General features: G+C 68.1%; 53 protein-coding genes and 4 pseudogenes (1 of these 57 only partly in view). 34 read left to right on the top strand and 23 right to left on the bottom strand.

Going from position 1 to position 56730, the window contains the following annotated elements; genetic code table 11:
• The 3 genes from CXY81_RS17225 to CXY81_RS06275 form a co-directional block, all read left to right on the top strand.
• Positions 1–65 carry the 3' portion of a hypothetical protein gene (locus tag CXY81_RS17225; protein ID WP_255408683.1) on the top strand. The gene continues 58 nt to the left of window position 1, outside the view, so the window shows 65 of its 123 coding nt (coding positions 59–123); its start codon lies beyond the left edge, outside the window; it ends in the stop codon at positions 63–65.
• 52 nt (positions 66–117) lie between these two features.
• On the top strand, positions 118–666 hold the full coding sequence (gene pyrE / locus CXY81_RS06280) for an orotate phosphoribosyltransferase (RefSeq protein WP_104194338.1): 549 nt from the start codon (positions 118–120) through the stop codon (positions 664–666).
• Between the two features lie 392 nt (positions 667–1058).
• Positions 1059–2861: a hypothetical protein gene (locus CXY81_RS06275; RefSeq protein ID WP_146067633.1), complete on the top strand. Its 1803-nt coding sequence runs from the start codon at positions 1059–1061 to the stop codon at positions 2859–2861.
• A 383-nt stretch (positions 2862–3244) separates the two neighbouring features.
• Here CXY81_RS06275 and CXY81_RS06270 read toward each other — a convergent pair whose 3' ends face one another.
• From CXY81_RS06270 to CXY81_RS06255, 4 genes are all read right to left on the bottom strand, one after another.
• Positions 3245–4045, bottom strand: a complete 801-nt coding sequence (locus tag CXY81_RS06270) for an HAD-IIA family hydrolase (RefSeq protein ID WP_104170661.1) — start codon at positions 4043–4045, stop codon at positions 3245–3247.
• Between the two features lie 53 nt (positions 4046–4098).
• The gene (locus CXY81_RS06265; RefSeq protein WP_104194347.1) at positions 4099–4743 is read right to left on the bottom strand and encodes a metal-dependent transcriptional regulator; all 645 of its coding nucleotides are present in this window, start codon (positions 4741–4743) and stop codon (positions 4099–4101) included.
• Positions 4743–5999, bottom strand: coding sequence for an Nramp family divalent metal transporter (locus CXY81_RS06260; RefSeq protein WP_104194336.1), 1257 nt, complete (start codon positions 5997–5999; stop codon positions 4743–4745). The genes CXY81_RS06265 and CXY81_RS06260 overlap by 1 nt, the downstream gene beginning before the upstream one ends.
• A gap of 393 nt (positions 6000–6392) precedes the next feature.
• Positions 6393–7085, bottom strand: coding sequence for a DedA family protein (locus tag CXY81_RS06255; RefSeq protein ID WP_104170659.1), 693 nt, complete (start codon positions 7083–7085; stop codon positions 6393–6395).
• Positions 7086–7200: 115 nt separating this feature from the next.
• Between CXY81_RS06255 and CXY81_RS06250 the strand changes: the two genes are divergently transcribed.
• From CXY81_RS06250 to CXY81_RS06185, 14 genes and pseudogenes are all read left to right on the top strand, one after another.
• Entirely contained in the window at positions 7201–7830 is a 630-nt protein-coding gene (locus tag CXY81_RS06250; RefSeq protein WP_104100100.1) for an RNA methyltransferase, read from the top strand.
• A gap of 120 nt (positions 7831–7950) precedes the next feature.
• A complete protein-coding gene (locus tag CXY81_RS17220) occupies positions 7951–8709 on the top strand; it encodes a DUF222 domain-containing protein (RefSeq protein ID WP_158252016.1) in 759 nt (252 codons plus the stop codon).
• A complete protein-coding gene (locus CXY81_RS17215; RefSeq protein ID WP_104194334.1) occupies positions 8706–9254 on the top strand; it encodes an HNH endonuclease signature motif containing protein in 549 nt (182 codons plus the stop codon). The genes CXY81_RS17220 and CXY81_RS17215 overlap by 4 nt, the downstream gene beginning before the upstream one ends.
• Before the next feature lie 84 nt (positions 9255–9338).
• A complete protein-coding gene (locus CXY81_RS06235) occupies positions 9339–9707 on the top strand; it encodes a DUF4440 domain-containing protein (protein ID WP_104099425.1) in 369 nt (122 codons plus the stop codon).
• A gap of 110 nt (positions 9708–9817) precedes the next feature.
• Positions 9818–11053 carry a hypothetical protein gene (locus CXY81_RS06230; protein ID WP_104169550.1) on the top strand — a complete coding sequence of 412 codons (1236 nt, stop codon included), beginning with the start codon at positions 9818–9820 and terminating at the stop codon, positions 11051–11053.
• 142 nt (positions 11054–11195) lie between these two features.
• Positions 11196–11906, top strand: coding sequence for an ATP-binding cassette domain-containing protein (locus tag CXY81_RS06225; RefSeq protein ID WP_134542656.1), 711 nt, complete (start codon positions 11196–11198; stop codon positions 11904–11906).
• The gene (locus CXY81_RS06220) at positions 11907–13997 is read left to right on the top strand and encodes a YhgE/Pip family protein (protein WP_104194331.1); all 2091 of its coding nucleotides are present in this window, start codon (positions 11907–11909) and stop codon (positions 13995–13997) included.
• A 61-nt stretch (positions 13998–14058) separates the two neighbouring features.
• Complete coding sequence (locus tag CXY81_RS06215) at positions 14059–14652, top strand: TetR/AcrR family transcriptional regulator (protein ID WP_104099429.1); 594 nt, start codon at positions 14059–14061, stop codon at positions 14650–14652.
• Between the two features lie 8 nt (positions 14653–14660).
• Entirely contained in the window at positions 14661–15155 is a 495-nt protein-coding gene (locus tag CXY81_RS16900) for a DUF3151 domain-containing protein (protein ID WP_369828345.1), read from the top strand.
• Positions 15156–16442: an adenylosuccinate synthase gene (locus CXY81_RS06205; protein ID WP_104194329.1), complete on the top strand. Its 1287-nt coding sequence runs from the start codon at positions 15156–15158 to the stop codon at positions 16440–16442.
• A gap of 241 nt (positions 16443–16683) precedes the next feature.
• The gene (locus CXY81_RS06200) at positions 16684–17343 is read left to right on the top strand and encodes a GNAT family N-acetyltransferase (RefSeq protein ID WP_233194019.1); all 660 of its coding nucleotides are present in this window, start codon (positions 16684–16686) and stop codon (positions 17341–17343) included.
• A 199-nt stretch (positions 17344–17542) separates the two neighbouring features.
• Entirely contained in the window at positions 17543–18535 is a 993-nt protein-coding gene (locus tag CXY81_RS06195; protein ID WP_104194346.1) for a DMT family transporter, read from the top strand.
• 211 nt (positions 18536–18746) lie between these two features.
• A pseudogene (locus CXY81_RS06190) lies at positions 18747–19073 on the top strand (chorismate mutase); the annotation flags it as partial.
• 101 nt (positions 19074–19174) lie between these two features.
• Positions 19175–20128, top strand: a complete 954-nt coding sequence (locus CXY81_RS06185; RefSeq protein WP_104194327.1) for an SDR family NAD(P)-dependent oxidoreductase — start codon at positions 19175–19177, stop codon at positions 20126–20128.
• A gap of 115 nt (positions 20129–20243) precedes the next feature.
• Here CXY81_RS06185 and CXY81_RS06180 read toward each other — a convergent pair whose 3' ends face one another.
• The 3 genes from CXY81_RS06180 to CXY81_RS06170 form a co-directional block, all read right to left on the bottom strand.
• On the bottom strand, positions 20244–21197 hold the full coding sequence (locus tag CXY81_RS06180; RefSeq protein WP_104194326.1) for a hypothetical protein: 954 nt from the start codon (positions 21195–21197) through the stop codon (positions 20244–20246).
• Between the two features lie 185 nt (positions 21198–21382).
• Positions 21383–23692 carry a phosphoribosylformylglycinamidine synthase subunit PurL gene (gene purL, locus CXY81_RS06175; protein WP_104169558.1) on the bottom strand — a complete coding sequence of 770 codons (2310 nt, stop codon included), beginning with the start codon at positions 23690–23692 and terminating at the stop codon, positions 21383–21385.
• Positions 23693–23808: 116 nt separating this feature from the next.
• Positions 23809–24270: a DUF3817 domain-containing protein gene (locus CXY81_RS06170; RefSeq protein ID WP_104194325.1), complete on the bottom strand. Its 462-nt coding sequence runs from the start codon at positions 24268–24270 to the stop codon at positions 23809–23811.
• A gap of 153 nt (positions 24271–24423) precedes the next feature.
• Between CXY81_RS06170 and mgrA the strand changes: the two genes are divergently transcribed.
• The 5 genes and pseudogenes from mgrA (at position 24424) to CXY81_RS06145 (ending at position 28405) form a co-directional block, all read left to right on the top strand.
• Positions 24424–25449, top strand: coding sequence for an L-glyceraldehyde 3-phosphate reductase (gene mgrA, locus CXY81_RS06165; RefSeq protein WP_104169560.1), 1026 nt, complete (start codon positions 24424–24426; stop codon positions 25447–25449).
• 147 nt (positions 25450–25596) lie between these two features.
• Positions 25597–26115, top strand: coding sequence for a hypothetical protein (locus tag CXY81_RS06160; protein ID WP_233194022.1), 519 nt, complete (start codon positions 25597–25599; stop codon positions 26113–26115).
• A 121-nt stretch (positions 26116–26236) separates the two neighbouring features.
• Positions 26237–26503, top strand: a pseudogene (locus CXY81_RS06155) (IS1380 family transposase); the annotation flags it as partial.
• 356 nt (positions 26504–26859) lie between these two features.
• Positions 26860–27192 carry a helix-turn-helix domain-containing protein gene (locus CXY81_RS06150; RefSeq protein ID WP_104194324.1) on the top strand — a complete coding sequence of 111 codons (333 nt, stop codon included), beginning with the start codon at positions 26860–26862 and terminating at the stop codon, positions 27190–27192.
• Positions 27185–28405 (top strand): type II toxin-antitoxin system HipA family toxin, encoded by a 1221-nt coding sequence (locus tag CXY81_RS06145; protein WP_104194323.1) that lies wholly within the window; start codon positions 27185–27187, stop codon positions 28403–28405. Before CXY81_RS06150 ends, CXY81_RS06145 begins: the two co-directional genes overlap by 8 nt.
• A gap of 633 nt (positions 28406–29038) precedes the next feature.
• Here the strand turns inward: CXY81_RS06145 and CXY81_RS06140 are convergent.
• From CXY81_RS06140 to CXY81_RS06130, 3 genes and pseudogenes are all read right to left on the bottom strand, one after another.
• Complete coding sequence (locus CXY81_RS06140; protein ID WP_158252014.1) at positions 29039–29326, bottom strand: WS/DGAT domain-containing protein; 288 nt, start codon at positions 29324–29326, stop codon at positions 29039–29041.
• Between the two features lie 274 nt (positions 29327–29600).
• Positions 29601–30359 (bottom strand): annotated as a pseudogene (locus tag CXY81_RS17440) (wax ester/triacylglycerol synthase domain-containing protein); the annotation flags it as partial.
• 290 nt (positions 30360–30649) lie between these two features.
• Positions 30650–31516 carry a DUF6544 family protein gene (locus CXY81_RS06130; RefSeq protein WP_369828344.1) on the bottom strand — a complete coding sequence of 289 codons (867 nt, stop codon included), beginning with the start codon at positions 31514–31516 and terminating at the stop codon, positions 30650–30652.
• Between CXY81_RS06130 and CXY81_RS06125 the strand changes: the two are divergent.
• A pseudogene (locus CXY81_RS06125) lies at positions 31451–31612 on the top strand (IS4 family transposase); the annotation flags it as partial. The gene CXY81_RS06130 and the pseudogene CXY81_RS06125 sit on opposite strands and share 66 nt — an antisense overlap.
• A gap of 252 nt (positions 31613–31864) precedes the next feature.
• On the opposite strand, the gene CXY81_RS06115 reads toward CXY81_RS06125, so the two are convergent.
• A complete protein-coding gene (locus CXY81_RS06115) occupies positions 31865–32416 on the bottom strand; it encodes a cob(I)yrinic acid a,c-diamide adenosyltransferase (RefSeq protein ID WP_104194319.1) in 552 nt (183 codons plus the stop codon).
• Between the two features lie 460 nt (positions 32417–32876).
• Here CXY81_RS06115 and CXY81_RS06110 point away from each other — a divergent pair, with 460 nt between their 5' ends.
• Positions 32877–35684, top strand: a complete 2808-nt coding sequence (locus CXY81_RS06110) for a vitamin B12-dependent ribonucleotide reductase (RefSeq protein WP_255408682.1) — start codon at positions 32877–32879, stop codon at positions 35682–35684.
• A gap of 229 nt (positions 35685–35913) precedes the next feature.
• Here CXY81_RS06110 and CXY81_RS06105 read toward each other — a convergent pair whose 3' ends face one another.
• Positions 35914–36564, bottom strand: coding sequence for a TetR/AcrR family transcriptional regulator (locus CXY81_RS06105; protein ID WP_104194317.1), 651 nt, complete (start codon positions 36562–36564; stop codon positions 35914–35916).
• Between the two features lie 138 nt (positions 36565–36702).
• Here CXY81_RS06105 and pdhA point away from each other — a divergent pair, with 138 nt between their 5' ends.
• The 3 genes from pdhA to CXY81_RS06090 are packed head-to-tail and all read left to right on the top strand — an operon-like array spanning position 36703 to position 40147.
• Complete coding sequence (gene pdhA, locus CXY81_RS06100; RefSeq protein WP_104169571.1) at positions 36703–37833, top strand: pyruvate dehydrogenase (acetyl-transferring) E1 component subunit alpha; 1131 nt, start codon at positions 36703–36705, stop codon at positions 37831–37833.
• Entirely contained in the window at positions 37830–38846 is a 1017-nt protein-coding gene (locus tag CXY81_RS06095) for an alpha-ketoacid dehydrogenase subunit beta (RefSeq protein WP_104099447.1), read from the top strand. Before pdhA ends, CXY81_RS06095 begins: the two co-directional genes overlap by 4 nt.
• Positions 38843–40147 carry a dihydrolipoamide acetyltransferase family protein gene (locus tag CXY81_RS06090; RefSeq protein ID WP_199182983.1) on the top strand — a complete coding sequence of 435 codons (1305 nt, stop codon included), beginning with the start codon at positions 38843–38845 and terminating at the stop codon, positions 40145–40147. Before CXY81_RS06095 ends, CXY81_RS06090 begins: the two co-directional genes overlap by 4 nt.
• A 54-nt stretch (positions 40148–40201) precedes the next feature.
• Here CXY81_RS06090 and CXY81_RS06085 read toward each other — a convergent pair whose 3' ends face one another.
• From CXY81_RS06085 to kynA, 7 genes are all read right to left on the bottom strand, one after another.
• Positions 40202–40534: a cupin domain-containing protein gene (locus CXY81_RS06085; RefSeq protein ID WP_104194316.1), complete on the bottom strand. Its 333-nt coding sequence runs from the start codon at positions 40532–40534 to the stop codon at positions 40202–40204.
• A 10-nt stretch (positions 40535–40544) separates the two neighbouring features.
• Positions 40545–41648 (bottom strand): tellurite resistance/C4-dicarboxylate transporter family protein, encoded by a 1104-nt coding sequence (locus CXY81_RS06080; protein WP_104194315.1) that lies wholly within the window; start codon positions 41646–41648, stop codon positions 40545–40547.
• Positions 41649–41707: 59 nt separating this feature from the next.
• Entirely contained in the window at positions 41708–42406 is a 699-nt protein-coding gene (gene purQ, locus CXY81_RS06075; protein WP_104169573.1) for a phosphoribosylformylglycinamidine synthase subunit PurQ, read from the bottom strand.
• Complete coding sequence (purS, locus tag CXY81_RS06070) at positions 42406–42675, bottom strand: phosphoribosylformylglycinamidine synthase subunit PurS (protein WP_104099452.1); 270 nt, start codon at positions 42673–42675, stop codon at positions 42406–42408. The genes purQ and purS overlap by 1 nt, the downstream gene beginning before the upstream one ends.
• A 39-nt stretch (positions 42676–42714) precedes the next feature.
• Positions 42715–44127 (bottom strand): aminotransferase class V-fold PLP-dependent enzyme, encoded by a 1413-nt coding sequence (locus CXY81_RS06065; RefSeq protein WP_104194314.1) that lies wholly within the window; start codon positions 44125–44127, stop codon positions 42715–42717.
• Between the two features lie 173 nt (positions 44128–44300).
• A complete protein-coding gene (locus tag CXY81_RS06060; protein WP_146067632.1) occupies positions 44301–45332 on the bottom strand; it encodes an amidohydrolase in 1032 nt (343 codons plus the stop codon).
• A 79-nt stretch (positions 45333–45411) separates the two neighbouring features.
• The gene (kynA, locus tag CXY81_RS06055; RefSeq protein WP_104194312.1) at positions 45412–46266 is read right to left on the bottom strand and encodes a tryptophan 2,3-dioxygenase; all 855 of its coding nucleotides are present in this window, start codon (positions 46264–46266) and stop codon (positions 45412–45414) included.
• 136 nt (positions 46267–46402) lie between these two features.
• Here kynA and CXY81_RS06050 point away from each other — a divergent pair, with 136 nt between their 5' ends.
• Positions 46403–47137, top strand: a complete 735-nt coding sequence (locus CXY81_RS06050; RefSeq protein ID WP_158252013.1) for a TetR/AcrR family transcriptional regulator — start codon at positions 46403–46405, stop codon at positions 47135–47137.
• Between the two features lie 83 nt (positions 47138–47220).
• On the opposite strand, the gene CXY81_RS06045 is transcribed toward CXY81_RS06050, so the two are convergent.
• The 4 genes from CXY81_RS06045 to purD all read right to left on the bottom strand — a co-directional run bounded on the left by CXY81_RS06045 (position 47221) and on the right by purD (position 51425).
• The gene (locus CXY81_RS06045; RefSeq protein WP_104169581.1) at positions 47221–48048 is read right to left on the bottom strand and encodes a VOC family protein; all 828 of its coding nucleotides are present in this window, start codon (positions 48046–48048) and stop codon (positions 47221–47223) included.
• A 298-nt stretch (positions 48049–48346) separates the two neighbouring features.
• On the bottom strand, positions 48347–48730 hold the full coding sequence (locus CXY81_RS06040; protein ID WP_104169578.1) for a VOC family protein: 384 nt from the start codon (positions 48728–48730) through the stop codon (positions 48347–48349).
• Between the two features lie 167 nt (positions 48731–48897).
• On the bottom strand, positions 48898–49818 hold the full coding sequence (locus tag CXY81_RS06035; protein WP_104194344.1) for a phosphoribosylaminoimidazolesuccinocarboxamide synthase: 921 nt from the start codon (positions 49816–49818) through the stop codon (positions 48898–48900).
• A 329-nt stretch (positions 49819–50147) separates the two neighbouring features.
• Entirely contained in the window at positions 50148–51425 is a 1278-nt protein-coding gene (gene purD, locus CXY81_RS06030; RefSeq protein WP_104194311.1) for a phosphoribosylamine--glycine ligase, read from the bottom strand.
• A 199-nt stretch (positions 51426–51624) separates the two neighbouring features.
• Between purD and CXY81_RS06025 the strand changes: the two genes are divergently transcribed.
• From CXY81_RS06025 to purM, 6 genes are all read left to right on the top strand, one after another.
• Positions 51625–51984 carry a sterol carrier family protein gene (locus tag CXY81_RS06025; RefSeq protein ID WP_104099459.1) on the top strand — a complete coding sequence of 120 codons (360 nt, stop codon included), beginning with the start codon at positions 51625–51627 and terminating at the stop codon, positions 51982–51984.
• Positions 51985–52103: 119 nt separating this feature from the next.
• Positions 52104–52736 carry an NAD(P)-dependent oxidoreductase gene (locus tag CXY81_RS06020; protein ID WP_104194310.1) on the top strand — a complete coding sequence of 211 codons (633 nt, stop codon included), beginning with the start codon at positions 52104–52106 and terminating at the stop codon, positions 52734–52736.
• Positions 52733–53185 (top strand): MarR family winged helix-turn-helix transcriptional regulator, encoded by a 453-nt coding sequence (locus CXY81_RS06015; RefSeq protein WP_104194309.1) that lies wholly within the window; start codon positions 52733–52735, stop codon positions 53183–53185. The genes CXY81_RS06020 and CXY81_RS06015 overlap by 4 nt, the downstream gene beginning before the upstream one ends.
• A 269-nt stretch (positions 53186–53454) precedes the next feature.
• Positions 53455–53853 carry a hypothetical protein gene (locus CXY81_RS16600; protein WP_199182980.1) on the top strand — a complete coding sequence of 133 codons (399 nt, stop codon included), beginning with the start codon at positions 53455–53457 and terminating at the stop codon, positions 53851–53853.
• Positions 53854–53969: 116 nt separating this feature from the next.
• On the top strand, positions 53970–55577 hold the full coding sequence (gene purF, locus CXY81_RS06005; RefSeq protein ID WP_104194308.1) for an amidophosphoribosyltransferase: 1608 nt from the start codon (positions 53970–53972) through the stop codon (positions 55575–55577).
• Positions 55574–56677: a phosphoribosylformylglycinamidine cyclo-ligase gene (gene purM, locus CXY81_RS06000; protein WP_104194307.1), complete on the top strand. Its 1104-nt coding sequence runs from the start codon at positions 55574–55576 to the stop codon at positions 56675–56677. Before purF ends, purM begins: the two co-directional genes overlap by 4 nt.
• The last annotated feature ends 53 nt before the right edge of the window (positions 56678–56730 follow it).

Below are 56730 nucleotides of genomic sequence, written 5' to 3'. Positions count from 1 at the left end.
TCTTCGACGTGCACAAGGACGGATTCCGCCGCGTTCCCGAGCGCAAGCTCGTTCGCATCTTCTAGAGCAACGCCTGCTTCAGGTTCACCGACCGGCCGATGGCCTAAACTTGGTCCTGTGACGGACACACGCCAGCAGCTCATCGCCCACATCTCGGCCGAGGCCGTTTTCCACGGGGATTTCACCCTGACCAGCGGCAAGAAGGCGACGTATTACGTCGACCTGCGCAAGGTCAGCCTAGACCACCGCGTCGCCCCACTGATCGGCCAGGTCATGCTCGACCTGATCGCGCACATTCCGGATGTCACCGCGGTCGGCGGCATGACCATGGGCGCCGACCCGGTGGCAGCGGCCATCCTGCACCAGGGCGTGGCACGCGGAGCCGCGTACGACGCCTTCGTTGTGCGCAAGGAGCCCAAGGACCACGGCCGGGGCAAGCAGGTCGAAGGACCTGATCTCGCCGGCAAGCGCGTCGTCGTGCTCGAAGACACGTCCACCACGGGCGGTTCGCCCCTGGCGGCGATCGACGCGCTCCTCAAGGTCGGTGCGATCATCGCCGGCGTCGCCGTCGTGGTCGACCGAAACACCGGCGCGCGCGAAGTGGTCGAAGCCGCGGGCTACCCCTATTACGCCGCGATCGGTCTTGAGGACCTGGGGCTGAACTAGTGCCCACAGACGAGGTGCCCGGCGAGGACGGAATGAAGTGGCTGGCATCTCAGCTCGGTGACGGCGCGCGCCCGGCCCTGCCGGACGAATATTCGCCCCGCCAGTCGCCGCGGTGGCCGAGAACCTCCCGCATTGTTCCACCGGCACCCGCCGAGCCGACGACCCATACCGGCGTCTTCCTTTGGGGGCTCAAGCCGACCTCCCAGCCTGACCCTCGGCTCGCCAAAGGTGCCGCGGCTCGGGCCGCCGCTGCTGCGGCTGGCGCTGCTGGTCCCGCTCCGGCGCCTCCTGCCGCTCCTGTGCCTTCGCCGGGAGCGACGCCATCGGCTGGAGCGACGCCATCGGCTGGAGCGACGCCTTCGGCTGCGGGGCCAGCGAATGTGACAGGATCCGTGCCGATCACGACCGCGGCCCTGTTCGTCCTGACGCCCGCAAACCCGGCGCGTGCTGTTTCTGCAGTCGGTGCCGCTGCTTCCGGGGCTGCTTCGTCTGCTGAGTCGGCTGCCGTCGCGGCGGCTACGGCGGCTACGGCGGCTGCGGCCGCGTTTTCCGAGCTCCAGCCGGCCGCGTTCGCGCCCTCGGCCGCTGTCAGGTCGGCGGCTTCGTCCGCCGCGCTCACGGATGACTCGGCTTCGGAACTGACGTCGGCCGAAACAGGCTCGGTCTCATCTTCGGGGCCCGCCCCGTGGGCGCCCGACGCGTTGGCACCGGCACCTCTGGCACCCGTCGAGGCTCCCGCGCCCCGGCCGATGCCCGGCGGGAACGGGCTGGACGAGTCTGACCGGAGCGGCAGCATCCGTTCGGAGAAAGCCGATCTCGCACCGGCGCCGTGGTGGACCACCTTCACGCAGTCGCCGCTCGAGCTGACCGCCGAGGAGGTTGCGGCCGCCGATCTGCTGGCCGGGCGCACGCCGCCTGCTCCCGACCCCGAGCCGGTCGCGCTGCCGGCTCCGGTCTCCGCCCGCGGCCGTCTGCGCGCACGACTGGCCGCGTCACTGTCGGCTCCGGCCCCTCTCGCGGGCCAGGGCCGCGACGCCGCCGGGATCGCTGGAGCCGAGGCCCGAGTTGCGGCGGGAGCCGCGGCCGTTGTTGCCGCCTCAGGTGCCCCGTTAGCCGCGGCAGCCATCCCGGCGCCGGAGGCAGCCGTCCCCGAACCGGATGCCCGTGCAGGCACACGGCTGGCCGAGACGGCGGCGCAGGCCTCGGCCGCGGCCCGCGCCGCGCCCACCGCCGCCCCGACTCCACCTTCACTGGCCGCAACGCCGGCCCACCTGTCCGCCGCGCCCGCGTCCGCGTCCGCCGCCCCCGCGTCCGCCGTCACTGCTTCCCCCGAACCTGCACCAGCCGGGGCTGGGGCCGGTACCCACGCCGGTGCGAGTGCTGCTGCTGACACCACTCCGCGGCCCGCGTCGGGCACGACCAGTATGTTCGGTGCGGTATCCCCGCGCCCCGCGTCGGGTCCAAACTCCTCGTCGGGCGTGGACACTCCGGTCGCAGCGAACGGCCGGCGTTCCGCAGTGGACGCGGCGCCGTCCGATGCCGGTGCCGGTGCCGATGCCGCGCGGCCGGCCTCCGCCGGTCGCCCGCCCGGAGGCAGCCGCCCCGGCAGGCCCCGGCTTCTGATCTGGAGCGTCGGCGGCCTGGTGGTCGTGCTCGCGCTGGCGGCACTGTTCTTCCTCGGGCAGAGCCTGGTCGGCGGCGACGCTGCCCCCGTTGCGGTGGCCACGTCCAGCGCTACACCTGCCCCGAGCGCCACCCCGAGTGTGGCGCCGTCGGCGCCGCCCGAGGCCACCGGCCCCCAGACGGTCGGCGTGCACCAGTGGGACACCCTGTTCGGCGGCGAATGCCTGCAGCCGTACGTGACACCCTGGGAAGAGGAGTTCACGGTCGCCGACTGTGCCACCCCGCATGCGGCTCAGCTCGTGTACCGCGGAGTGTTCGCCGGGGATGCCGCCACAGCCTTCCCTGGCGAGGCCGAGCTGGCCGGGCAGATCAACCTGCTCTGCAGCGCGACCGGCGTCATCGACCTGGCCGCGGCCTCGGCCTACGGCGACGTGCAGGTGCAGGGTAGTTACCCGATCACCGAGGAACAGTGGTCCGATGGCGGCCGCTCCTACTACTGCTTCGTGAGCCGGGCCTCCGGCGAGCCGATGAACGCGAGCATCGCGGGCCCCGGACCGGTACCCGCCGCATAAGCGTTCCGGAGCATCCGTCATCGACGTCTGCCCCCTGGCTGTCCGGCTGCCTTGCCGCCTGGCTGTCTGGCTGTCTTGTAGCGCAGCGGAACCCCAGCCGTGCAACCGGGATCCGCCGTCGCCCCCCATGCCCGATGTTCGAACGAATTCGACGGAGATTTTGCCGAAAATGGTCAGTTCTGGGTCGGAAACGGGGTTGTAACGCAAAATCTCCGTCGAATTCGTCAGGGCCTGGCGGGAGGGGGAACGGGAGCGGGAGCGGGAGGGGGAGCAGGGGGAGCGGCGGAAGGGGGGAGGAGTGGGAGCAGGAGCGGCGGGCGCGGCTGTAGGGGTGCTGGAGCGACTGATGCGGCAGAGCGCGGCTGCGACGAGAGCGGCGGAACCTAGATCGCGTCGGACTCCACGGGCTCCTTGGAGACCAGCTCGTGCACGCCGGAGAGGATCTCGTCCGGGCGGAACGGGTAGCGGTGCACCTCAGCGTCGTCACTGATGCCGGTCATCACGAGAATGGTGTGCAGCCCGGCCTCGATCCCGGCGATGATGTCGGTGTCCATCCGATCACCGATCATGGCCGTGTTCTCCGAGTGCGCGCCGATCTTGTTCATCGCCGAGCGGAACATCATCGGGTTCGGCTTGCCCACCACATAGGGCTCCATGCCGGTGGCCTTGGTGATCAGGGCCGAGATCGCACCCGTGGCGGGCAGGGGGCCGTCCGCACTGGGGCCGGTCGCATCCGGGTTCGTCGAAATGAAGCGGGCACCGTTCAAGAGCAGACGGATGGCCTTGGTGATGGCCTCGAACGAGTAGTTGCGGGTTTCGCCGACCACCACGTAGTCCGGGTTCGTCTCGGTCATGATGAAACCCGCCTCGTGCAGGGCGGTCGTGAGCCCGACCTCGCCGATCACGAAGGCGGTGCCGCCGGGCGCCTGGGATCGGAGGAAGTCGGCCGTCGCCAGCGCGGAGGTCCAGATGCGGTCTTCGGGCACGTTCAGGCCCGAGGCGCGCAGGCGGGCACTGAGGTCCCGGGGGGTGAAGATCGAGTTGTTCGTGAGCACCAGGAACGGCGTGCCGGCGTCGCTCCACTGCTGCAGCAGCTGCGCCGCGCCCGGCAACGGGCTGTTTTCATGCACGAGCACGCCGTCCATATCGGTGAGCCAGCATTCGATGTCTTCGCGGCGTGTCATTGGGTGCTCCCTTGGTTCGGGAATAAGCCTAGCGGCGCGAGGTTTCCGGACGGTTACGAGGTGAGCCAGATCGATCGGGCCGCCGCAGACGACAGCCGACGGATGCCGCCGCCCGGCAGCCGCACCACGCCGGGTTCGAGAACGGTGAGCCGGGTTCCCGGGCCGACCCGGTGCACGGCAAGGTCGCGCAGGATGTCCGGGTCGCGGTCGCTGATGCGCACGACCTCCCCGACGTGTCCGGGTGCGGCCTCAGCCAGCAGGATGGCGTCCGGCCGGGTCAGGCTGCCGTCTTCGGCCGGGATCGGGTCCCCGTGCGGGTCGGCCGACGGATGCCCGAGCCGATCGTCGATCGCCGCCAGCAGCCGGTCCGAGATCGAGTGCTCGAGCACCTCCGCCTCGTCGTGCACCTCGTGCCAGTCGTAGCCCATCTCCCGCACGAGCCAGGTCTCGATCAACCGGTGCCGGCGCACCACCGCGGTCGCCCGCAGGAAACCGGTCCGGCTCAGGGTGATCGGCCCGTAGGGAACGTGCTCGATCAGGCCGCCGACGGCGAGCTTCTTCACCATCTCGGTGACCGACGACGGCGCCACCCCCAGCCGCGCGGCCAGCACCGAAGACGTGATCGGGTTCGGCTGCCATTCGGTGTGCGCGTAGATGGTCTTGAGGTAGTCCTCGGCCGCGTGTGTGGGGTGTTTCATCACGCCCCTGTGAACACGAGCACGAGCAGCACCACGTTCAGGGCCACCAGGAGCAGGGCGCAGACGGCGCCGGCGACCGTCGTGTACCAGCGGTTAACATGCTCGCCGAGCACCCCGCGCTGCATGGTGAGCCAGACCAGGGGGATCAGCGCGAACGGGATGCCGAACGACAGGACGACCTGGCTGAGCACCAGGGCCTCGGTCGGGTCGAAACCCACGCTTAGGATCAGCAGCGCGGGAATGAGGGTGACCACGCGACGCGCCAGCAGCGGCACGCGCACGTGCAACAGGCCGTGCATGATCTCCGCTCCCGCGTACGCTCCGACCGAGGTGGACGCCAGCCCGGAGGCGAGCAGCCCGACCGCGAACACCGTCGCGATCACGGGCCCGAGGGTTGCCTCGAGGGCGGCGTGGGCGCCCTCGAGCGTGTCGGTCCCGGCGACGCCCTGCAGAGCGGATGCCGCGAGCAGCAGGATCGACAGGTTCACCGTGCCGGCGATGGCCATCGCGATGGTGACGTCCCATTTGGTGGCCCAGAGCAGGCGTCGCGTTGCTGCGCCGTCCGCCACGACGGGGAATCGGTCCCGGGTGAGCGCGGAGTGGGCGTAGATGGCGTGCGGCATGATCGTCGCGCCGAGGATGGACGCGGCCAGGAGCACCGAATTCGCGCCCTCGAACCGCGGCACGAGGCCGGCGACGACGCTGCCGGCATCCGGCGGAGCGAAGAACACCCCGGCCGCGAAGCCCACGGTGATGATGAGCAGCAGCGCCACGATGACGCGTTCGAAGGTGCGCGGGCCGCGCCGGGTCTGCACCGTGAGCACGATCATCGAGATGACCCCGGTGATCACGCCGCCGGCGAGCAGGGGGAGGCCGAAGAGCAGGTTCAGGGCGACCGCGCCGCCGATGATCTCGGCCAGGTCGGTGGCCATGGCCACCAGTTCCGCCTGCACCCAGTAGAGGCGGCGGGTGAGCGGGCGCCGAATACGTACCCCGAGAATTTCCGGCAGGCTCGTGCCGGTTACGATGCCGAGCTTGGCCGAGAGGTACTGGATCAGCCAGGCCATCACGTTGCCGGCCACGACCACCCAGACCAGCAGGTAGCCGTAGCGAGCACCAGCCGTCATATTGCTGGCGACGTTGCCGGGGTCGAGGTAGGCCACGCCCGCGACGAGGGCAGGGCCGAGCAACCAGAGCAGGTGAGAGGATGCCACGGTGGCGATCTCAGGGACCGGTCCCCTCGCATCCGTGCGCATGTTGTTTTTAGCCACACCGATAGGATAGGGCAGATTTAGGTACACCGAAAGATCAGTGCCTGTGTGGGCGGCCCGGCACACCAACGTTTCGGCGCGGTCGTACGTTTTAGTAGCTAAGCAGAGGGAGGAAACGGGTTCACGGTCGGTGGGGCCGAGGCCTACGTGCGGCGGGCCATCTTCAGCGGCTACCTCGACGAGGGCCGGAAACGCACCCCTGTGGAGCCGGATCGCCCACCGGGCCGCGCTGTCCGCAGCGCTCGCCGGGGGAGTACCAGATCTCGGCGGCGATCGACCTGTTCACGGATGCCGGCGCCAGCCTGGTCACCGGCCCGCCGGCCGGTCTGACGCTGCGCTGACCCTGTGCCGAGACGCGGCCGCCTCTGAACCGGGCGGTTACTCCTCGCGCAGGTCCTCGGGAATCGTGGCGACGGGGACCGGGGCCTTGCCGCGGGTGCGCTTCTTCTCGCGGCCGGCCTTGTAGAGCTCGGACAGGATCGGCACGCCCGAGAGCAGCACGATGCCGATGATGAAGAATTCGGAGTACGTCGCCACGAACTCGATCTGGCCGAGCAGGTAGCCCATCAGGGTGCTTCCGACACCCCAGGCGAAGGCGCCGATCAGGTTGAAGGACACGAAGGTGCGGTAGTGCATCCGTCCCACACCGGCGGCGAGAGGAACGAAGGCGCGGAACACGGGCAGGAAGCGGGCGATGATGATGGCCTTGCCGCCGTGCTTGGCGAAGAACGCGTTGGTGCGTTCCACGTTCTTCGGGTTGAACAGGCGGTTTTGCTCGCGGGTGAAGACGGCGGGGCCGGACTTGCGGCCGATTAAATAGGCGACCTGGTCACCGGCGAACGCGGCGATGAAGATGACGAGGCAGGTCACCCAGATCGGGAAGGGCACATCCCCGGTGGCGGTGAGCAGGCCCACGGTGAAGAGCAGCGAGTCGCCGGGCAGGAACGACAAGACGATGAAAGCCGTCTCGACGAACACGATGGTGGCCACGCCGAGGAGCACGAACGAACCGAACCAGCCGATCAGCCACTCCGAGTCGAGAAAGTCGATACCGAAGAGCGTGGGATGCATGGTGATGGTTCCTTCCGGGCGGGGTGCGAGCCGGCGAAACGCGAACCCTGCACGCCAGAATACCCGACGGCATGCCCGGCACGCCCGGCGGTGCCCGGCGGGATACGGTGGATCGGTGCAAGAACCGCAGAACCCCACGCCCGAACTGTCCACCCACGGCGTCGGACCCTGGGCCGGAGAGTGGCCCGAGGAGTCGTTCTACGATCGCGAGCTGCTCGAGCGCGGCGACACGCGCAACGTGATCGACCGCTACCGCTACTGGAGTATGGCGGCGATCGTCGCCGACCTCGACGAGAAGCGGCATCCGTTTCATGTCGCCATCGAGAACTGGCAGCACGACATGAACATCGGCTCGATCGTGCGCAGCGCCAACGCGTTCGCCGCCGACACGGTGCACATCATCGGGCGCAAGCGGTGGAACAAGCGCGGGGCCATGGTCACCGACCGGTACCAGCACGTGCTGCACCACCCGGATGTCGCGTCCTTCGTCGAGTGGGCTGCCGCCGAGACCTTGCCGATCATCGCCATCGACAACGTGCCCGGCAGCGTGATCATCGAAACCTTCCGCTTCCCCGAGCGCTGCGTGCTCCTGTTCGGGCAGGAGGGTCCCGGCCTCTCTCCCGAAGCGATCGAGGCAGCGGATGCCGTCGTCGAGATCAGCCAGTTCGGCTCCACCCGCTCGCTCAACGCGTCGGCCGCCGCGGCTGTCACCATGCACAACTGGGTGTTGCAGCACCGGTTCTGAGCGGGCGTTTCACCACCCCCGATCCCTCCACAATCAGGGTGTGATCGGGTTATCCACAGGGTGCGTGTAGGTGGGCGGATGCCGCGGGCAATGTCGGTGGGTGCCCGTAGCGTGTGTGTCATGAAGCCCTCATTTATCGAAGAGCAAGAGGCTCTCGGGGAGCATTTCGAGGCGATCGCGGAGGCCGAACTGGCCATCGCCGTGGCGTTCGCCCGGCGGGCGGAGTTGGTCGAGGTGGGCCGCCGCTTCGGGCCGGCCCGGGCGAACGCGGCGGCGCGGCTGCCGGGGTCCCGGTGGGACGCGGCCGAGGTCGCCGAGCGGGAGTTCGTCAGCGAACTGGCCTGCACGATCCGGGTGCCGCGCCGCACGGCCGAGAACCTGATCGCGGAGAGCCGCGCCCTGGCCGGCGAGCTCCCGGCCACCCGGGCCGCCCTCGAGGCCGGCGAGATCAGTTACCAGCACGCGAAGGTGGTGATCAATCAGGCCTGGTCGGTTCCCGACGAGGCCAAGGCGGCGTTCGAGGCGGAGGTTCTGCGGTCGGCAGGCACGGTGACGGCGTCGAAGCTGAAGTACCGGGCCCGGCTGCTCCGGGAGCGCCTGCATCCGGAGACGATCCGGGCCCGGCACCAGAAGTCCGTGCGCGACCGGGCCATGTTCTTCGAGCCCGAGCCCGATGGTATGGCGTCGCTGACCCTGTACGACAGTGCGGAGAAGGTGGCCGGTGCCTACGAGCGGGTGATGCTCGCAGCGTTGAGCCTGCAGGGGCCGGAGGAGGAGCGCACCCTGATGCAGCTCGAGGCGGACGTGTTCGCCGACATCATCCTCGATGGGTCACCCCGTCCGGCCTCGGCAAGGGCATCCGGGGTGCGGTCAACGTGACCGTGCCGGTGCTGACCCTGATGGGTCTCGGTGAGGAGCCGGGGTTCTTGGAGGGGTATGGTCCGATCGACCCGGACACGGCCCGGCAGATCGCGGCCGGGGCGCCGAGTTTCACCCGGATCCTGGTGCACCCGGAGACGGGGGCGGTGCTGTCGGTAGGCCGGAACCGGTACGCGGTCCCGGAAGACCTGAAACGGTTCCTCCGGGTGCGAGACAAAACCTGCCGGTTCCCGGGCTGCAACCGGTCGGCGGCGCATTGCGACCTGGACCATTCCCTGGATTGGCAGTTCGACGGCCTGACCGCGCACGACAACCTCGCGCATCTGTGTCCGGCGTGTCATGCGTTGAAGAGCGAGACCGGGTGGCGGGTGTTGCACCTCGGTGACGGCACGCTTGAGTGGACGTCGCCGACCGGGCGCACGTTCGTGAGTGAGCCGGCCACGGTCATCCGCTCGGCGTCGCCTGTGCCGAGACCCGCACCGGAACCGCGCACCCCTGCGGCTGAGTCCGAGCCCGATCCCGAGCTCGACCCGGCGCCGTACTGACGGGCGGCTCGCCCGGCTGCAGATCCAGAACTCAGTCCCACCCCCAGCGGCTCAGTCGCTGCTTTGAGGGGCTAGCGTTGGGTCATGACTGCGATCACTGACGATCTGCCCGCCCGCCTCCTTCACGAAGAGCACGAAGGGTGGCAGGCGATTCTCGCCGGCCGCGGCGGAGACTATTACCGGCGAACGATGACCGCGGACGGACTGCTGATCCTGCCGGGCAGGATCGTCACCCGCAACGAAGCGATCGCCTTCTTCAAGGAGATGCCCGCCATCACGAGCTACCAGCTCCGCGAGCCGGCCGTGGTGCGCCAGAACGAACACGCCGGGGTGCTCGTCTACCGGCTCCTGGCCCACCGCGGCGACGAGGTGATCGAGGCGAACGCGGCCACGACCTACGTATTCGCCGACGGCGGCTGGTGCGTCGCGACGCACCAGCAGACCGCCCTGTAACGACCGGAGAAGGGCAGCTTTTCCGCTCCGCTGGACCGTCCCGGCAGGGTTGTGAACGCCGGAACCCGGGGATACCGTGGTAGACAAACTGCCACAGAAAGGACTCCGCAATGGCTGATTTCGGTAATGAGGGGCTCGCGGACTTATACCGTCGATCCGGTTCGGTGTCGAGTGCCTACGTTGACGTGACCCAGGATGCGCAGAACCCCCGGCGCACCTCCTCCCTGCGCCAGCGCACACTGCGGGAGGCGCTGACCGATGCCGGTGCCCCGGAGATCGACATCAGCACCATCATCGAGCTGATTGAGGAGCCGCCGGGCGTGGGCGGTCCGATAGGCAGGCTGATGTTCGTGCGGCAGGGCGTGGTCGAATTCAACGAGGTGCTGTCGGGGGAGCCGCTCGGCGAGTTGCTGGTCTCCTACGGGCCGGTGCCCGCTCTGATCCCCCTGCTGATCCACCGCCCACGGGACCTCAGGTACGTGGTGGCCGAGGCCGGGCGCGACGGCGGCGAGGTCACCCTCTACCGGCTCAGCCGCTCGCACCCGGTCTCCAAGGTGAAGGTGGAGGGCGACACGGAGTTTCTCACGAAGGTGGGTTCCGAAGACGACTTCCTCGCGAACGGGCGCTATCAGCACCGCACCGAGGAGGTGTGGAAGCGCAACGAGGGCCAGATCGCCGCCGCGATCGACGAGGTCGTGCGGGACAGTAAGGCTGAGCTGCTCGTGCTCACCGGCGACGTGCGTGCCCGCCAGTTGCTCGTCGACCAGCTCTCTCCCGCCAGCCGCGAGGTGCTGCACGTCGTTCCCACGAACACCCGCCCGGGTGGTGCCACCCAGGAGGAACTCGAAGGTGACCTCAATCGCCACCTCGCGGCGATTCTCGCGCAGGAGGAGCACGACGCCCTCGAGCGGCTGGGGACGGGACAGGGCAGCGGCCTCTGCGAGCTCGACTTCGCGGCCGTGGTGCGGGCCCTGCAGCAGGGCCAGGTCGATGTGCTGATGCTGGCCCCGGACCGGATGGCGGGGACGACTCTGATCGCCCTCGACCGCGAGCCGTGGCTGGCAGCCACCTCGGCCGATGCCCTCGGCGCAAGTGAGCTCGGCTCGGTGCCGGCCGCCGACGCGCTGATCCGTGCGGCGATGCTGACGGATGCACGGGTGATGGTGGTGTCTCCCGGGGAGCTTCCGGCGGAGACGAGCGCCGCCGCTCTGCTGCGCTGGTCGACCCTCCCGGCTCCGGCCGAAGCTCCCACCCCCGCGGAGGCCGAGCTCGCGAAGCTTCCCAGCCGCGGCGATGCGGTGACATTCCCGCGTCGTCGCGCAGCATCCGGTACTCCGGAGTCTTAGCCGCGGCCAGAACGGCGTTCAACGTGGCGAAGGCCACGTCACCGTCCGGGCGGCACCCGGGGCGCGCCGGCCTGAGCCTTGGCACACGGCACGTCGATCTCTTGTTCTATACTGACTAGTCAGTACAAACGAGAGGATCGACGTGCAGTCGACAGTGAGGGCGCACGACCTGGCCCTGCGATTCAAGCGGGGCTCGGTTTACGGGCCCCTGAGCTTTGAGGCCGGCACCGGCCTCACCGTGCTCTGCGGCCCCACCGGCAGCGGCCGCACCAGCCTGATGCTGACCCTGGCCGGTCGCATGAAGCCGAGCGAGGGAACCCTCGAGGTGCTTGGCCACGAGCTGCCCCGCCGGGCCCGCCGGGTGCAGAAGCGCACCGGCATCTCCGGCTTCCACGACATCGACACCCTCGAGGAATCGGTCACCGTCGGCGCCGCAATCCGTGAGCGCACGGCCTGGATCTCCCCCTGGTGGGCGTTCATCCGCTCGGTCGACGACACCGAGGTGCGCCGCGTCTGCGCCCCCGTGTTCGGCGCCGTGCCGATTCCGGCTGCTGACACCGTGATCTGGGACCTCAATGAGGTGCAGACCGTGCTGCTGCGGGCCGCGCTCGCGGTCATGAACGAGCCGAGCATCCTCTTCTTCGACCAGGTCGAGCAGGTGCACGCACCGGAGTCCCGGCGCATCCTCTGGCAGCGCCTCGCCTGTGTCGCCGCCGCCGGAACCAGCGTGATCGCGTCCGCGACCGCGCCCGAAACCGAGATGTGGGCCGAGCTCGGCATCGACCCGGCCGTTGTCGTGATGACCAAGGCCGGGATGACCCCGGCCGTCCCATTGAATCAGGAGACCCGCTGAATGTTCGCCTTCCTCTCCTCCGGCACCGAGCTGCACCGCTTCGGCAAGGGCAAGATGCCCAAGATCGCCCTCGTCGTGCTCATGTTCATCCCGCTCATCTACGGGGCGCTCTACCTCTGGGCCTTCTGGGCGCCCGACCACGAACTCGACCACCTCCCCGTGGCGCTCGTCAACGGAGACGCCGGCGCCAGCCGGGACGGCGACCCGGTCACCGCCGGCCAGGATCTGGTTGACGAGCTGGTCGACGGCCACGAGCTCGGCTGGACCGTGACGAACGGGGCGGATGCCGCCGCGGGCGTCAGGGACGGCGACTACTACTTCTCGGTCACCATCCCGAGCGACTTCTCGGCCAGCGCCGTCTCCGCCGGCACCGACACCCCGCTTTCGGCCACCGTGCAGGTCGACTACAACGACAGCAACAGTTTTCTTGCCACCACCATGGGCAAGCAGGCCATGGTTCAACTGCGGGACGCGGTCGCCACCGAGATCGGCGACCAGACCGTCAATGCGCTCCTGGTGGGGGTGAATGAGGCCGGTGACGGCATCCGTTCGGCAGCGGGTGGCGCCGGCCGGCTGTTCGACGGGCTCACCACAGTGTCGGCCGGGACCGACTCCCTCCTGGTCGGCCTCGATGCCCTTGCCGAGGGAGCGCTCACCCTCGACGACGGCGTTGCGCGCCTCACCGACGGCGCCGGCACCCTGGCGACCGGACTGGACACGCTGTCCGACGGCGCCCGGGCGCTCGCCGGCTCCTCGGTGACCCTCTCCAACGGCACCGTGCAGGTGTCCGAAGGGATGCAGGCCGCCGCCACGGGTGCCGCGACCCTCTCCGAGAAATCGGTGCAGCTCGCCGACGGCGCCGACCAGATCGCCGCGGGAACCGGCACGCTCGCCGGCGGTACCGCCTCGGTGTCGACCGGACTGCACGACCTGCTCCTGCAGATGCAGGCGGCACCGGAAGGCACCCCCGCGTCGGCGTTCCTGCCGGCCGTGGAGCACCTCGGCGCCGGCGCCGGCGTCGTGAACGCGGGTGCCCAAGGCGCGCTCACCCAGACCCAGACCTATGCCGGGCTCAGCGACCAGTTCTCCACCGGAGCCGGGGAACTCTCCGGCAAGCTGATCGCCGGGGCTTCCGGCGCCGCCCAGGTGGCCACCGGTGCCGGGCAACTCTCGGCCGGCGCGTCCTCCCTGGCCGAGGGGGCCGCCACCGCGGCCTCCGGGGCAGACTCCGTACTCGCCGGCAGCGAGCTGCTGAGCGAGGGCACGGGGTCACTGTCCGACGGCACCCGGCAGCTCGTCGACGGAGGCGCGAGCCTGAACACCGGCGCCGCCGAACTCGCCGCCGGCAGCGGCACCCTCGCCGACTCCCTCACCACGGGCGGGCAAAGTGCCCCCGACCTCACCGCGGACCAGATTGCAGAGAAGACGGCCGTAATCGCCAGCCCGGTCACGCTCGTGCAGAAGTGGGAGAACGCCTCCGACAGTTTCGGCGAGGGGTTCGCACCCTTCTTCCTGGCCCTGGCCACCTTCGTCGGCGGGCTGATCACCTGGCTGATCCTGCGGGCTCTGCCTACCCGGGCCCTCGCCAGCGCCGCCTCCGGGCTGCGCTCGACCATGACCGGCTTCCTGCCGGCGATGGCCATCGGGCTCGCCCAGGTCGTGATCATGGTGCTCGTGCTGGTCTACGGCATCGGTCTGCAGCCCGAACACTGGTTCGGGATGAGCGCGTTCCTCTACCTGACGACGCTCGCCTTCCTGGCTCTGCAGCAGATGTTCATCATCCTGCTCGGCACCGCGGCCGGCCGCGTGGTCAGCCTCGTGCTGCTCATGCTGCAGCTGAGTTCGTCGGGCGGCACCTATCCGGTGGAGACCACGCCCGTGTTCTTCCAGGTGCTGCATCCGTTCATGCCGGCGTCGTACGTCGTGACCGGGCTGCGCGAACTGATCACCGGAGGCATCGACTCTAGACTGTGGGTTTCGGTTGCCGTTCTCGCCGTGATGCTGGTCGGCTCGATCGCGATCAGCGCCTGGAGCGCCGGCCGCCAGCGGATCTGGACCGTGGGCCGGCTGCACCCCGAACTGACCATCTAGCGCGGCCCCGGCACCGAACCGAACCTGCCGGCACCGAACCTGCCCGTGGAAAGGAACTCCAATGGCACGCGCCACCGGAACGAAACGCGCCATCCTCGACGCCACGCTGGAGCTGGCCGCGACCAGGGGCATCAGCGGCACCACGATGGATGAGGTCGCCGAGCGGGCCGGGGTGGCCAAGGGCAGCCTGTATTACAACTTCAGCTCCAAAGACAAACTGTTCGAGAAACTGCTGCAGGAGGGGGTCGGCGCGCTCGCCGAGACCCTCCGCGCCGCGTCGGCCGGCCTGCACGGCAGCGCGGCCCTCGAGGCGCTGGTGCGCGCGCTTCTCGACCGGATCGCGGCGAACACAGCACTGTCCAAGCTGATGGCGGCGGAGATCTTCCGCACCGACCGCACCTGGCAGAAGACGCTCTTTGCGCTGCGGCACGAGGCCCTCGCCGTGTTCGCCGACGCGATCGCGGAGGCGAAGCCGGGCAGCCGTGCCGACGCGACCTGCGGTCTGATGGCGTCGAGCGTGTTCGGCGCCGTGCTGATGGCGGGCCTGGAATGGCTCGTTTTCGAACCGGACCGGCCGCGGGACGAGGTCGCCGCGGCCATCCTCGGTTCCCTCTCCGGCGGCCTGTTCGGCGAGGAGCGGTCCGGGCCTTGTTAGGATCGAGTGTGACCGGCGACAATTTGATTAAGCAGCCCGAGACCCTTCTTCCCGCGGAACCGGAGGTGATCGAGGCGCTCCGCCGAGCCGATAGCGGCAGCATTTCCGGCGTGGCGGAGGCCCATCCGACGTCCTCCCTGGCGTGGGCCGTGCTGGCCGACGCCACGCACCTCGAGGGTCGAACCCTGGAGTCCTATGCCTATGCGCGCGTGGGCTACCACCGCGGCCTCGACGCGCTCCGCAAGGCAGGCTGGCACGGCCAGGGTCCGGTGCGCTGGACCCACGAACCCAACCGCGGAGTCCTGCGGGCGCTCTATGCGCTGCGCCGGGCCGCGGGCGAGATCAATGAACAGAACGAGTTCGACCGTCTCACCACCTTCCTGAACGGCGCCGATCCCACGGTGATCAGCCGCCTTGATCAGGAGACCATCACACCGGACGGCTACCGGGCCACCGACCCGGCCCCGCCCACCGAGGCGTTCTTTATCCGAGGAGAAAACTAAATGCCAGCGATCGTTCTGATCGGAGCCCAGTGGGGCGACGAGGGCAAGGGCAAGGCCACCGACCTCCTCGGCAGCCGGGTTGACTACGTGGTCAAATTCAACGGCGGAAACAACGCCGGCCACACCGTGGTCATCGGCACCGAGAAGTACGCGCTGCACCTGCTGCCGTCGGGCATCCTCACCGCCGGTGTCACGCCGATCATCGCCAACGGCGTGGTCGTCGACATTGAGGTGCTCTTCGAAGAACTTGACGCGCTGATCTCCCGCGGCGTGGACGTGTCCGGACTCAAGGTGAGCGCCAACGCTCACATCATCACCCAGTACCACCGCACGGTCGACAAGGTCACCGAGCGTTTCCTCGGCAAGCGCCAGATCGGTACCACCGGCCGTGGCATCGGCCCGACCTACGCCGACAAGATCAACCGCGTCGGCATCCGCGTGCAGGACCTGTTCGACGAGAACATCCTGCGCCAGAAGGTCGAGGGTGCCCTGGCCCAGAAGAACCACCTGCTGGTCAAGGTCTACAACCGTCGCGCGATCACGGTCGACGAAATTGTCCGGGACCTGCTCAGCTACGCCGAGCGTCTGCGCCCGATGGTCGCCGACACCGCCCTGCTGCTGCACGAGGCCCTCACCGCCGGAAAGACCGTGCTCTTCGAGGGCGGCCAGGCCACGATGCTGGATGTCGACCACGGCACCTACCCGTTCGTCACCTCCTCGAACGCGACCTCCGGCGGCGCCGTGACCGGCTCGGGCATCGGCCCGAACCGGATCGACCGGATCATCGCCGTCGTCAAGGCGTACACGACCCGCGTCGGCGCCGGCCCGTTCCCGACCGAACTGTTAGACGAGTCGGGCGAGTTCCTGCGCGCCAACGGTTTCGAGTTCGGCACCACCACGGGGCGCCCGCGCCGCTGCGGCTGGTACGACGCGCCCGTCGCCCGCTACACGGCCCGCATCAACGGGGTGACCGACTTCGTGCTGACCAAGCTCGACGTGCTGACCGGCCTGGACACGATTCCCGTCTGCGTCGCGTACAGCGTCGACGGCGTGCGCTTCGACGAGGTGCCCGTGTCGCAGTCCGACTTCCATCACGCGAAGCCCATCTTCGAGGACTTCCCCGGCTGGACCGATGACATCACCGGCGCCCGCACCTTCGAGGACTTGCCGCGGAACGCGCAGGCCTACGTGCTCGCGATCGAGAAGATGAGCGGCGCCCGCATCTCGGCGATCGGCGTCGGTCCCGGCCGTGAGGAGATCATCTCGCGCCACGATCTCGTCGACTGAGGCAAGCGCGGCTGTGGGCGGCGGTCTGCGGGCTGTGGGCCACGGGCTGTGAACGGCGGGCTGCGGGCGGTGCTGAAGGCCTCCGCCCGGTGCCCTGACGAATCCGACGGAGATTTTGCTGCTGGAGGACGGAAACCGGTCCGCGGCATCCGGTTTCGCCAAAATCTCCGTCGAATTCGTTCGCGCCGACCTGACCGCTGCCGTTCATTCGGTGGCAACCTGGCGCTGCCACAGTGTCGGCATGACTGCCGAACGACCTCAGAGCATCGCCATCGTGGGCCACTATGTGCGGCTCGAACCTCTCACCCGTGCGCTGCTGTCCGAGCTGCACGGCGCGATCGCGCATCCAATGGTTTTCGACGGCGGTTTTGGCGGCGGCCCGGGCGGGCTCCGCACGGACCCGGCCGAGTTCACCGACTGGGCGGATGCCTACGTTCACTGGGCGGGACTGCCCTACGCGGTGCGCTTGGCCGGCGGCCCGCACGCCGGTGACCTCGTGGGCATGTCCACGCTCGGCGACCTGCACCTGCAACACGAGTCGGCCCACGTAGGCTGGACCGCTTACGATCCGCGGGTCTGGGGCACCGCCGTCAACGCGGAGACGAAGCTGCTACTGCTCGGGCTGGCCTTCGACCACGGGTTCGGGCGGGTGAAGATCCAGGCGGATGTGATGAACGTGCGGTCCTGCGCGGCCATCGCGGGCATCGGGGCCACGTATGAGGGGATTATCCGCCGGGAGCGGCGCCGGGCCGACGGCAGCTGGCGGGACACCGTGATCTACTCGATCCTCGACAGCGAGTGGCCTCGGGTGCGGGCCGGGCTGCGGGCGCGGCTCGACGGGTACGGCGCGCGTTCGGTTCAGTACCGGGTGCGGCCGCTCGAGACGAGAGACGTGGCCTGACGGCGGCACCGCCGGATGCCCGTTTGCGTGCTCCGGCGCGCTCCGGCGCGTCGGCCGGCGCGTTCCGGCGTGCTCCGGCGCGTGCTGCGGGCCGCGGTCGAGCGCGTCCGTGCGGAGTGTCGGCGGGGCGCGGTACAGTCGGCAGGTGAGAGACGTTCCCGCCGCCGGACGAATCCGGGTCACCCTGCAGTTCCTGGGCATGGGTGTGGTCTGGGGGTCCAGTTTCCTGTTCATGAAAGTGGCCCTCGAGGGGGTCACGTTCGGCCAGGTGGCGTGGTCGCGGCTGGTGCTCGGCGGTTTCACGCTCGGCCTGATCGTGCTGGTCAGCCGTCCGCGTGTGGCCAATGGGCCGGTGCTGCCGCGCGAGAAGGTGGTCTGGCTGCATTTCCTGGTGATCGCGATCACCGGATGCGTCGTGCCGCACCTTCTGTTCGCGTGGGCGGAGCAGTACGTGTCGTCGAGTCTGGCCAGCATCTACAACGCCGTGACGCCGATCATGACCGCGGTGATGGCGACGCTCGCGTTCCGGGTGGAGCGGCTCGCGCGCGGGCAGGTGGCAGGCATCCTCGTGGGCATCGCCGGCGTGGTCGTGATCATCGCGCCGTGGCGCTACGCGGCCCTGACCGGCGACCTCTGGGGCCAGCTGGCCTGCCTGGGCGCGGCGGTCTGCTACGGCTTCACGTTCGGCTACACCCGCCGGTTCCTGAGCGGCCGGCCGATCGCCCCCGCGACTTTCGCGTTCTTGAACATCGGCATCGCCGGGGCGATCATGCTTGTGGCCACCCCGGTGGTGGCGGCGCATCCGGTGGCACTGACCGTGCCGATCGTGGCCGGACTGCTCACTCTCGGCGCGCTCGGCACTGGCGTGGCCTACATCTGGCACATCAACGTGCTGCGCGCCTGGGGACCGACGAACGCGTCGACGGTGACGTATGTCACACCCGTCGTCGGGGTGCTGCTGGGGGTGCTCGTGCTCTCGGAGACCTTCTCGTGGCACGAGCCGGCCGGGGCGGCGCTGGTGCTGCTCGGCATCCTGCTGACCCAGCGGCGGCTGCGCTTGCCTGGGCGGGCGGGGTCGGCGCGGCGGTCGGCGCGGCCGGTGAGGGCGGCCCGGCCGGCGGAGTCGTCTGGGTCGTCCGGGTCGTCCGGGTCGGCGGAGTCGCCCGCGCCGCTGCAGCGGTCACGGAGTTAATGGCGACCGGTATGGCGCCGGAATCGACACTTCCGGTCGAGATCGACTCGCGCGCCGGGCGAAGTCGACCGGAACTGTCGACCTCGGCGGAGCGGGCGTGGAATGCGTTGGAGCGGGTGGCCGCTTCCGGGTGGTAGCCCGCGGCCTCCATCGAAGACGGCGGGCAGTGCCGGTCGTGCGGTCACCGCGCGCGAAACGGTATCGTCGAACCATGGCTGCACACGAGGAATTGCCCGCCGGCGCGGGGCAGGAAGCGATCGACGAACTGGGCAGCATCCGTCAGAGTATCGACAACATCGACGCCGCGCTGATCCACTTGCTGGCGGAAAGGTTCAAGTTCACCCAGCAGGTCGGACGGCTCAAGGCCACGCACGGCCTGCCCCCCGCCGACCCCGAGCGGGAGCTGCTGCAGATCCAGCGACTGCGCGGACTGGCCGAGGAGGCTCGGCTCGACCCGGCCTTCGCCGAGAAGTTCCTGAACTTCATCATCGCCGAGGTCATCCACCACCACGAGAAGATCGCCGGCACCGAGTCGGCGAACGGGTCCGCGCCGCGAGCTGCGGGGGCACGAACGGATGTCGCACGGCCGGTCGTGGGCACCAGCCCTGATTCTTCCGCCACCACGTCGCCGGCCACCTCATGACTTCTCAGACCTCCGCGCTCCCCGGGGCGGCGCGCGCCCTTCCGGCCCAGTTCGGGAAGACCTTCGTCGTCACCGGCGCCAACGCCGGCCTCGGCTACTTCACCACCGAGCAACTCGCCGCCGCGGGCGCCCACGTCGTGCTGGCCTGCCGCAATCTCGCGAAGACGGAAGCCGCGGTCGCGGCCATCCACGCCCGGGTGCCCGGGGCATCCGTGTCGGCGATACCGCTGGACCTGAGCGACCTCACCCAGGTGCACCGTGCCGCGGACGCGCTGCTGGAGTTGCCGCGGATCGATGGGCTGATCCTGAACGCGGGCATCGTGCACCCGCCGCGCACGCGGGAGCTGAGCCCCGACGGGCACGAACTCGTCTTCGCGACCAACTACCTCGGCCATTTCGCGCTCACCGCGCGGGTGCTGCCGGCTCTGCGGCGCACGCCCGGCAGCCGGGTCGTCGCGCTCGGTTCGATGATTTCGCGGCTGCTGGACTCGCCGCTGCTCGACCTGCAGTTGGAGTCCGGCTACAACCGGTGGAAGGCCTACGCGCAGTCGAAGATCGCCATGCAGGTGTTCGGCTTCGAGCTCGATCGACGGCTGCGGGCGGCCGGAGCCGGCGGCACTGACGGGGTGCAAAGCCTCGTCGCACACCCCGGTTACTCGATTTCGGGTCTGACGCCGGGCATCCGCGGGGTCAATCAGCCGTCGCGTGCGAGCCGGTTCGCCGACACCCTGCAGTCCTTCGGTGCTCAGGGCAAGGACGCCGGGGCCTGGCCCACGGTGAGTGCGGCCGTCGACCCGGATGCCCGTGGCGGCGACTACTACGGCCCTCGCTACCTCACGCGCGGCCTGCCGACGCTGCAGGAGCCCACGCGCACCTCGCTCGACCCCGCGGTCGCAGAGTCGCTCTGGTCACGCTCGGAGCTCCACCTCGGCGCCCCCTTCTCGATCTAGCGGGCGCCCCGCTGCACGGCCCCGCGTGCGCTCAAAACGCCGCCATGCAATGGGGAATGGGGGCGTTTCTAGCGCACGCGCCCCCCTGGAGAGGGTGTGGGGCTGGAGGTGGGATTTAGGGGATCCAACCGCGATCGAGAAGGGCGGTGCGAATTCGGGCGATGATCGCACGGGGAGAGTGGGATTTGTTGACACGGATGACCCGCCACCCTTCTTCCATGGGCTCGTCCAGCCGGTCGATGTCGCGGTGAAACTGTCGTTCGTCTTCGCGGTGCTGCCCGCCGTCATACTCGATCAGGACCTTGTAGCGCAGGTAGGCGAGATCACCCAAGGCCATGAAGGCGCCGTATCGATTGACGAGGGTCAGGTTCACTTCCGGCTCCGGCAGGCCTGCCCGCACGATGAGAAGTCGCAGCACTGTTTCCTTTGCAGAATCGGTGCGCGGACGGACCAGGGCGAGGGCCTCGCGGAGACGACAGGCACCGGGCAAGCCCGCGTGCCGTGCAACGGCCACGTGAAGTTCCGCCATCGTGGCCGGAGGCCGCTGTCGGCGCACGAGGGAGTCGCCAATGATGATCAACTCATCGAGGGTGAGGACCGTCGACAGCTGGACCCACGCGTCGACCGCTGAAGCGACGGCGAGGTGTCCCACCGAAACGACGCGCACCCGGTCCAGCGGAATCAGATGTCCGCGCACGCCCTTGCCCCGGCGGCGCCGGGTCCGAATGCTTGTGCCGACATCCACGATTGACCGCTCAAGGAGTCGCGCGGGGAGAGGCAGCCCGTGGAGAAGCGCGGCCGTCGCGTGGCTGAAGAACTGATCTGACGGCATCCGCACCGCGTAGTCATAGGCCCGGGTGCGCGCTGCTGCACGGATCCGGGCCCACCTGTCCGCGTCGCTGATGGGGGCCGGTGACTGGCCGCGCCCCACAGGCGCCCGCACGCCGTGGAAGGGCCGCGCGAGGTCGCTGCGCCGCAGTCGCCCGGAATTGACTCCCCGCTGTCGAGCGTCGGCGACGGAAAACGGCCCATCGCCGAGCCCGGCCGGCAGCTCAGAAGGCGGTCTCATCGCACGATGATGCCACCCGCTGCGATTCGCACGGTGCTCTATCCACAGGCGCCGACCGCAGGCGCTCGTTCGTGCGCGGAAAGTGCCACTTTGATCCCGGCGATGGCGGCCGATTGGTCGCACGCAGGGGCGAAACGGGGTCGGTCGGTCGGAGGGGAGCGGGAGAACGGGCGGAGGAGGAACCCCTACTGCGCGAAACGGGAGGGGAGGGTGCTGCGGTGACGCGTCTGCAAGTCGGCGAGCGACACCGTGAAGTGGTCCTGGATCTCCAGGCTCGCCGAGGTCGAGTCCGTCACGCCGATGCGCAGCACCGGGTAGCCCCGCCCTTCGCAGAGGCCGAGGAACTTCACGTCGTCTTCCCGAGGAACCGATACGATCACGCGCCCGGCCGACTCCGAGAACAGGGCGACGGATGCGTCGATCCCGTCGCGCTCGCAGATGTCGCCGAGCCACACGCGGGCTCCGACCCCGAACCGAAGCACCGCTTCGGCCAGCGTCTGCGCCAGCCCGCCCGAGCTGAGGTCGTGGGCGCTGTCGATGAGCGCCTCGATCGACGCCGCGTGCAGCAGCCCCGCCAGGGCGGCTTCGCCGGCCAGGTCGACGACGGGCGGCAGCCCGCCCAGGTGGTCGTGGATGACTTCGGCCCAGGCCGAGCCGTCCAGTTCCTCGCGGGTCACGCCGAGCAGGTAGATGTTGTGGCCGTCGTCCTGCCAGCCGCTGGGCACGCGGCGGGCGACGTCGTCGATCACGCCGAGCACGGCGACCACAGGGGTCGGGTGGATCGGCTGGTCGCCGGTCTGGTTGTAGAACGACACGTTACCGCCGGTGACCGGGATCTCGAGCGCCAGGCATCCGTCGGCCAGACCGTCGACGGTCCGGGCGAACTGCCACATCACCTCGGGGTTCTCCGGCGAACCGAAGTTGAGGCAGTCGCTGATGCCGACCGGCACCGCGCCGGTCACGGCCACGTTGCGGTAGGCCTCGGCAAGAGCGAGCTGCGCGCCGCGGTACGGGTCGAGCTGGCAATAACGGCCGTTCGCATCGGTGGCGATGACGAAGCCGAGGCCCGACTCCTCGTCGATCCGGATCATGCCCGCGTCGTCGGGGAACGAGAGGGCCGTGTTGCCCATCACGTAGCGGTCGTACTGGTCGGTGATCCAGCTCGGGTCGGCCAGGTTCGGCGAGCCGAGCAAGGCCAGGAACTGCTCGCGCAGCACCTCGGGTGAGGTCGGGCGGGGCAGCGCGGAGGCGCTGTCGGCCTGCAGCGCGTCGAGCCAGGTGGGGTAGGCGACCGGGCGGTCGTAGACCGGCCCGTCGACCGCGACGGTGCGCGGGTCCACATTGACGATCTCCTCGCCGTGCCAGTCGATGATGAGCCGGCCGGAGTCGGTGACCTCGCCGAGCACGCTGGTCTCGACATCCCATTTGGCGGTGACGGCGAGGAAACCGGCGAGCTTCTCCGGGGTGACGACGGCCATCATGCGTTCCTGGCTCTCGCTCATCAGGATCTCTTCGGCCGTCAGGGCGGGGTCGCGCAGCAGCACCTTGTCGAGCTCGATGAACATGCCGCCGTCGCCGTTGGAGGCAAGCTCGCTGGTGGCGCAGGAGATGCCTGCGGCGCCCAGGTCCTGGATGCCCTCGACGAGCTTCTCGCGGTAGAGCTCGAGGCAGCACTCGATCAGCACCTTCTCGGCGAACGGGTCGCCGACCTGCACGGCGGGGCGTTTGGTGGGGCCGCCTTCGGAGAAGGTGTCCGAGGCGAGAATGGATGCCCCGCCGATGCCGTCGCCGCCGGTGCGGGCTCCGAAGAGCACCACCTGGTTGCCGGTGCCGGTGGCGTTGGCGAGGTGCAGATCCTCGTGGCGCAGCACGCCCACGGAGAGCGCGTTGACGAGCGGGTTGCCCTGGTAGACCTTGTCGAACCAGGTCTCGCCGCCGATGTTGGGCAGGCCGAGGCAGTTGCCGTAGAAGGAGATGCCGGACACGACGCCGTGCACGACGCGGGCGGTGTCGGGGTCGTCGAGACGTCCGAACCGGAGGGCGTCCATCACGGCGACGGGGCGGGCGCCCATCGAGATGATGTCGCGCACGATGCCGCCGACGCCGGTCGCGGCACCCTGGAACGGCTCGATGTAGGAGGGGTGGTTGTGCGACTCGATTTTGAACGTGACCGCCCAGCCCTCGCCGACATCCAGCACGCCGGCGTTCTCGCCCATGCCGACCATGAGGTTCTTTTTCATGGCGGGGGAGACCTTCTCGCCGAACGAGCGCAGGTACTTCTTCGAACTCTTGTAGGAGCAGTGCTCGCTCCACATCACCGAGTACATCGCGAGCTCGCCGCTCGTGGGGCGGCGGCCGAGGATCTGTCGGATCTCGGCGTACTCGCCCGGGGTCAGCCCCAGCGCGTCGAACGGCTGCTCTTTCTCGGGCGTCGCAATCGCGTTTGCAACGGTGTCGGCAATGCCGCGGGAGGGTGTGGTGGTAACAGCGGTCACGAGTGGCGTTCTCCCAGAGATAACGAATGCTTGACCTGGCGAGTCTACCCGCCGCGCCGCTCCAGCGCCGGTTCCGAGGCCGCCCGGCTATAGCCTGGCAGCGGCCTGGCCGCCCGCTAGCTGCGCCCGCCGGGAGGACCCAACGACAGCATCACCGTCATGATCGCCACCGCGGCCACGGCGAAACTGCTGACCAGGATCACCGGACGGTTCAGCATCCAGCGCAGCAGCGTGCCCACCCAGGTGTGGTCGCGCGGGTCGTCGGTGGCGACGCGGCGCCAGTCGCCGTCGAGCCGGCCGGTGCGGTCGAGACGGATGTCGAACGGCACCGTCGCGTAGGGCACGATCGCCGTGGCGACGGCGAGCACCATCAGCCGGACCGGCCAGCGCTGGTTCAGGCCCACCAGCACGGCGGTCAGGGCGTAACTGATGAAGACGAACCCGTGCAGGGAGCCGGCGATCCGCACCGGGGTGCCGCCGGCATCCCCCACGTATTTCAGCAGCATGCCGCCGATCAGGAGGGTCCAGGTCACCGCCTCAGCGATGGCGATGGTGCGGTAGAAGAGGCGGGGAGACACGGGGGAACACTCCAGGGGGTGGGGAACGGGACGAAAGAAGGGGGGAGCTTCGATCTTCGCAGGGTTGCGGGGGAGCCGCGCATCGGCCGAACGGATGACACGGCGGATCAGTGGGGCAGAGGGCTACCCAGCCGACTGTGCGAGTCTGAAGGAATGACGTACCTTCCCGCAGACACCCGTTACGACTCCATGCCCTACCGCCGCACCGGTCGCAGCGGCCTCAAACTTCCCGCCATCTCGCTGGGCCTCTGGCAGAACTTCGGCGGCACCGCGCCGATGGAGACGCAGCGCGCCATCCTGCGCCGCGCCTTCGACCTGGGCGTCACCCACTTCGACCTGGCCAACAACTACGGGCCGCCCAAGGGCAGCGCCGAGAGCAACTTCGGTGTGCACCTCGCTCAGGACTTCGCCCCGCACCGCGACGAACTGGTCATCTCGACCAAGGCCGGCTACGACATGTGGCCGGGCCCGTACGGCAACTTCGGCTCGCGCAAGTACCTGCTCTCGAGCCTCGACCAGTCCCTCGGCCGGATGGGCCTGGACTACGTCGACATCTTCTACTCCCACCGGGCCGACCCGGACACCCCGCTCGAAGAGACCATGGGCGCGCTGCATACGGCCGTCACGAGCGGCCGGGCGCTGTACGCCGGCATCTCCTCGTACTCGCCCGAGCGCACCCGGCAGGCCGCCGCGATCCTCGCCGAGATGGGTACGCCGCTGCTGATCCACCAGCCCTCCTACTCAATGTTCAACCGGTGGGTCGAAGACGGACTGCTCGACACCCTCGACGACCTCGGCGTCGGCTGCATCGCCTTCTCCCCGCTGGCGCAGGGGCTGCTCACCGACCGCTACCTGAACGGGGTGCCCGAGGGGTCCCGAGCCTCGCAGGCCGGCTCGATGAGCCGCGAGATGGTGAACGACCAGACGGTGGGGCGCATCCGTGCCCTGACCGAGATCGCGGATGCCCGCGGTCAGTCGCTCGCCCAGCTCGCCCTGTCGTGGGTGCTGCGACGCGAAACCGTCACCACGGCGCTCGTCGGCGCCTCCTCGGTGAAGCAGTTGGAGACGAACATCGCCGCGATCGACAACCTCGCGTTCACCGACGCCGAGATCACGGCGATCGACGAGCACGCCGTCGACATGGGCATCAACCTGTGGGAGCCGTCCAGCGCCGTCTAGCCTGGCGACATCGACGGATGATTCGGGCGGGCCGCTGCGGCGCCCGCGCCGTGATCGCCGGGAAACTTTCCTGGACAGTTTATTAAAAGCAGAGTTATCCTTTTAATGAATCGTACGATGAGATCGAGGAGACTGCTAGTGGCAAGAATGAGTGTGGAAGTGGAACTCGAGAAGGGCCAGGTGACGAAGTACCGGCGTCACGAGAACGGGCGTGGACTGGTGTCGCCCGGTGCCCAGGTGAACCCGAGCGCCTACGTGTCGAGCGCAACGTATGTGGAAAGTGACGCCCAGGTCGGGCCTGAATCGTGGATCGGGCAGGGGAGCTGGATCGACCACGGGGCGATCATCGGCGCGCGGGTCTTCGTCGGCGCGAACGTGCATATCGGAGCCGATGCGATTGTCGGAAACGAGGCGCGCCTGGCCAGCAACACGGACATCGGCCGTGGGGCTTTCATCGCCGATGGTGCGGTCATCGACCACGAAATTGCGGTCCCGGAGTTCACCGACGTCAGTGCACGGCCGACCGCCCGAGCACGCACGGTTCCACCGGGGGGCCTGTCGGCGGCATCCGGTCCCGACCGTGCCGGATGGCGGCGAACCTGGGGTGCTCGACGCACGCCGTCACCTCGCCTGCCGGTCCCCCCGGTGTTGGTCACGGTGTCCTAAGCCTCAATCCACCGGTGAGGCTGGGGAATTGACGGCGCGTAAAACAGAGAATGCCTTCCAGATCAGGAAAAGTAGAACTTACTTAGGGTTCATTTCGACTGACACGAAAGGCATCTCGTAGATGCAATTTTTCCATAGATCCACGGCCTTGTCAGCGTCCTTCGATGACACCAATCTCGTGTCGGCCGCCGGACTCGTCCCTGCGATGATGTTGGCCGCCTCCACAGGCCTGGGCGAGCTTGCCAGCCGGTGGTTGACGTTGCCGGGGTACTTCGGGGCGAACGCGGGGTTGAAAGTCACCGCGTTGGTCGCGGGGATGCTCGCCGGCGCGGACTCGAACGATGACATGGCTCTGCTCCGCCACGGCGGGATGAAGAAACTCTTCGCCGATGCCAGACATCAGGCGCTTGCGCGGAGATCGAAGGGGCCATTCGCCCGGCTCGCGCGGCCGCCTGAAACCATTCACCCTTGGAGTCAACTGAACTCGAGGCAGTCCCTTGTGAGTCTTGTGCGATTTGTGAGTCTTGTGAGTTTGGGCCGCACCCGACATTCCTGCCAAATGTGGGCACGCGTGAACCTCTCCGCCCGTAAAGGCGCCGGAGTCTGCCCGCCACACGCCCGACGCGCGGCACACTCGTCCGGTGCGCTGCGATCCGCCGCAGACGGAAAACCAAGCTAATGCAGAGTATGAAATGCTTTATAAGCGTTAGTGTATAAAATAATAGGCGTTAGGAAGGAGATTCAATGGTCGAGAAGCGATTAACCCCCATCCCCGTCCGGCGTGCTCTCCGTGAACTTGGTATAGACATTCAGACGTGGCGGAAACTTCTCGGGTTGACTGCGGCGCAGGTCGCCGATCGCGCGGGCATGAGCCGGGCAACCCTCCACAAGCTGGAATCGGGGCAGGGAGGCGTCAGCCTCGAGACCGCGCTGCGTGTCTTCCGGGCACTTGGAATCATGGACACGGTCGTTGAGAGCGCCGACCCTTATCGCAGCGACATCGGCCGGCTTCGCTCCGAGGAAGTTCTCCCGCAGCGTGTGCGTCAGAGCCGGCCGAAGAAACAGGCCGATGTCTGACGCGGAAGTCTGGGTGCAAATAGACGGTGTCGACGTCCGCGCGGGCACGGTCTACGCGCATCGTCGACGCAACTCCGAGAGCGCCACTTTCACCTACGACATCGATTATCTGGCCAGACCAGACGCGTACTCGCTCGATCCGGGGCTACCCCTCTCATCCGGGTCTTTCAACACTGCGGACGGGCGTCGCCTTTTCGGGGCGTTCACGGACTGCGCTCCCGACCGCTGGGGACGCAAACTCATCGAAAGATCCGAACATCACCGTGCCGCACAAGGCGGTGGAGCTGAACGCAGTTTCGGCGAACTTGATTACACGCTCGGTGTTCGCGACGACCTTCGTCAGGGCGCCTTCCGGTTCCGTCATCCGGGGACCACTGATTGGCTGGGGCCGGCGGCTGCAAGCGTGCCGCACCTGGTCGGCCTGTCGAGGCTTCTCCACGCTGTTGAATCTGTTGAGAGCGACCATCCCGATGACGAATCGTTGCGGCTACTCCTGCGTGCGGGAAGCTCTATCGGTGGTGCCCGGCCCAAAGCTGCCGTTGTCAACAGCCGGGGTGCATTGCTCATTGCGAAGTTCCCCCGTGTTGCCTCCGACGAATGGGACGTCATGGCGTGGGAGCAGCTCGCTCTGACGCTGGCCAGCCGGGCAGGCATTCGAACGCCGCGCACTGAATTGATGAGTGTCGCAGGCCGGAACGTGCTGCTGCTCAACAGGTTCGACAGAGTCGGGGATCGTCGCATCGGATATGTGAGCGCTATGACGATGCTCGAAGCAGTTGACGGCGAGCACCGCAGCTACTTGGAAATCGCCGAGGTCATTGAGCAGTCATCCTCATCTGCGACGCGTGACCTTCGCGAGCTGTGGCGCCGGATCGCGTTCTCAATCCTGATCTCTAACACCGACGACCATCTCAGAAACCACGGGTTCCTCCGGTCGGACACCACACGCAGCTGGGACTTGTCTCCCGCGTTCGACCTCAACCCCAACCCGGCAGCGGGACCCAAGGAGTTGTCCACGTCCATCGACTACGACACCTTTTTCGCGGACACCGCCGCCCTCCTAGACGTGGCTCGGTACTTCCGTGTGAAAGACGCCGTCGCATTGCTATTAGAAGTCAAGGCCGCTGTCTCCGGGTGGGTCGTGGAAGCCCGCCGACTCAACATCCCGGAAAGCGAAATTGACCTCATGGCTGGCGCGTTCGTTGCCGGATGAGCCCAGCAGGCTGGACGGGCCGAGTGTTCAAGTACCCGACGCCGGTAGCGGGGGTTTCGCGATCTGATTCATCTGCTCACGCTGGCGCTGAAGAGCCGGAGCGAGTACGGTATCAGCGATTTCCGAGACCAGGCGTGGAACTAATCGGATAAGCCGTTTGCGGGGCTTTGTTGCGCGTAGGCCAACTGCGCGCAACAGAGACTCGGCCGATGGAACTCTCCCTCGCTCCGTATCCGCTAGGGGTTCTGCGAGGATTGAATCCCATTAGATGCTGACCGGACTCGCCCGGCCGACCATTGGCGTCGTGCAGATCGTCGGGAACAACGTTATTGGTGGATGGCACAACCCGCGCCCGCAGTAGTTTCTTCCCGACGTGCCCGGCTTCTAGGGCTGAATGTCGGCCAAGGAATTTATTGCGGGGACTCGGGCGACTCGTCGCGATCGACCGGCGCATCCTGGGCGGTCTCGTCGGAACGTTACCCGGCAGCGGCCCCGACGCGACTTTCCCAAATTGCCTCAGTAGAACCTTCGTGCAGGGCCTTGGCCAGTGGCAGGAGAGTTCGGCGTAGGAGCGCTCGCCCGGCAGGGTGCAGTAACCGCCTCTCTTTGCTGAGATCGACGAGGGCGACAGGCTCACCTGGCGAGCTCTGCTAGCTCCTCGGCGAGCAGACCCTGCAGCGTGGCCAAGTCGGGGCAAGCATCGGGGTCGGCGATGAGAGTGATCGTGAGATCGCCTGCGTATGAGAGCACAGTGAATGAGACGGTCACGTTTCCCGTCGCGGCGCTCAGCGGGACAATCGCGGTGACCGGGCAGCCAAAGATTGAGAGTCGCTGTTCTGGCCCGCGCAAATTGCTTACAAAGGTGTGGATTAGACGCTGCCGGTCGACGAACCATTGGAATAGTCCCAGCTGCGCGAGCACCCGGAAAAAACGGGCCGAGCAGGGCGGTCGTCGCACCGGGCGACGACCGTTTGGCCTTCCGGGTCCCCTCTGCTACGAATCGCAATCGACTTTCCGCGGCGCCGACGCCGGGTACCCGGATCGGGATAACCCCGCTGCGATTGCCTAGGTCTCCGTGCGTCGTGGCGCGCCGCCAGGAGAACGGCACCGAGACGATGAACCGGTCGACAGCCTCGTCGCGCAACGCGAGGAGCCGGTGCAGTGCGCCACCGATCGCGGTGAGCACGACGTCGTTGACCGTGGCTTTCTGGGCGTTACCGGCGTTGCGGATTTCGTCCAGCGCCACCGTGACCGTAGCGAGGCTTCGTCGCGGGCCGGTCGGTCGGTTGAGCGAGGTTGACCTCAGGCGCGTCCACCGCACCGACCGCAATTCCCGGGCCGCATCAAGGAGGCGGCGCAGCAGAGCGGGGAGAGCTCGCAGTGAACCTAGCCGGCGGGTCCAGGCGCCGATGGCGAGCTGGCGAATGGATGCTTGCGGCCGCGGGAAATCGGATTCACGCGTCTTCGGGCCCACGGCCCTGGGCGTCCCGGTAGCGTCCGACTGGTCGACGAGCCCGCCCAGCACGACCAGGCCAGCCACGCCGTCGGCGAGCACGTGGTGAAAGACGACGATCAACGCGGCTTGGTGCCGCGCTACTCCGGTGACAAGAGTGGCTGCCCAGAGCGCACGGGTGCGCGGCAGCGGAGTGACGAGCAGCACTGCGGCTAGATCGAGTACCGCCTGCTCGCCCCCGGGGGCCGGGCAGGGGACGACGCTCACGTGCTGGGTCACGTCGAAATCGGCATCGTCCGCCCAGATCGGACGTCCGCAGCCGAACGGCGCGGGCACGAGCCTCTGCCGTAGGCGCGGCACGCCCGGTAGACGCTGGGCGAGAAGGTCGACAGCCCGCTCGACATCGAGCCCAGTCCCCGTACCGAGCACGTCAGCCGTGTCGATGATCAGCACGGCACCTACCTGCAGTGGCGAGGCTCCACGCTCGGTTGCCAGCGACATCAGATCGTCGGTACTCACCCGGTCGATCGAAAACGACACCCCCATTTCCCCAACCTATACCCACGGCAATCGGGCACGTCGTGCCTGTGATTGAGCCTGGCAAAAACACGGACAATCTCGACCACCGGCGGTGTGGCGAACCCCGACATGAACCCGTTCTCTCGGTGCGTGGACTTGGTGACGGATGTCTCATCACTGATGCCACCGGATATGCGGCCTTAGGATTCCCGGAGGCTCCAGCTACCACGGGGGCGAGCGAACACGGTGCGCAACGAGACCCGTTTGGTGTACTAGACCGACCTTCGAACTCGGGCTGGCGCGCCGGCCGCTGTGGCGTCGGGGTTGTAGGTGATGGTGTCGAGGTTGTATTCGAAGTAGACGAACTGGTCACGGGGGGCAGTGGGATGCCAACGGCCGTCGCCGCGGGTGGCGAGTCGCCGGGTGCCGAAAGCTCGGTAGTCGCTCACGGGTGTCGACCAGAGTTGAGGGGTGAAGGTGGAGCCGTCCGGGGTGGTGCTCATCCGGTCGTCGGAGATGAAGTCGACGAGGTCGCCGTCGCAGAAGGTCAGGTCGGCGGTCACGGTCTGCGCACCGTTGGTGAAAACCCCGCGGACATGGCTGTCGTCGAGGGGCTGCCAGACGATTGGGGCGTCAATGAGCGCCGCGGGGGCGAGGATGCAGAGGTCGTTGAACAGTGTCACGGTTTCGGCCCGATCCATCTCCGGCCCTGCAGCATTTGCCATCGGCAGCATCGAGCACAGCTTGACGCGCATGGTGGCGGTGCGCCCGACGAGGACGTGGAGGACGTCGACCGGCAGGCCGAACATCGTGGCGTCCATCCAGAACAACCGGCTGGGCGCGGGCCCGTAGGTGTTGACCTGCTCGCCGGTGTAAGTCATCCATCGCGACGTGGCGCTGGCACGTATCCGGCCGTGAATATTGGCGCGCAGGGAAGACACCCGGGGTTGACCGACTGCCCCGGAGCGACGGACGTGCTCGGCGACCAGCCCTGGCAGGTGGGCCAGGTTGGCTTCGGTCACGGCTACGCCGGAGCGCGGTTGGGCTTCGCTGAGCGCGGCCTGGACGCGACGGAAATCTGGGGGCACCTCTGTTGCCACTACGCGATCCGCACGCTCATGGTTGAGGCCGCCCAGCATGCTCGCCGTGACCCCGACCGGGTCTCTTTCGTTGCCGCACTCCGCATCGCCCGCCGTTCCGTGGCCCAGGGCGCTTTTTCCCCCTCCGCAGCCTGACCACGCCAAAGCGGTCTGGCGCCATGCCATCCTCGCCCTCGTCCGGCGCCTGAACCCGGCGCGACGACGGCGATCACACCCTCGCGTCATCAAACGCAAGGTCTCGAAGTGGCCCGCCAAACGCTTCCACCACGCGCACTGGCCACAACCCCTCCATGAGCCAGAAATCCCCACTCAAACGCTTAAATGAACGGTATTGAGGCTAAGCGGAGGAGGAACCGGCGAGAGAGAGAATTCAATTTTGAGTCGTCCTCAGTCGTGGCTGGCAGGCTCTGTTTCGGGGCCCGCCGAGTGCCGGGCAAGCACGTAGAGCAGGTCGGAGAGCCGGTTGAGGTAATGCCGCGCGTCGTCGCTGACCGGATGCCCGACCACACCGGCCCGCACCGTGTGCCGCTCGGCCCGCCGCACCACCGTTCTGGCCAGATCGATGGCGGCCTCGGTGGGCGTCGACCCGGGGATGAGGAAAACCGGCCGCAGCGGCCGGGCGGTCACCAGCCCGTCGATGATTCCCTCCAGCTCCGTGACCATGTCCGGAACGACCAGCGATACGCGCGGGACGAGGCGGTCGCGGTGAGCCGGGTTCACGACCAGATCGGCTGCGACGACGAACAAATCGCGCTGCACGCGGAACAGGATCGCGGCATGCTCGGGCTCGGCGCATCCCGCTCGCGCCAGACCGAGGGCAGACACCGCTTCGTCGATGTCGCCGACCGCGTCCATGAGTTCATCACCCTTGGAGACCCTGCCGCCATGAAGCATCCCGGTGCTGCCGGCGTCGCCGGTTCTGGTGTAGATTCTTGCCATTTCGTGGCCTCCCGTTGATCGCCGGACTAGGTTGACGAAGCTGGGCCGGTACCGGACAATTCCATCGTTTCATGCATTCGCGTGCCGGTGCGGCTGTCTGCCGTCGGTGCGCGGGTGCCCGGCCACCGTTGGGATGCTGCACACCGCGCGGAACATCACCCCCCTATCGACGTGGTTGCGCCGCGGGGCTCAGATTTTCCCCTTCAGCAGCGCAACCTCTTTCGGTGGGGTTCTGATGCGGGCCGTCGTCCTGGCCGGCGGCGTCGCGGCATTGATCGGGCGGCCTGTGCGTGCAGCCCTGCTCCGCACCGCCAGGCGGGCTTTTTTCTGCCGCACTGCCCGTCGAGGACACGCCCGAGCCGAAGCAGAAAAACACAATCACTACATGTAGTGGTTCACTGAGGAGTTGACACCCACTGGTAGTAATATGGCATTCGGGTGTCGTGAGTGGGGAGCGAACGTGAGCAGCAGGAATCAGAACGCCGAAGCCGGGTCTGACGGAAGCGATCAGGGTGCGCATAGTGCCGGACTGGCCATCGAGCGCCACTTCAGCACGCCCGGGGTCCACCCGTACGACGAGGTGGTCTGGGAGCTTCGCGATGTCGTGCAGACGAACTGGAAGAATGGCGAAACCGTCTTCGAGCAGAAGGGTGTCGAGTTCCCGGACACCTGGTCGGCGAACGCCTCCACCATTGTGAGCACGAAGTACTTTCGCGGGGCCATCGGGTCGCCCGAGCGGGAGTCCAGCCTCAAGCAGCTGATCGACCGGGTGGTCACGCAGTATGTGGTTGCCGGGTCGGCGAACGGGTACTTCGCCGGGGACGGCGACGCGGAGGTCTTCGGTGCGGAACTGACCTGGCTGCTCCTGCATCAGGTCTTCTCGTTCAACTCCCCGGTGTGGTTCAACGTCGGGACGCCATCGCCGCAGCAGGTCAGCGCCTGCTTCATCCTCTCGGTCGAGGACACAATGGAGTCCATTCTCGGCTGGTACCGCGATGAGGGGATGATCTTCAAGGGCGGTTCTGGGGCGGGGGTGAACCTGTCCCAACTGCGTTCCTCCAAAGAGCTGCTCTCCTCCGGCGGAACGGCCAGTGGGCCCGTCTCGTTCATGCGCGGCGCCGATGCCAGCGCGGGAACGATCAAGTCCGGCGGGGCGACCCGGCGTGCTGCCAAAATGGTGGTGCTCGACGTGGATCACCCGGACATCGTGGAATTCATCGAGGCCAAGTCGAGGGAGGAAGGCAAAATCCGTGCTCTGCGGGATGCCGGCTACGACATGGACCTCGGCGGTGCGGACATGGCGAGCGTGCAGTACCAGAACGCCAACAACACCGTTCGGGTCAGTGACGAGTTCATGCGAGCCGTGGAAAACGGCACCAGCTTCTCCCTCACCTCCCGGCAGGACGGAAGCGAGATCGAGTCAGTGCACGGACCGGGCCTGTTCCGTCAACTCGCCCAAGCGGCGTGGGACTGCGCCGACCCGGGAATCCAGTACGACGACACCATCAACGACTGGCATACCAATCCCGAATCGGGTCGGATCACGGCGTCGAATCCCTGCTCGGAGTACATGTCGCTCGACAACTCGTCCTGCAACCTGGCCTCGCTCAATCTGCTCAAGTTTCTGCGCGCCGACGCCGTCCCGGGGGAGGACGTGTTCGACACGGATGCCTTCGTTCGGGCGGTCGAGCTGATCACCACGGCGATGGACATCTCGATCTGCTTCGCCGACTTCCCGACGCCGGCCATCGGTGAGACGACCCGCGCGTTCCGCCAGCTGGGCATCGGCTACGCCAACCTCGGTGCTCTCCTGATGGCCGCCGGTCACGCCTACGATTCCGAGTCGGGCAGGGCCGTGGCCGCCGGGATCACCTCCCTGATGACCGGAACCGCCTACCGGCGTTCGGCCGAGCTGGCCGGAGTGGTTGGCCCGTACGAGGGCTTCGCGCGCAATGCGGAGGCCCACACGAGAGTCATGCGCAAGCACGAGGCAGCCGACATCGCCCTGCAGACCTCGGGTGGCATGAGCGGCGAGATCCATGATCGGGCGTCGGCGGCCTGGCAGCAGGCCCTGATGTTGGGGGAGGTGTCCGGCTGGCGAAACGCGCAAGCCAGTGTTCTCGCTCCCACCGGCACGATCGGCTTCATGATGGACTGTGACACCACGGGAATCGAACCGGATTTCTCACTGGTGAAGTTCAAGAAGCTGGTGGGTGGCGGCTCCATGCAGATCGTCAACCAGACCGTGCCCCGAGCGCTGCGCGGCCTGGGGTACCCGCAGGAGGCCGCCGAGGCGATCGTCGAACACATCGCCCTGCACGGACAGGTCATCGGTGCCCCCGGGCTCGAACCGGAACACTACGCGATCTTCGACTGCGCCATGGGAAAGAGGGCCATCGCGCCGATGGGCCACGTGCGCATGATGGCCGCGGTTCAGCCGTTCCTCTCCGGAGCCATCTCCAAAACCGTCAACCTCCCGCAGAGCGCAACGGTCGACGAAGTGGAGGAGGTCTACTTCCAGGGCTGGAAGCTCGGGCTCAAGGCGGTGGCCATTTACCGCGACAACTGCAAGGTCGGTCAGCCCCTATCGGACGGCAAGGCCGCCCCGGCGTCCGTGCCGGTTGTGCAGCCCGCGTCGCCGATCCGGCGGCGACTCCCGAAGTCCCGCACGTCGATCACCACGTCCTTCGCCGTCGCCGGCGCCGAGGGGCATCTCACGGCGGGGTTGTACCCCAACGACGAACTCGGCGAGATCTTCCTCCGGCTGGGCAAACAGGGTTCTACTCTGTCCGGGGTCATGGACGCATTCTCCATCGCGGTCTCGATCGGCCTGCAGTACGGGGTGCCGCTGCCGACCTACGTCGAGAAGTTCACCAATCTGCGCTTCGAACCGGCGGGGATGACCGATGACCCGGACATCCGGATGGCGCAGTCGATGATGGACTACATTTTCCGCCGCCTGGCCCTGGACCACCTGCCGTTCGCCACGCGCTCGTCGATGGGGATCTTCACGACCGCCGAGCGCGTTTCCCAGCTCGATGCGGGTGGCTCTGAAGCAACGGAAACGGCGCCACCGAGCCAGGTGGTGCCTCCGGCCCAGCCGCCTGCAGGGGCGACTCGAGCGGTGCATTCCTCGGCGGAACTACTCGAGGCTCAGCAGGGTCTCAGCCTGGATTCGCCGCTGTGCATGTCGTGCGGCACCGCCATGCGTCCGTCCGGTTCGTGCTATGTCTGCGAAAGCTGTGGCAGCACGAGCGGCTGCAGCTGAGGCCCATCGCTGCCTGACGGCGGTGGGCTGTCGGCGCCGATCTTCGACATCGTGCCCAAGGGCCTCACCATTCGCGGTTCGAACGGGGGCACCCGCCGTGACCTTCTCGAAGCCATGATTTTCCACTACCGTGAAGTGTTCCACCCGGCTGTCGCCACTGGCCGCCTCGAGGAGCTGACCGACGTCCTCGACGAGATGCGCCAGGGCAGGATCGACGATCGGGTCGTCATCACGGACTCGGCGCACCCGCTGCCGATGCGGCGCCGGACGGGGGGCTCGCCGTCGTCAACTGGATGACGGCCAGCGCGGACCGAGCGTGGACCGCGGCCTCGGCGGCGGTCACCGGTTCGAGCAGCCCGAGCAGCCGCCGCCGGTAGTCTTCGCCCAGCAGCAGTGCGTAGAGCTGCTCGGCACGGGCAGCGGCCGCCTGGCCGTGCTCGGCCCGAATGTGGTCTGCGAGGCGCGCGATGTGGCGCATGTCGCCGTTGTCGTGCAGCCGTCGGGCGAGTTCGGGAAAACGCAGCGACTCGGCGATCACGAGGCGGTGTAGTCCGATCATCTGGGCCGAGTGCAACCCGTACACGATACGCGCGGCGAGTGATTCCAGCGTCTCCGGACGGACAGGCTCGCCACTGACGTTCGCGGCGAGGCGTCGCTGCATCTCGGTGAAGACGCCATCCTTGTCGCCGAAGTAGGTGTAGATGGTGCGCTTGGTGACGCGGGCCGCGGCGGCAATCCGGTCCACCGTCGCCTTGCCGAAGCCATATTCGAGGAAGACCGGCAACGCGGCGTCGAGGATCTGGCCTCGACGCTCGACGCGCCCCGCCTCCGTGGGTCGGCCGCGCTTGCGAACCGGGCTCGCTGGGGTCGCTGAGTCCATGTCCGGCCCTTCGGATCTTCAAAAAAACGTTTAACGCAAACGTACTCTCGGATGTAGAATGAAACTAATTCGTATCATTAAAATTCGATGCGACTCTTCGATCTCCGACCTCACGAAGGCCGAGCAGGGAGTTCTTTCATGACCACTCGACCGCGTACATCCGTGGCGACCCAGTCCCGACCAACCACTTCCCCGGGTCGGCCGACCCCGGGCGCAAAACCCGATGTCTCCCCGGCCGACCGGGAACTCTTGACCGGGTTCTACCGCCAGATGATGCTCATCCGCCGGTTCGAAGAGCGAGCCGCACGGGCCTACACGCAAGCGCTGATCGGCGGCTACTGCCACCTGAATCTCGGCGAGGAGGCTGCGGTCGTCGGGCTCATGTCCGCGCTCCGCCCGAGCGATTACCTCTTCACCAACTACCGCGAGCATGGCTACGCGATCACCCGCGGCATCCACCCCAACCGGGTGATGGCCGAACTGTACGGCCGATCCGACGGGGTGTCCAAGGGGTGGGGCGGCTCGATGCACATGTTCGACCTCGAGAAGCGGATGCTGGGCGGCTACGGCATCGTCGGCGGCCAGATCCCGCTGGCGACGGGGGCCGCCCTGGCCATCGACTACCGCGCCGGCGACGAGATCGTGCTGTGCACGATGGGCGATGGCACCACGAACATCGGAGCATTCCACGAGTCTCTGAACATCGCGTCTCTCTGGAACCTTCCGATCGTCTACGTCATCATCAACAACAGGCTGGGAATGGCCACGACGGTAGACAAGGCTTCGGCTGAGCCGGACCTCTACAAGCGCGCATCCGCGTACCGGATGGCGTCGGAACGCGTCGATGGGCTCGATCCCGTCGCCGTGTTCGAGGCCGCCCAGCGTGCCGTTGCTCAGGCTCGCAGCGGTAAGCCCTTCCTGCTCGAGGTCGTGACGGAACGACTGCGTGGGCACTCCGTCGTCGACCCGGCCAAGTACCGCTCCGACGAGGAGATGTCCCTGGTCAAGGAACGAGACCCGGTGCACACCTTCGCCGGCAAGCTGGTCGCGGACGGTCTGCTCGACGAGCAGGAACTGGCGAAGATCGACGAGGAAGTAACCCTTCAGGCAACCGAGGCGGCGGCGTTCGCCGAGAACAGCCCGTTCCCGAATGTGTCGACCCTGTTCGACTACACCTACGCCACAGCCGTGGCCAATGACTCCCATCGGTTGCCCGGGCAGCCTCTGTTCGAGCCGGCACCGATCCCCGACTACGGAGTCAACCAATGAGCATCATGACCTATCGCCAGGCACTGCACGACACGCTGCGTTCCGAGATGCTGCGTGACGAGAATGTGTTCCTGATGGGTGAGGAGATCGGTCTCTTCGAAGGCGCGTACAAGATCACCGCGGGCATGCTCGACGAGTTCGGCGAGAAGCGCGTGCGGGACACCTCGATCGCCGAAGAGGGTTTCACCGGTGCCGCCATCGGCGCCGCGATGCTCGGGCTCCGCCCCGTGGTCGAGATCATGACCATCAACTTCTCCCTGCTCGCGCTCGACCAGATCGTGAACCACGCCGCCAAGATCTACGGCATGTTCGGTGGACAGGCCCGAGTGCCTCTCGTCATCCGCACGCCGGGTGGCGGCGGACAGCAGCTGGGTGCGACCCACTCGCAGAACATCGAGCTCTTCTACGCCTTCGTCCCCGGGATGAAGGTCGTCGCACCCAGCACGCCGGCCGACGCCAAGGCGCTTCTGATCGCGGCGATCCGGGACGATGACCCCGTGCTGTTCCTGGAAAACCTGTCGCTCTACAACATCAAGGGCGAGGTGCCTGACGGCGACGTGTCGGCCGAAATCGGCAAGGCTGCCGTCACCCGCAAGGGAAGCGACATCACCCTGATCGGCTATTCACGGATGGCCCACGTCGCGTCGCAGGTCGCGGCGCAGCTCGCGGAATCGGACGGCCTCGACATCGAGGTCATCGACCTGCGCAGTCTGCGTCCGCTGGACCGCGAAACGGTTGTGGAGTCCGTCAAGAAGACGCACGCCGCCGTCATCCTCGAGGATGACTGGCTGACCTATGGAATCGGCGCTGAAATCGCGGCCACGATTTCCGACGGCGCCTTCGACTACCTGGACGCGCCCGTTCGACGCGTCGCGATGGCAGAGGTGCCGCTGCCGTACTCAAAACCTTTGGAGACGGCCGCGTTGCCGTCGGCGGAGGACGTCATCGGCGCCATCCGGCAGACCCTCGACGCCGTCGGTCGCCGCCGCTACCCGATGGGTGAAAAATCATGATCGAAATCACAATGCCCCGCCTCTCCGACACGATGGAGGAAGGCGCGATCGCGATCTGGCACAAGCAGCCCGGTGACCGGGTCGAGGTCGGGGACCTGCTCGTCGAGATCGAGACCGATAAGGCCACGATGGAGTACGAAGCCTACGAGGCCGGCACACTCTCGGAGCATCTCGTGGCAGAGGGGAAGCTGGTCTCCATCGGCGAGCCCATCGCACTGCTGGACGACGGCAAGCCGAGTGTCATGCCGGGGGCGACGCCGGCCGCCGCTGCCGACGCACCGGCGGCTGCGCCGGCGGCTGCGCCGGCGGCCGAGGCCGCACCGGCAGTTCCTCCGACCGATGGCAATGCGGACGGGAACGCCGCCGGGCGCGGTGAGCGCCTCTTCGCGTCACCGCTGGTGCGCAAGCTCGCGCGGGAAAACCATCTCGACCTGAGCCAGGTGCGCGGCACGGGCCCCGGCGGCCGCATCATCCGCTCGGATACCGACGCACTGCTCGCCCAGGCGCCCGCGCCCGGTGGCGACTTTGCCGTCCCCAACGCGACCGTGGTCGCTCCGAGCGCGGCAGCCGCCGGACCCTCACCGGACACCCTCGACAAGCGCGCGTCCGAGGCGATCCCGCTGAGCAACATGCGCCGCATCATCGCGCGGCGGCTGGGTGAGAGCGCCCGCACCATTCCGCACTTCTTCGTCACCGCCGCGGCCGACGCCGAGAACCTCGTGCAGTTGCGCACCGAGCTGAACGCGCAACTCGTTCAGGCCGGTCGGCCGAAGGTGAGCATCAACGACCTGCTGATTCGGGCGAGCGCGCTCGCCCTCCGCGAGCACCCCGAGGTCAACGCGTCCTACATCGACGACGCGAGCGTCGAGATGCTGGTGCACCACCGCGTCAACATCGGTGTGGCTGTCGCCTCGGGCAACGGCCTCGTGGTTCCCGTGATCGAGGACGCGGACCAGAAGACCGTCAGCCAGCTCGGTACGGAAGCCAAGCAGCTCGTCTCCCTGGCCAACGCCAAGAAGCTCACAGCCGGCCAGATGTCGGGCGGCACGTTCACCATCAGCAACCTCGGCATGTTCGGTGTGGAGCAGTTCACCGCGATCATCAACCCGCCCGAAGGGGCGATCCTGGCCGTCGGCGGCACCGCCCGCGAGGCTGTCGTGGTCGGGGACGAGATCGTTGCCCGGCACAGGATGCGCTATACCCTGTCGGCGGACCACCGGATCATCGACGGCGCTGTGGCCGCACAGTTCCTGCAAACGCTGACCCGTCTGATCGAGAACCCGTGGACGATCATCGCCTGATCACCGGCACGGGGATCGCTGCGCGCCTGTCGCGGCGGTCCTCGATCTGGCGTTCTAGCCCTTCTTGGCAACGGTCATCAGGACCGTGGAATCTACGACCGCCTCAAGGCTGTGCCGTGCGTCCGGAACGATCAGGAAATCACCGGCGCGCCCCTCCCAGACGTCGTCGCCGGCTCTTAGCCGCACGCGCCCGCTGAGGACATAGACCGTCGCCTCACCCGGATTCTCATGCTCGCTCAGGGAGATCCCGGCCAGCAGCGCAATGACGGTTTGACGCATCACCTTCTCGTGGCCGCCGAAGACCGTTCCGGCTGCGCGACCACTGGTGCCGGCTGCGGCTGCCTTCAGGTGTTCGCGGGCGAACGCCTCGATCGAAATTTTCTGCACGGGTCGGTTCTCACTTTCTCGGTCGGTCGGTGACTGCGGGCTCAACGTTCAGGTGCCGCGGGTCAGGGGATCCACGAAACAGTCCACCTGCCCGCAGCGGCTGGCGGACCATCGCGGTGAACACGACCAACCACACCACGAGAGCCACCCAGAGTGAGACGGTCCCGATCTGCCCGACCAGTGGAAGGTCATCGGCCTGGCCCAGGTAGATTCCGGCGACCGCGTACATCCCGACAGGAAATGCGATGCTCCACAGCGTCGCTTCGTAGCGCAGTGGCACTCGGTGTGTGACGTGACGCCAGAACCCCACCGCGATGAGCACGGGGATGAGCCAGGTGGCGAACGCCCAGAACATGACGGAGACGCCCGCAACGAGCCCCCGGGTCGCGGTCACCATTGGGGCGTCCGCCATTTCGACGATGCGGGCACCGGCCAGCACCGTGATCGCGCACGCGCCCATGGACACCCAGTAGGGCGGGTCCAACTGCTCAGGCCGGATGTCATAGAGCACCAACCGTAAGGATACGAAAACACCCGCGGCTCCGTAGAGGAAGATGCCCACCGACCAGGACAAGATCGCGAGGACTGCGAGCAGTGCCCTGGCATCGCCCGACACGGGCTCCAACGAGGCTGCCACGACGGCGACCGACTGGCTGGCGACGACCCAGATGAACCAGGTCCCGTTCGCGGCGTTGAGCACGGGGCGCACGCTGCGACCCAGGACCGCGAACCACGGGAGAGCGTAGCCGAGCAACAGCCAGGTGATTCCGGACACCCCGAGGAGAACCGTCGCCAGGCCGAACCAGCCCTCGATGGCGAGACGGGCAGCCAGGACGTTGGTGCCGGCGACGAAAGTGAAGAACTGGAATCCGCGGTGGGGATCGTGCATGTCCGCAAGGAAGGCCGCGGAAAAGGCGATGAGCCGCCACCCGGTGAGCGCCACGAGAATCAGGTAGGCCCCGGCACACACAACCATAAGGATGAAGCTGAGCGTCTGGACGCCGATCAGGTGCATCCCGACCGAGATGATCCCCGTGGCCATGACCAACGCGAAGTAGCCCGGCGGCATCCCGCGGACAGCGGCACTCACACGCACACCGCTGTTAGACGTCACCCTGACAGGCTAGCGCGCCGGCGCTCCGGCGCGCCGACAACCGCATGGTGCGGACGCTGTTACGCGCTGACGAGCATCCGTTCGATCACGGAGGTGAAGAAGGTGATCCCGTCGGTGCCGCTGCGCATGGCGTCGACGGTGTCGGGGCCGAAGCCCGGCTCGACCGCGTGCTCGGGGTGCGGCATCAGGCCGACGACGTTGCCGCGCATGTTACTGATGCCGGCGATGTCGTTGAGCGAGCCGTTCGGGTTCATGCCGACGTAGCGCACGACCACGCGGCCCTCACCCTCGAGGCGCTCGAGCGTGTCGGCGGAGGCGATGAAGCCGCCCTCGCCGTTCTTGAGCGGGATGGTGATCTCCTGGCCGGCCGCGAAACCGCCGGTCCAGTCGGTGAGGGCGCTCTCGACGCGCAATCTCTGGTCGCGGCAGATGAACGAGCCGTGGTCGTTGCGAATCAGGCCGCCCTCGAGCAGGTGCGCCTCGGTCAGCATCTGGAAGCCGTTGCAGACACCGAGTACGGGCATGCCGCCGTTGGCCGCGCTGATGACCTCGGCCATGATCGGAGAGAGGCTCGCGATGGCGCCGCAGCGCAGGTAGTCGCCGTAGCTGAAGCCGCCGGGCAGTACGAGCGCGTCCACGCCGTGCAGGTCGTGCTCGCCGTGCCAGAGGGCGACGGGCTCTGCGCCGGCCAGGCGGATCGCGCGCGCGGCGTCGCGATCGTCGAGCGAACCGGGGAACGTGACGACGCCGATGCGCATCAGTGGGTCTCTCCGGCGGGTGCCTCCAGCACGTGGATGCCGATGACATCCTCGATCACCGTGTTGGACAGTACGGTGTCGGCGAGTTCTTGCACCTCGGCGAGCACGGCGTCGTCGACGTGGCCGTCGATGGTGAGTTCAAACCGCTTGCCCAGGCGAACGCTGGTGAAACGGGTCTTGCCGAGGCGACCCAGGGCGCCGGCGACGGCCTTCCCCTGCGGGTCGAGCAGCTCGGCCTTGGGCATAACTTCTACGACGATTGTTGGCATAGCTCACTCCGGAGGCGTCGGGGGGTGGATTCCACGATCCTACAGGCCGACCCCCGGGCCGCCGAGCGCACCGGCCAGGCCGGTGCCCAGGCCGGTGCCGAGACCACCGTTGGCTCCGCCGGCAAGCCCGCTCTGCCCGAGCAGCACACCGCGCAGCACGTCCCGGATCGCCGCGACCCCCTCGAAGGTCTCGACGAAGCTTGTGCTCAGCGGGGACAGGCCGATGCGCAGTGCGTCGGGCGTGCGGAAATCGGGGATCACATCGTGCTCCCACAGAATCTGCGTCACCTGTCGCATGGCGGGGTGGTTCACGGTCACGTGACCGCCGCGGTGCGTGGGCTCTCGCGGCGACGACACAGTCACGCCCATCGGGGCAAGCCAGGCATCCACGAGGGTCAGCGCGAACTCGGTCAGTGCCACCGACTTGGCGCGCACCTGGTCGATGCCCGCCTCCTCGATCATCGCGAGCGAATCCTGCAGGGCCAGCATCCCCACGATCGGCGGGGTTCCGCTCATGAAACGACGGATGCCGTCGGCCGGCACATACCCCGGGCCCATCGTGAAGACATCCTTCGTTCCCATCCAGCCCTGAATCGGCTGGGTGAGAACGTCTTGCAGGTCGCTGCGCACATAGGCGAACGCGGGGGCGCCGGGGCCGCCGTTCAGGTATTTGTAGGAGCAGCCGACGGCCAGGTCCACGTCGCACAGGTCGAGTTCGACCACCACGGAGCCGACCGAGTGGCTGAGGTCCCAGAGCACGAGGCCGCCCGCGGCGTGCACCACCGCGGTGATCTCGCGCATATCGGCAAGGAAACCGGAGCGGTAGGCCACGTGGCTGAGCAGCACGAGCGCCGTCTGCGGGCCCACGGCCTGCCGCACCTGCTCCACTGTGACGCCGCTCGCGGGGTCGGAGTGGATCCAGTGCAGCGTCATGCCACGTTCGGCCGCGATGCCCTCGAGCAGGTAGCGGTCGGTGGGGAAGTTGTCGGTGTCCAGCACGATCTCGGTGCGCGTCGGCTCCGCGTCGACGCGGAGGTAGTCGACGGCCGCCCGCGCCAACTTGTAGAGCAGCACGGTGGTCGAGTCGCCGACGAAGGCCTGGCCGGGCGCGGCCCCGAGGGCGGCGCGGCCGATGTCGTCGCCGATTTTCAGCGGAAGGTCCAGCCAGGCCTCGTCCCAGCCGCGGATCAGGCGGGTGCCCCAGTCGTGGGTGAGGAACTCGGTGATGCGGGCCACGCTGGCCCGGGTGGGCCGGCCGAGGGAGTTGCCGTCGAGGTAGGCGACGAGGCTCGGGGTGTGCCCGGTCGCGCCGGTCGCGCTGTCGGGTTCGATGCCGACGAACTGCCGTCGGTAGTGCCCGAGCCCGTCGATGCGGTCCATCCGGCGGGCGAAGGCGAGCTGGGCATCCTGGCTGCCGTTGCCGGCGGGGCTGGTGTCGGTGTGGGGGGTCATCTGGATTCCTCGAGGTCGAACGGATGATGGGCAGCCATCTCTCGCAGCGATGCGCGCTTCCCGGGGACTCGCCGACACCGTGCCGCGCTGGCAGTATCCCACCCACGCGGGTGGCCGCGCGACTGCGGGAAGCGCGGACGGCCGCGCGGCGGCGGATGCGGTCGGGGGTGCGCTCAGGAATCCGGCGGGTCGAGGGTGCTGAGGTCGCCGAGGTCGCCCAGGTCGGCCGGGCTGATCGCCCGGGCGGTGCCGAGCCAGGCGCTGAACGCGGCCGGGTCGGCCGGGCGCTTGCCACGCAGCACCGTGACCAGGCGCTCGGTGCCTGTTGGGCCGCGCAGCACGGTCCGGAAGCCGCCGAGGTTTCCCATGGTCAGGCTCCGCAGCACGTCGTCGCCGCTCAGGCCGGCGCCGAGCAGCGCGTTGATCTCCCGCCGGTTCAGCCCGAGCGGCAGCGGGCCGTTGCCGAGGTCGGTGCCGTAGAGCACCTGTCCGCCGGCCCGGTGGAAGCGGCGCAGATTGTCGACCGCGCGATCGAAGTCGTCGGTCGGCTCGCCCCAGCCGTGGATGTCGAGGGTGCTGATCCATGCCATCCGCCCGGCCATGGCCGCAATCACCTCGTCGCCCAGCCGCTCGCTGAACGGCGTGTGCGCCAGGGCGTCCACCCCGGCCTCGAACGCGCGGAGCGCCTGGCCGGCCCCCTCGGCATGGGCGAGAACGGGGGCCCCGCGATCGTGGGCGTGCCCGACTATGGCCGCGAGAACCGCGCGCGGCAGCACTGGCCCGGCATCGCCGTTCAGCGTGACCTTGATCACGGATGCCCCGAGCGCCAGCTGGTCGTCGACGGCGGCCGCGGCATCCGTTGCCTGGGCCACGAAGCGCACGCTGCCTGCCGGGGCCCAGGACCGTTCGCTCGGGTAGCCGCCCGGCGCGGCGAGGAACTGCCCCGCGAACACGGTCTCGGGAAGGACCGCGCTCGCGGGACGCCCCGCTCGCTGTGGCTCTCCCGCGCCCACCTCCACCCGCCGAGGTCGAGCACCCGGGTCGGACTCGACCGGAAGCGTCGACCTCGGCGGCGTCCACCCGCCGAGGTCGAGCACGCGGGCGATGCCGGCCGCGGTGAGCGGGGCCGGGTCGATCAGCGCGAGGTGCACATGCGCATCGAGGAAGCCCGGGAGCACGGTCCTGCCGACCGTCCTGCCCGGCACCGATCCGCCTGGCACCGGTCCGCACGGCACCGGTTCGCCTGGCACCGATCCGCCTGGCCGGCCGCCGGTCATCCGTGCCTCATGTGCCGAGTTCGGTGCGCACGGCGAACAACTCGGGGAAGAAGGTCAGCTCGAGCGCCTTCTGCAGGAAGGCGGCCCCGCTCGACCCACCGGTACCGGTCTTCATGCCGATGATGCGCTGCACGGTCTTGAGGTGACGGAACCGCCAGAGCTGGAAGTTGTCCTCCAGGTCGACGAGTTCCTCGCAGGCCTCGTAGGCACCCCAGTGCTCGCCCGCGTTCTCGTAGATCCCGCGAAAGGTGGCCACGAGTTCCGGATGCAGCACCCATGCCTCCGTCACGTCGCGCTCCAGCACGGATGCCGGGATAGCGAACCCCTGCCGGTGCAGGTAGCGCAGGAACTCGTCATAAATGCTGGGGGCCGCAAGCATCTCGGAGAGGAGCGCGTGAGCATCCGGATCGCTCTCGAACACGCTCAGCATGCGCCGGTTCTTGTTGCCGAGCGCGAACTCGACGGCCCGGTACTGATACGACTGGAACCCGGACGAGTTGCCCAGGAAATGCCGGAACTCGGCGTATTCGCTGGGCGTGAGCGTGGCTAGCACCGACCACTGCTCGGTCAGGGTGCGCTGGATGTGCTTGACCCGGGCGATGCATTTGAGGGCCGGGGCGATCTGGTCCTGGCGCAGGAACGCGGTCGCGGCGCGCAGCTCGTGCAGCACGAGCTTCAGCCAGAGCTCGGTGGTCTGGTGCTGGATGATGAACAGAAGCTCGTCGTGGTGCTCGGGTGAGCTGACCGGCTTCTGCGCACCGAGCAGGGTGTCCAGATCGAGGTAGGAGCCGTAACTCAACCGCTCCCGGAAATCCGTCACGATCTCGGGATCGAACTCGCGGGTGTTGTGCTCGACCGACATGGTGCTCCGTTTCGTTCGGGTGCTGACTGCATTGTGCGGGACAGCCCCGGCCCGGCGCAACTGGCTGACACCTGCCAGGGGGAGGCGTGGAGGTGAGCCTCCGCGATGCCAAGGTTCGGGACCTAGACTCAGGGTCATGACTTCGCCCGAATCGACCCCGCAGGATGGGGCGCAGCCTCGACGGCGTGACGCCCGGCAGAACCGTGAGCGTCTCCTCGTTGAGGCGCGGGCACTGATCGCGGTGCACGGCGTTGACGCTTCGCTGGAGGAGATCGCCCGCCGCGCCGACGTGGGCGTGGCCACGCTGTACCGCAATTTTTCCACCCGGGACGACCTCGTCAGGGCCCTGCACGACATCTCCCTCGCCGAGCTGGCCTCGGTGCGCGACGAGATCGCGGCTGCCCCCACCGCGTGGGACGGCATCGTCGTCTACACCGAACGCGTCGCCGAGTGGCTCGTCGCCGACCCGTCGCTGCCGCCCATCCTCAAGCGCATGGAGACGGTCGACCCGGCGCGCGGCAAGGCGGCCTCGTTCAAAGCGGTGCTGTCGGCCCTCGTCACGCAGGCCAAACGCGACGGCGACCTCCGAACGGATGTCGATGCGGTCGACCTCGCGGTCCTCGTCACCATGGTGGGCTCGCTCGGCACCCTCGGCGGCGGTTACACCGGCCAGTGGCGGCGCCAGCTGTCGATCGTGCTCGACGGGCTGCGGGCCGTCGACTGTGGCCGGCCCAAGCTGCCGGGACGTCCGCTGGGAGCCAAGGAATACCAGGCGGCCGTGCACGGCCTGAGCCGCCGTGCCACCCGGGCGGCCTCCCGCGGCACGGGTGCGGCGCCGGGAGCCGGCGCTGCGCCCGGAGCCGGCGCATAGGACATCTGCGTTCGGCGTCGGCGGGGTGCGCCGCGCTGACGCCGTGCGCTGACGCCGTGCGCTGACGCCGTGCGGGCCGCGGGCTACTTCGTGCGCACCACGATCTGGTTGCCCCACGGGTCGTCGAAGCCGAGGGTCTGCCCGTCGTGACGGGTCTGCACGCCGAAGTGGGACATCCGTTCGTTGAGGGCACCGATGTCGTCGGTGCCCGGCAGGATGATATCGACCTCGCCGAGCCCGAGGGCCAGTCGGCGCTTGCCGGCGCCGGCGCTGTTCCAGGTGTTCATGGCCATGTGGTGGTGGTAGCCGCCGGCCGAGACGAACAGGGCCTGGCCACCGAGGGTCGCCGTCGCCTCGAAGCCGAGGCGGTCCACGTAGAACTCGCGGGCCGTGCCCACGTCGCCGACGGAAAGGTGCACGTGCCCGACGATGGCGTTGCCGACCGACGGATGCGCCTGACCGTCCCGGGTCAGGTGCTCGCCGATGAAGGTGTTCGGGTCGAGGTAGAGGGTGGCCATCTCGACCTGGCCGTGGGTCCAGCTCCACTCGGTGCGGTCGCGGTCCCAGTACAGCTCGATGCCGTTGCCCTCCGGGTCGGTAAAGTAGAAGGCCTGGCTGACCAGGTGATCGGCACTGCCGGTGAACGATCCCGGATGCGTGGTGCCCACCGAGTAGACGGCCGCGGCGAGCTGCGCCTGCGTATCGAAGAGGATGGCGGTGTGGAACAGCCCGCTCGAGCGGGGCTCGGCGGCGGCCAGCTCCGGGGCGTGCTGCAGAACAACGATCGGTGTGGTTCCGCGCCCGAGCACGGCGACCGGCCCCTCGTGGCTCTGCAGCTCGAGGGTCACCGCGTCGCGGTAATACGTGATCATGGCGTCGAGGTCGCCCACCCGCAGGGTCACCGCGCCCATGCCGGTGGATGCGGGCAGCAGGTCGTTCGCAAATCGATTCACACTGGCCCCAACGGATGATCCGGGCCCGGTATTCCGGTCGTGCGCCGCGCGGCGGGGGCTAACTCAGGAGATCCGGCGGCACGGTCGCGATCGGACACCATCCGCCGCGGAAACAGTGGCCCCGGGGACGGCCTTGGTCGGGATCTCCTGAGTTAGCCACAGATTGGAGTCGGGAGGTGGAGTCGGGAGTTGTAGGGGGATCGGGAGTCGGAAGCGGGTCGGAGCGCAGAACGCGACCCGGCAGTCCGGGCGCTCGCTACTGCTCGTCTTCGTGGAGCTGGATCAGGTTGCCGCAGGTGTCGTCGAAGATGACGGAGGTGCCGTAGGCATCCGTGCTGGGGGCGCCGGCGAACTGAACGCCCAGGGTGCGGAGTCGCTCGTACTCGGCCTGCACATCCGGTGTGCCGAACACGATGGCCGGCAGCCCGAGGCTGCGGATGCCCTGAGCGTACTTCTGGGAGACCTTGTTGTCGCTCGGCTCGAGGAGGAGGCCGACCCCGTCGGGGTCTTCCGGGGACTTCACGATGTACAGCTGGTGCTCCGGCATGGACATCAGCTTCTCGAATCCGAGCACGGACGTGTAGAAGTCGAACGCGGCGGACGGATCGTTCACGTGGACGCTGCACATCTTGATTCGCATGGCCGGAGCGTATCAGTTTGCGGCCCGTGGCCGCCGGGCCGTGACGCCCCGCGACGGCACGCCCGGCTGCGGGGAAGCCCAGCGACGGTGCGGTGCCCGCGTAGAAACGCGGGCCACCGCGGACTCGCCTACGCCGCGCCGCCGCGCCTACGCCGCGCCGGCCGCGCCTACGTCTCGCCGGCCGCGGAAGCCGCGTGCGTCAGCCGCGCCAGCAGTTCCAGGTAACGGGCCGCGGTCTGCCCGATGATCTCCGCCGGAAGCGCCGGCGGTGTGCCGGTCAGGTCCCAGTTGGCCGCGAGCCAGTCGCGAACGATCTGCTTGTCGAAACTGGCCATCCGTTGTTCCGGTGTCGTGCCGGACTGCCAGAGCGAGGCGTCCCAATAGCGGCTCGAGTCGCTGGTGAGCACCTCGTCGGCGACCGTGATGGCGCCCGTGAGTCGGTCGGCTCCGAACTCGAATTTCGTGTCGGCCAGGATGACCCCGGCTTTCTCGGCGATCGCCGAGGCGTGGCCGAAGATCTCCAGTGACAGGCGGCGCAGCTCGTCGGCAACGGATGCCCCGACCAGCTCCACCGTGCGCTCGAACGAGATGTTCTCATCGTGCTCGCCCAGCGGGGCCTTCCACGCCGGGGTGAAGATGGGTTCGGGCAGGCGGTCGCCGTTCTTCAAGCCGGCAGGCAGTTGGATGCCGCACACCGTCTGGGTGGACTGGTATTCCTCCCAGCCCGATCCGGTCAGGTACCCGCGCACGACGCACTCGATCGGGAACATGTCGAGGGTCTTGCAGAGCATGGCGCGCCCGGCAACGGCGGACGGGAGCAGGCTGGTCACAGCCCCGTTGACGGTGTGGTCCGGCACGAGGTGGTTGGGGAAGCCCACGAGCTGGTCGAACCACCAGAGGCTGAGAGTGGTGAGCAGTTCGCCCTTGCCCGGAATGCCGGGCTCGAGAACGTGGTCGAACGCGCTGACGCGGTCGCTGGCGACCACGAGCACGCGTGCGGCGGTCGCGAGGTCGGCCGCGGCATCCGGAACATAGAGGTCGCGCACCTTGCCCGAGTAGGCGTGACGCCATCCCGGCAGGTCGGGCAGAGCGGATGCGGCGGGCTGGTCTAGTGCGGTCACGGCTATATTCTTGCGCACCGGCCGGTGCCCGCGCCAACGCGGGGCCGGCGTGGGGGCTGCCGCGCTCGTGCCGGGCTCGTGCCGCCCGCGGCGTGCCGCACTTCCGCGCCGAGGATCCCGGGGGGAGGGGCTAACTCAGGAGATTTGCGCTGCCGGTGTCATTCGGCCTGGTGTTCTCGGGTGTTCTCAGCGCTCGCCGAATGGATCTCCTGAGTTGGCCACGGAAATGGCGGGCGGCGACAGCTCAGCCGGGCCAGTGAGACGAGGGTTCGGCGGGCTCGGCGGGCTCGGCGGGTTTACCGGGCACAGCGGGCGACGCGGGCGGCGATGTCGGTGCGGAACTGGCAACCCTCAAGCGTGATCAGGGTGAGCGCCTCGTAGGCGCGGGCGCGGGCATCCGTAAGGCCGTCGCCGACCGCGACGACGCTGAGCACGCGTCCGCCGGTGGACACGAGGGTGTCGTCGACGACGGCCGTCGCCGCATGCGCAATACTGACGCCGGGCACAGCGGATGCCGCGGCCAGGCCGGTGAGAGCGCGTCCGGTGACCGGCGCATCCGGATAGTTCTCGCTCGCGAGCACGACCGTGACGCAGGCGTCAGCCGAGAATACCGGGCGGGCCAGGCCGCCGAGGCCGCCGGTGGAGGCCGCGAGCAGCAGACCCGACAGCGGCGTGACCAGGCGCGGCAGAACCACCTGGGTCTCCGGGTCGCCGAACCGGGCGTTGAATTCGATCACCCGGATGCCCTCGGTCGTGAGAATGAGGCCGCAGTAGAGCAGACCGATGAAGGGAGTGTCCTCGGCGGCGAGCTTGCGCACCGTGGGCAACGCGATCGTTTCGATGACCTCGTCTACGAAAGCCTGTTCACTGCCGAATTCGGCGTCGAGCCAGGGCAGCGGCGAATAGGCGCCCATGCCGCCGGTGTTCGGGCCGAGGTCACCGTCACCGAGGCGTTTGTAGTCCTGGGCGGGGGAGAGCGGCAGCACGCTGTTGCCGTCGCTGAGCAGGAAGAGGGAGACCTCCTGCCCGTCCAGGAATTCTTCGATCAGCACGCTGCCGTGCTGAAGCCAGTAGATGGCATGGTTGATCGCGGCCGTACGGTCCACGGTGACGAGCACGCCCTTGCCGGCGGCGAGGCCGTCGGCCTTCACCACGTAGGGCGCCCCGAACTCGTCGAGTGCGGACGTGGCTTCGGCGAGCGACCCGGCGCGTTCGGCGCGTCCGGTGGGCACGCCCGCGGCATCCATGATGCGTTTGGCGAATGTTTTGCTGCCTTCGAGGGCGGCTGCGGCCCGGTCCGGACCGAATACCGGGATGCCCCGGGTGCGCAGCGCATCGGCGACCCCGGCGACGAGCGGCGCCTCCGGCCCCACCACGACGAGCTCGATGCCGTTGAGGTTCGCGTAGTTCGTGACCTGCTCGGGGTCGGCCGGGTCGAGCGGAATCACCGGCACATCCCGGGCGATGCCGGCATTGCCTGGCGCCGCCACGATGTCGTGGCGCGGCTCCTCGCGGAGCAGCGCGGTGATGATGGCGTGCTCGCGGGCACCGGAACCGAGGACCAGAATCTTCACCCCGTCAGATTAGCGGATGCCGCGTAGCCCCGCGCGGGCGGCGGACAGCGGGTACTGGCGCAAGAGCGCTGCGCCCATGCTGCGCCGATACGCGCATGGTGTGCCAGGCGCGCAGCGGCGCAGCATGCTCGCGAGGTGGGCTGGCGGCGCAAGGAGCGGGCGGCCGGCACGGACCGCAGACAGGAGGCAGACTGGTGGCGTGGCACGAGCGAGAATTGACGACGGCGTGGGGCGCGCGGCGGTGCGCGAATACGCGGCGCAGCAGGGTGAGGCGAGCCGGGACATCCGTGCCCTGGCGGTTCGGTACACGCTGCAGCTGCTCGCCGAGAAGGCAACCGGCAACACACTCGAGGTTCGCGTGCCGCCGTTCGGGGCCGTGCAGTGCATCGCCGGTCCGCGCCACACCCGCGGCACACCGCCGAACGTCATTGAGACGGATGCCCCCACCTGGCTCGCCCTCGCCACCGGAACGCTCTCGTGGGCTGATGGCATCGCATCCGGTCGCATCGCCGCCTCCGGCCAGCGCGCCGACCTGGTCGGGCACCTGCCGCTTCTCTGACGCCTCCCACCTCCGTCTCGGACGCGACTCCCCCTTTCCTCCCTCGTGAGTTTTCCCCGTCGTTTTGGTTCGGTGGCAGCATCATCCGATCACAACATTTAGCGACTAAACTAATTCTTATGACAGTGATTGCTTTGTTCGGTGCGACCGGTAAGACCGGTCATCGCGTGCTGACGCGCGCTCTTGCCGCGGGATGCGAGGTGCGGGCTCTGGTGCGTGATCCGGCCAAGCTCGTCACCACGTCGCCGGCTCTGACGGTTATTCGCGGTGACGTGTTGGACGCGGATGCCGTGGATCAGGCGGTGGCGGGGTCAGACGCCGTGCTCAGCCTGTTCGGGCAGGTCAAGGGGTCGCCGCCGACGCTGCAGGCCGAGGGCAACCAGCTCATCGTGGACGCCATGGGGCGGCACGAAGTAAAGCGGATCGTCACCCTGTCGGGCGGTGGGCTATCCGCTCCACTGGACCGGCCCGGGCCCGCAGACCGCGTCATCAGGTTCTTGCTGAAGACCCTGTCCGGGCATGTTCTCGCCGACGCGGAGCAGCACCTTCGGGTGCTCGAGGCGTCCGGGTTGGAGTGGACGGTCGTTCGTGGTCCGCGGTTGACCGAGAAGCCGGGTGCTGGAACCTACCGGGTGGGATGGGTGGGCGTTAATGCGAGCACCCAGATCAGTCGAGATGATCTCGCGGACTTCATCCTCACCCAGGTGGAGGATCGCACCTTCATCGGGCAGATGCCGTTTATCAGCGCATGACACAATCGGCGCACCTGCTCACCTCGCACCGGTCCAGGCAGATGGGGGAGGTCCTGGCGGCGGTCGTTCGTCTGTCGCGGTCGATCGCGAGCCCGCGATCGACTCCGTTCGGCAGCACGGTCCTCACACGCACCCAGCTGGATGTCCTCTTCGTCCTCGCTCACGCGCAGGACTCTGTCTCTCCGGGCCGGCTTGCCGCACTGTTGCACGTCACACCGGGGGCCATCACCCAACTCGTCGACCAATTGCGCGAGCATGACCTGGTCGAGCAGTTCGCATCCGACCAGGACGGACGGGTGCGGCTCCTCAGGCTCACCGGATTCGCGCGTTCCCAGGTCGAGGCGTTCGAAACTCTCGCGATAGAACGCTCCGCACCATGGTTCGACACGCTGACCGATGACGCACTGACCGAACTCGCTGGACTGCTCGCACAGGTCAAGGGATCCTGAGAGGTGCGGTCATTGTGACAGGCGCGACCGGGGCGGTCGGCTCGGCCTAGTGGATCGTCCACCGGCCGCCGCGGTGATCGCCGAACGCTGAACTTCCGTGTTCGCGGAAGTCCACCGCGCCACCCTGACGGGCCGCCGCGGCTGCCGCACGACGAGGTCCATGTTCGCGCTCCCGCGTACCGCAATCCCATTCATCCGGACAGGCTGGCATCCGCCGGGCAGAGCCAACACACAGCCGCAGGACCGATCTGGCGTGCGAGAATGAACACGTGATCTCAGACCAACAGCCCGAGCAGCAGTCCGATTCCGGCGCCGGTGAGAGTGCCGGCGAATCGATCGTCGACAAGTCCACCGTTACCGTGCGGCGCTCGCCCCGCTTCTTCAACTTCATGCTCCTCGGCGCCCTGATCGGTGCGATCGCGGCCCTGGTTCTCACGGTCGTGTTTCCCGAGAACGCCGAGTTCGGGGCTACCCAGGTCTTCGGATTCCTGTTGCTCGCGTTCCTCACGCTGGGCGTCGCCGTGGGTGCCGTCGTCGCCATCATCATCGACCGTGTCATCTCCCGCCGCGGGAAGACGGTCGTCGTCGATAGAGTGGCAGCTGTCGGTCCGAGCGATTCCGAGTCTCCGGATGCCGTATCCGACTCGTCGAATTCTGATCGGGACTAGCTCAACCCGCCCTTCCCAACAACACGGCTCACCGGACCGAAGCGGAGAAGCTCCCGGTCACCCCACAACTCTCAGCACACATTTCCCCGAGCACTGATAGTAGAAGAGGCACCGATTTGGCTGGCGGCGACGGACTTTTAGGCCATGATCTACTCCCCGGAGAGAAGGGGCCGCAAGATGCCTGCGGCGTTTTCGGCGTCTGGGCTCCCGGTGAAGAGGTGGCTAAGCTCAGCTATTTCGGCCTCTATGCCCTGCAGCACCGGGGCCAGGAATCGGCCGGGATCGCCACGAGTGACGGCTCGAAGATCCTGATCTACAAGGACATGGGCCTGGTCTCCCAGGTCTTCAACGAGGCCGCGCTGAGCACACTGATCGGCCACATCGCCGTCGGGCACACCCGCTACTCGACCACCGGGTCGTCCAGCTGGCAGAATGCCCAGCCCACCCTGGGCCGCACCTCGGGCGGCACGGTCGCCCTCGGCCACAACGGCAACCTCACCAACACGGCCGAGCTCCTGCAGCTCGTGCACGAACGCTACTTGAAGGTGGAGGGCGAGCTCGCCCGCGGCAACACCACCGACACCGCAGTGATCACCGCCCTCTTCACCGGCGATCTCGACCACACCCTCGAAGCCACGGCGCTCGAGGTTCTGCCGCGTCTGCGCGGCGCTTTCAGCCTCGTCTTCATGGACGAGACCACCCTCTACGCCGCCCGCGACCCGCAGGGGGTGCGCCCGCTGGTGCTCGGCCGCCTCGAGCGTGGCTGGGTGGTCGCATCCGAAACCGCCGCCCTCGACATCGTGGGCGCCAGCTTCGTGCGCGAGGTCGAGCCGGGCGAGCTCATCACCATCGACGAGGACGGCCTGCGCACGCAGCGCTTCGCCGAAGCGAAGCCCGCCGGCTGCGTGTTCGAGTACGTCTACCTGGCCCGGCCCGACACCACTATCGCCGGCCGCGGCGTGCACGAGGCGCGGGTCGAGATGGGCCGTCGCCTCGCCCAGGAGTACCCCGTCGAGGCCGACCTCGTCATCCCGACCCCCGAGTCCGGCACGCCGGCCGCGATCGGGTACGCGCAGGCATCCGGAATTCCGTTCGGCCAGGGTCTGGTGAAGAACTCCTACGTGGGGCGCACCTTCATCCAGCCGTCGGAGACCATCCGCCAGCGGGGAATCAAGCTCAAGCTCAACCCGCTCAAGGCCGTGATCAAGGGCAAACGGCTGATCGTCGTCGACGACTCGATCGTGCGCGGCAACACCCAGCGTGCCCTGGTCAGCATGCTGCGGGAGGCCGGTGCGGCCGAGGTGCACGTGCGCATCTCGAGCCCGCCGATCACCTGGCCCTGCTTCTACGGCATCGACTTCGCCTCCCGCGCGGAACTGATCGCGACCGGCCTCGGCGTCGACGAGGTGCGCCAGGCCATCGGCGCCGACTCGCTCGGGTACCTCTCACCGGAGGGCATGATCGCCGCGACCGAGCAGCCGCCCGAACGCCTATGCACGGCCTGCTTCACCGGGGTCTATCCGATCCCGCTGCCCGACTCAGCACACCTGGGCAAGAACCTGTTGGAACGTCCGGCCGCCGCCTCGAACGGATGCGACCCGGGTCCCGACTCGGAATTCGAGCCTCTGCTCGCCCCCACCTCACTGCGCCAGGAAGCACTGCGCGAAGAATCCCTGGTCAAAAAGGGTAAGCCCCCGATCGGCGACCCAGGAAGACAAGAATGAGCAACGCATCCTATGCGGCGGCCGGAGTGGACACCACGGCCGGCGACCTCGCCGTCTCCCTGATGAAGGAGGCCGTGTCGAACACGCACGGTCCCGAGGTGCTCGGCGGGTTCGGCGGTTTTGCCGGCCTCTACGACGTCTCCTTCCTCACCGGCTACACGCGCCCGCTGCTGGCCACGTCAACGGATGGCGTCGGCACCAAGGTCGCGATCGCCCAGGCCATCGACAAGCACGACACGATCGGCCAGGACCTTGTGGGCATGGTCGTCGACGACATCATCGTCGTCGGGGCCCGCCCGCTCTTCATGACCGACTACATCGCTTGCGGCAAGGTCGTCCCCGAGCGGATCGCGGACATCGTCGCGGGCATCGCCCGCGCCTGCGCCGCCACCGGCACCGCACTCGTCGGCGGCGAGACCGCCGAACACCCCGGCCTCCTCGGCGTGGACGACTACGACGTGGCCGGCGCCGCCACCGGCGTGGTGGAAGCCGACCAGGTGCTCGGCGCGGAGAAGGTCCGCCACGGCGACGTCGTCGTGGCGCTGGCCTCTTCCGGCCTGCACTCCAACGGCTACTCGCTCGTGCGGCACATCCTCGCCAACCGCGGCATCGGCTACACCGACACGTCCGCCGATTTCGGCGGCGTGGTCGGCGAGGTCCTGCTCGAGCCGACGCGGCTCTACACCGGGCCGCTGCTCGGCGTGATCTCCGACCCGGAGCTCGCCGGCGTCGTGCACTCGCTCAGCCACGTCACCGGCGGCGGCATCGCGGCGAACCTCGCTCGCGTGCTCCCGCTCGGCGCCTGGGTGGAGGTCGACCGGTCCACCTGGTCGCCGTCCCCGGTCTTCCGGGTGCTCAGCGAACTCGCCGGCTCCTCGCTCGAGAGCGCGGAGGGCACCTGGAACCTGGGTGTCGGCATGTTCGCCGTCGTCGCGGCCGAATCGGCGTCATCCGTCATCGCGCGCCTCGCCACCGAGGGAGTGCCGGCCTGGGTGGCCGGCCGTGTGTCGACCGCCCGGCACGACCTCGCGGGCTTTGAGCAGGGTGCCAAGGGCGTGAACGGCGGCGCCGTGCGCCTGGTCGGCGGCTACGCGCTCTAGCAGGCCGCCCGCAGGCCGCCCCGCCGGGCCGCCCGCCGGGCCGCCCGCCGGGC

This window comes from Cryobacterium sp. M25, from assembly GCF_002929635.1.
Lineage (GTDB): Bacteria > Actinomycetota > Actinomycetes > Actinomycetales > Microbacteriaceae > Cryobacterium > Cryobacterium sandaracinum.
The sequence above is the reverse complement of the archived record's forward strand: the minus strand, read 5'-3'. Positions and strand labels throughout refer to the sequence as shown.

What these genes read in the sequence shown, in the direction of transcription:
- CXY81_RS06270 (WP_104170661.1), bottom strand. Translation starts at nt 4,045, where the DNA reads ATGACACGCCGCGAAGACATCGAATGCTGGCTCACCGATATGGACGGC.
- CXY81_RS06265 (WP_104194347.1), bottom strand. Translation starts at nt 4,743, where the DNA reads ATGAAACACCCCACACACGCGGCCGAGGACTACCTCAAGACCATCTAC.
- CXY81_RS06260 (WP_104194336.1), bottom strand. Translation starts at nt 5,999, where the DNA reads ATGCGCACGGATGCGAGGGGACCGGTCCCTGAGATCGCCACCGTGGCA.
- CXY81_RS06255 (WP_104170659.1), bottom strand. Translation starts at nt 7,085, where the DNA reads ATGCATCCCACGCTCTTCGGTATCGACTTTCTCGACTCGGAGTGGCTG.
- CXY81_RS17220 (WP_158252016.1), top strand. Translation starts at nt 7,951, where the DNA reads ATGAAGCCCTCATTTATCGAAGAGCAAGAGGCTCTCGGGGAGCATTTC.
- CXY81_RS06235 (WP_104099425.1), top strand. Translation starts at nt 9,339, where the DNA reads ATGACTGCGATCACTGACGATCTGCCCGCCCGCCTCCTTCACGAAGAG.
- CXY81_RS06230 (WP_104169550.1), top strand. Translation starts at nt 9,818, where the DNA reads ATGGCTGATTTCGGTAATGAGGGGCTCGCGGACTTATACCGTCGATCC.
- CXY81_RS06220 (WP_104194331.1), top strand. Translation starts at nt 11,907, where the DNA reads ATGTTCGCCTTCCTCTCCTCCGGCACCGAGCTGCACCGCTTCGGCAAG.
- CXY81_RS06215 (WP_104099429.1), top strand. Translation starts at nt 14,059, where the DNA reads ATGGCACGCGCCACCGGAACGAAACGCGCCATCCTCGACGCCACGCTG.
- CXY81_RS06205 (WP_104194329.1), top strand. Translation starts at nt 15,156, where the DNA reads ATGCCAGCGATCGTTCTGATCGGAGCCCAGTGGGGCGACGAGGGCAAG.
- CXY81_RS06200 (WP_233194019.1), top strand. Translation starts at nt 16,684, where the DNA reads ATGACTGCCGAACGACCTCAGAGCATCGCCATCGTGGGCCACTATGTG.
- CXY81_RS06195 (WP_104194346.1), top strand. Translation starts at nt 17,543, where the DNA reads ATGGGTGTGGTCTGGGGGTCCAGTTTCCTGTTCATGAAAGTGGCCCTC.
- CXY81_RS06185 (WP_104194327.1), top strand. Translation starts at nt 19,175, where the DNA reads ATGACTTCTCAGACCTCCGCGCTCCCCGGGGCGGCGCGCGCCCTTCCG.
- CXY81_RS06180 (WP_104194326.1), bottom strand. Translation starts at nt 21,197, where the DNA reads ATGAGACCGCCTTCTGAGCTGCCGGCCGGGCTCGGCGATGGGCCGTTT.
- mgrA (WP_104169560.1), top strand. Translation starts at nt 24,424, where the DNA reads ATGACGTACCTTCCCGCAGACACCCGTTACGACTCCATGCCCTACCGC.
- CXY81_RS06160 (WP_233194022.1), top strand. Translation starts at nt 25,597, where the DNA reads ATGAGTGTGGAAGTGGAACTCGAGAAGGGCCAGGTGACGAAGTACCGG.
- CXY81_RS06150 (WP_104194324.1), top strand. Translation starts at nt 26,860, where the DNA reads ATGGTCGAGAAGCGATTAACCCCCATCCCCGTCCGGCGTGCTCTCCGT.
- CXY81_RS06145 (WP_104194323.1), top strand. Translation starts at nt 27,185, where the DNA reads ATGTCTGACGCGGAAGTCTGGGTGCAAATAGACGGTGTCGACGTCCGC.
- CXY81_RS06130 (WP_369828344.1), bottom strand. Translation starts at nt 31,516, where the DNA reads ATGCTGGGCGGCCTCAACCATGAGCGTGCGGATCGCGTAGTGGCAACA.
- CXY81_RS06115 (WP_104194319.1), bottom strand. Translation starts at nt 32,416, where the DNA reads ATGGCAAGAATCTACACCAGAACCGGCGACGCCGGCAGCACCGGGATG.
- CXY81_RS06105 (WP_104194317.1), bottom strand. Translation starts at nt 36,564, where the DNA reads ATGGACTCAGCGACCCCAGCGAGCCCGGTTCGCAAGCGCGGCCGACCC.
- pdhA (WP_104169571.1), top strand. Translation starts at nt 36,703, where the DNA reads ATGACCACTCGACCGCGTACATCCGTGGCGACCCAGTCCCGACCAACC.
- CXY81_RS06095 (WP_104099447.1), top strand. Translation starts at nt 37,830, where the DNA reads ATGAGCATCATGACCTATCGCCAGGCACTGCACGACACGCTGCGTTCC.
- CXY81_RS06090 (WP_199182983.1), top strand. Translation starts at nt 38,843, where the DNA reads ATGATCGAAATCACAATGCCCCGCCTCTCCGACACGATGGAGGAAGGC.
- purQ (WP_104169573.1), bottom strand. Translation starts at nt 42,406, where the DNA reads ATGCGCATCGGCGTCGTCACGTTCCCCGGTTCGCTCGACGATCGCGAC.
- purS (WP_104099452.1), bottom strand. Translation starts at nt 42,675, where the DNA reads ATGCCAACAATCGTCGTAGAAGTTATGCCCAAGGCCGAGCTGCTCGAC.
- CXY81_RS06065 (WP_104194314.1), bottom strand. Translation starts at nt 44,127, where the DNA reads ATGACCCCCCACACCGACACCAGCCCCGCCGGCAACGGCAGCCAGGAT.
- kynA (WP_104194312.1), bottom strand. Translation starts at nt 46,266, where the DNA reads ATGTCGGTCGAGCACAACACCCGCGAGTTCGATCCCGAGATCGTGACG.
- CXY81_RS06050 (WP_158252013.1), top strand. Translation starts at nt 46,403, where the DNA reads ATGACTTCGCCCGAATCGACCCCGCAGGATGGGGCGCAGCCTCGACGG.
- CXY81_RS06045 (WP_104169581.1), bottom strand. Translation starts at nt 48,048, where the DNA reads ATGGGCGCGGTGACCCTGCGGGTGGGCGACCTCGACGCCATGATCACG.
- CXY81_RS06040 (WP_104169578.1), bottom strand. Translation starts at nt 48,730, where the DNA reads ATGCGAATCAAGATGTGCAGCGTCCACGTGAACGATCCGTCCGCCGCG.
- CXY81_RS06020 (WP_104194310.1), top strand. Translation starts at nt 52,104, where the DNA reads ATGACAGTGATTGCTTTGTTCGGTGCGACCGGTAAGACCGGTCATCGC.
- CXY81_RS06015 (WP_104194309.1), top strand. Translation starts at nt 52,733, where the DNA reads ATGACACAATCGGCGCACCTGCTCACCTCGCACCGGTCCAGGCAGATG.
- purM (WP_104194307.1), top strand. Translation starts at nt 55,574, where the DNA reads ATGAGCAACGCATCCTATGCGGCGGCCGGAGTGGACACCACGGCCGGC.